The organism is Streptomyces sp. NBC_00078 (assembly GCF_026343335.1).
Taxonomy (GTDB): domain Bacteria; phylum Actinomycetota; class Actinomycetes; order Streptomycetales; family Streptomycetaceae; genus Streptomyces.
Map to the genome: position 1 here is coordinate 7,303,162 of NZ_JAPELX010000001.1, position 56,979 is coordinate 7,360,140.

A 56,979-nucleotide genomic window follows, 5' to 3' on the forward strand; every position below is an offset into this window, starting at 1 on the left:
CACCGCCTCACCGCCCAGCCCACTGAGGAAGGCCTGCAGGGGCAGCGACGCCAGGACCAGCCACTGGAGTTCGGCCGGGCCGCGATGATCGATCGTCCGCCGGACTCGGAGCGCGGGCGCACCCAACTCGGCGAATCCCGCGGTCAGTTCCCGCTCCAGCTCCGCGGACACGTCGTGGGTGAGCAGCAGTTCCGCGCGCAGCGGTGTCTCGGTCATGACGGCCTACCTCCCCCGGGCCGCTACGGCCGGTCGGCTTCCATGTGGCGCCCGAGCCTAGGCCCCACGGATCGCCGTCCGCCACCTGAACGGCCTTGCCTCCACCCCTACTTGCCAGTACTGCCACAGCCCCGGTCAGCGCACCTGCGCGGGTAGAGGTGGTAGGGGTGGTAGGGGTGAACTTCACAAGAGTCCGTCGGGACTCCCAAAATCACTCCTGATTCACGCGATGGTGTGATCATGTCCGGCCCCGCGGATGAGCCCCGAGGGCCACGGGTAGGGCCCCGGCCATGACGCAGCAGCCCTTCGAACTCCCGCACTTCTACATGCCGTACCCCGCGCGGCTGAACCCACATGTCGACGAGGCGCGTGCCCATTCGACCGAGTGGGCACGCGGGATGGGCATGCTGGAGGGGTCCGGGATCTGGGAGCAGTCCGACCTCGAAGCACACGACTACGGCCTGCTCTGCGCATACACCCACCCCGAATGCGACGGCCCGGCCCTCTCCCTGATCACCGACTGGTACGTGTGGGTCTTCTTCTTCGACGACCACTTCCTGGAGACCTTCAAGCGCACCCAGGACCGCGTCGGCGGCAAGGCCTACCTCGACCGGCTGCCGCTGTTCATGCCCATGGACCTGTCGACTGCGATGCCCGAGCCGCAGAACCCGGTGGAGGCCGGCCTCGCCGACCTGTGGACACGCACGGTGCCGTCGATGTCCGCCGACTGGCGCCAGCGCTTCGCCGTAGCCACCGAGCACCTCCTCAACGAGTCGCTGTGGGAGCTGTCCAACATCAACGAGGGGCGGATCGCCAACCCCGTCGAGTACATCGAGATGCGCCGCAAGGTGGGCGGCGCACCCTGGTCGGCCGGGCTGGTGGAGTACGCGACGGCCGAAGTCCCGGCATCCGTCGCGCGGTCGAGGCCGCTGCGCGTGCTGATGGAGACGTTCTCCGACGCCGTCCATCTGCGCAACGACCTGTTCTCCTACCAGCGCGAGGTGGAGGACGAGGGCGAGCTCAGCAACGGCGTGCTGGTTCTGGAGACGTTCTTCGGCTGCACCACGCAGGAGGCCGCCGACACCGTCAACGACGTCCTCACCTCCCGGCTCCACCAGTTCGAGCACACCGCGCTCACCGAAGTGCCCGCGGTGGCACTCGAGACGGGCCTCGCCCCGCCCGAGGTCACCGCCGTCGCCAAGTACACACAGGGCCTGCAGGACTGGCAGTCCGGCGGCCACGAGTGGCACATGCGCTCCAGCCGCTACATGAACGCCCGCGCGCGGTCCACGAATCCGTGGCACGGCCTGACCGGGCCCGGCACCTCCGCCGCGGATGTCGGCGCCCTCCTCGCGGCGGCCGGGGCCGAGCGCCTGCGCGCACACACGCACGTGCCGTTCCAGAAGGTCGGCCCGTCTTTGCTGCCCGACTTCCACATGCCCTACGAGGTGGAACTGAGCCCGCACCTGGACGGCGCCCGGCACCGGCTCACCGACTGGGCGCACGACACGGGCATCCTCCAGGAGGGCGTCTGGGACGAGGACAAGCTGGCCTCCTGCGACCTTCCGCTCTGCGCGGCGGGCCTCGATCCGGACGCGACGCCGGAAGCCCTGGACCTCAGCTCGCAGTGGCTGGCCTGGGGCACGTACGGGGACGACTACTATCCGCTCGTCTTCGGCCACCGACGCGACCTGGCCGCCGCCAGGCTGACCACACAGCGTCTGTCGGACTGCATGCCGGTCGACGGTCAGCAGCCCCTCGTCCCGGTCAACGGCATGGAACGCGGCCTGATCGACCTGTGGGTACGCACGACCGCGGAGATGACCCCGGACCAACGGCGCACGCTCAAGGCCGCGGTGGACGTGATGACCGAGAGCTGGGTGTGGGAGCTCTCCAACCAGCTGCAGAACCGCATCCCCGACCCGGTCGACTACCTGGAGATGCGCCGCGCCACCTTCGGCTCCGACCTCACCATGAGCCTGTGCCGGATGGGCCACGGCCCCGCCGTACCGCCCGAGGTCTACCGCAGCGGCCCCCTGCGCTCCCTGGAGAACGCGGCCGCGGACTACGCATGCCTGGTCAACGACGTCTTCTCGTACCAGAAGGAGATCGAGTACGAGGGCGAGATCCACAACGCCGTCCTCGTCGTACAGAACTTCTTCGGCATCGACTACCCGACCGCACTCTCCGTCATCCATGACCTGATGACCCAGCGCATGCAGCAGTTCGAGCACGTCGCCGCGCACGAACTGCCCATCACCTATGACGACTTCGGCCTTTCGGAGGAGGCCCGCGAGATCATGGCCGGCTATGTGACGGACCTGCAGAACTGGATGGCGGGCATTCTCAACTGGCATCGGCAGGTGGACCGTTACAAGTCCGACTACCTGTCCCGCCGCACCCACACCTTCCTGCCGGACCAGCCACCCTCGGCAATGCCCGCAGGCCACACACGCTGACTCTCGGCCTGTGCCACGTGTGCCACCGCGGCTCGCGCCGGTGCCCGGACCATCGGGTGCGGGTGCGGGCGCGAGCCGTCGCCGTACCCCTTCGGGCCCGAAGGGCGAGGCCGTCCCGGGTGCGTCCGGGGACCCCCGGTTCCCGGCCGCACCTGACCGCGGGTCAGTCTCACTCGTTCGTGGCTCGTCGCGCGCCGAAGCCCCGGGTAGCACTCCAGTCGGAGGCGATCCATGGAACAGACTGCGTTGCGTCCCAAGCCGATGCCCGGCCGGGAACCCGGCGGTGGTGGCAAGCCCGGCACCGCCCGGCGCCCGCACGCCGCGCGACGGCGTGGCCGACGCCTCAGGGCCCTGGCGTTCGGCCTGTTCGTCGGGGCGGTCCTGGTGCTGGCCGGGGTCGGTCTCGGCACGGTCGGCGCCACGGTCATCGGCCTGAGCAAACTCGCCGACCTGCAGCATCAGACACCGAGGCAGCCTTCTGCCGCGCCCCACCCCAGCACATCGGCCCAGGCCCAGGCCTCACCCGCGTCCCCGGCACCGCCCGCCGCGACCCTGGGCCTGGAGGCCGTCGACGCCGAGAAGGCGGGAGCGCTGGTCGTCGGCGTCCACATCCCCGGCCCGGGCTACTCGGCGGGCCTGGTCCGCGGTGACGTACTCCTCGCGTTCGGAAGGACCCGTGTCGACTCGGCCGCCGACCTCGCCCGCGCCGTCGCACACGCCCGCTCCGGTTCCGCGACCACCCTGACTGTCCGTCATCGCAGCGGCGGCTACCAGCAGTTGACCGCCGTACCGGGAATCGTCACATGACCGGCCGGAGGCCTCCGTCGACCGGGTGCGGGAAGGCCGGGTGGGAGAAGGGCTGATACGCCGGGAAAAACAGTGGCCCGACCCCGCGGCACCGACCACGATGATCCTCATGCTGAGCACCCTCCTCGCCTTCCTCGGCGCCTGCACCTGACCGCCGCCTCGCCCGGCCCCAGCACCGTGCTGATCATCAAGCAGTCGCTGCGCAGCAGACGCTCCGGCTTCCTCACCGTGCTCGGCAACGAGACCGGCGTCTTCGGCCGGGGCGTCGTCGCAGCGTTCGGCCTGACCGCGCTGCCGGCGGCGTCCGAAGCGGCGTACGCCGTGATGCGGATCGTCGGCGCGGTCGTCCTGGTGGGCTTCGGCATCCAGGCATTGCGGCAGGCGCGGCGCACGGGTGGTACCGCGGGAGGCTGGGAGAGCGAGGAGAAGAGCGGCTGGGCCGCCCACCGTGGCGGGCCGCTGCTCAACCTCGCCAACCCCAAGGCGGCGATCTTCGCCATGTCCTTCCTGCCGCAGTTCGTCTCCGACGGCGCCCCCCACCTGCCGCGATGGTGGCGCTCGCCGCTCTCCGGGCCGTCTACGAGGTCGGCTACCACGGCCTGTATGTGTGGTTCGTCGGCCGGATGAGGGCCAGTCCTGTCCCGCGCCGGGGTGCGCCGCCGCCTGGAGCAGGTCTCCGGGGGCGTGCTGCTCCTCGGTGTCCGTCTCGCCCTGGAAAGCCGACGCCGCGGCCCGGTGAAGCACCCGAAAGATCCGCAGACCGGTCGCGCGGCCCTCTCTGTCCGGGCAGGATGCTGCCCGTAGTCCCTTGTGGTCCCTACACTCGCCCCGGGAGGACCGGATGACCGGCAGCACGAGCGCGCCCTTCACCGCCGACGACTACCGGGCCCGCATGGACCGCGCCGCGGGTGCCGCCGCCGAGGCCGGTCTCGCCGGGCTCCTGGTGGCACCGGGGCCGGACCTGGTGTGGCTCACCGGATACGCCCCCACCGCGGCCACCGAACGGCTCACCCTGCTGGTTCTCGCGCAGGGGCGGGCCCCCGTCCTGGTCGTCCCCACGCTGGAGGCCCCGGACGCGGCGAAGGCGGTCGGCGCGTCCGCACTGAACCTGCGTGACTGGACCGACGGCAAGGACCCCTACGCCGCGACCGCCGCCCTGCTCGACAGCACCGGCCGCTTCGGCGTCAGTGACAACGCCTGGGCGATGCACCTGCTCGGCCTGCAGCGCGCGCTGCCCGGCACCGCCTACGCGGCCCTCTCCGAGGCCCTGCCGATGCTGCGCGCCGTCAAGGACGCGGTGGAACTGGACCTGATGGCGGCCGCGGGCGCGGCCGCGGACGCGACGTTCGAGGAGATCAGGAAGGTTCCCTTCGCCGGCCGCCTGGAGTCCGAGGTCGGCGCCGACCTCGCCGGGCTGCTGCGGCGGTTCGGCCACTCACAGGTCGACTTCACCATCGTCGCCTCCGGCCCGAACGGCGCCAACCCGCACCATGAGGTGGGCGAGCGCGTCATCGAGCGCGGCGACATGGTCGTGCTTGACTTCGGCGGCCTCAGGGACGGCTACGGGTCCGACACCTCCCGCACGGTCCACGTCGGCGAGCCCACCGACGAGGAACGGCGGGTGCACGACCTGGTGCGCGAGGCCCAGGAGGCGGGCTTCCGGGCGGTGCGGCCCGGTGCCGCCTGCCAGGAGGTCGACCGTGCGGCCCGTGCGGTGATCGCCGACGCCGGGTACGGCGAGTACTTCATCCACCGCACCGGGCACGGCATCGGCGTCACCACGCACGAGCCGCCCTACATGATCGAGGGCGAACGGCAGCCCCTCGTGCCCGGCATGTGCTTCTCCGTGGAGCCCGGTGTGTATCTGCCCGGCCGTTTCGGTGTGCGCATCGAGGACATCGTGACGGTCACCGAGGACGGCGGCCGCCGCCTCAACAACACCGACCGCGAGATGGTCATAGTGGACTGAGCCACCTTAAGGAGCCCCCGTCCACCCTCGAGTGACAACGGCGCGACCATGACCCAGGCACCGACACCCACCGCGGACACCGTCCGCCGGCTGGTCAGCTCCCTGCTCAAGGGGGGCGCGAGCGGGGCCGCAGGACCCGAGGTGCGGCCCGTCGCCGAGGGCGGTGAGCACTCCACCTGGTGGGTCGGCACCCGCCATGTGCTGCGCCTCGCCCTCGACCGCGAGACCGCCGTGCGCCAGCGCCGCGAACTGCGCCTGCGCGATGTCGTGCGCCCGCATCTGCCGGTGGCGGTGCCGATGAGCGTGGCGCACGGGGAGTGGGCGCCGGGGCTCACGTACACGCTCGACACGGTGGTGCCCGGTGGCTCGGGCGAGGAGTACGACGTGTCCGCCGTCGGGGAGGCCGACCTCGCGGGGCTGCTCACCGGGCTGCGCGAGGTGCCCGCCCGGCAGGCCGAGACCCTGGGCGTCCCGCGTACCGCCCCGCGCTCCCTGGAGGCCCTGCGCAGGGCCGCCGAGAAGTGTGCCGTGCGCCTCGCCGCGGCCGACGAGTTCGACCCAGGCCGCCTCCACCAGCTCAGCGCCTCCGCCGCCGTCCAGCTCGCCGCCCAGCCCGGCACCGCCGTCCTCGTCCACCACGGCCTCAAGGGCGAGCACCTCGTGGTCAGTGCCGAGGGCCGGGTGCGGGGCATCCTCGACTGGACCGACGCGGCCGTCGGCGACCCGGCCGAGGACATCGCGGGCCTGGCGATCGCCGTCGGCTCCCCGGCCGCCGTCCGCGCCGCCACGCTGGCGGGCTACGGAGCCCGGCCGTGTCTGCGCGGCCTGTGGCTGGCCCGGTGCGACACGGTGATCCGCCTGTCCGAACGCCTGGGCGGCGGCGACAGTCCCCTGCCGCTGCTGCGGACCCGGCTGCGACGCGCCTGGGAGGCGATCCTGCTGGAGCGCGTGACGGAATTCCGGGACGAGGACGAGGACGCCGACGGGGAGCTGTAGAGGCCGTCCGTTCAGGCCTGCAGCAGCACCACGCACGACTCCCCGGGCAGGTGCAGCACGCCGTCCGCGTCCGGCGCGCCCACCTGCTCCCAGGCGGCCAGCACGCGCGCGGGACGGGTGCCCAGCGGGACGGCCGCCGGTGCCTTGGCGAGGTTCACCACCACCCGGACGTCCCCGCGGCGAAAGGCGAGCCAGCGATCCCGCTCGTCGTACGCCACCTTGGTGTCGGCGAGGTCGGGATCGGTCAGGTCTGCCTGCTCGTGCCGGAGCGCGATGAGCCTGCGGTACCAGGCCAGCACGCGCGCGTGGGGCTCGTTGCCGGGCTCCGTCCAGTCCAGGCAGGAGCGGTCGCGGGTCGCAGGGTCCTGCGGATCCGGTACGTCCTCCTCCGCCCAGCCGTGCTCCGCGAACTCCCGCCGCCTGCCCCGCCGTACGGCCTCGGCGAGTTCCGGATCGGTGTGGTCGGTGAAGAACTGCCAGGGGGTGCCGGCCGCCCACTCCTCGCCCATGAACAGCATCGGGGTGAAGGGCGCGGTGAGGGTGAGCGTGGCCGCGCAGGCGAGCAGGCCGGGGGAGAGGATCGCCGCAAGCCGGTCTCCCTGCGCGCGATTGCCCACCTGGTCGTGCGTCTGGCTGTACCCGAGGAGCCGGTGCCCGGCCACACGCGTACGGTCCAGGGGGCGCCCGTGGTGGCGGCCGCGGAAGCTGGAGTACGTGTCGTCGTGGAAGTAGCCGCCGCTGAGCGTCTTGGCGAGCGCGGCGAAAGGAGCGCGTGCGAAGTCGCCGTAGTAGCCCTGGGACTCGCCGGTCAGCGCGGTGTGCAGGGCGTGGTGGAAGTCGTCGTTCCACTGTGCGTGCAGACCGAGGCCGCCCTCCGCGCGGGCGGTGATCAGCCGCGGGTCGTTCAGGTCGGACTCGGCGATCAGGAACAGCGGCCGGCCCAGCTCGGTGGCGAGGGTGTCCACGGCCGTGGACAGCTCCTCCAGGAAGTGGCACGCGCGCGTGTCCGCCAGCGCGTGCACCGCGTCCAGGCGCAGCCCGTCGAACCGGTAGTCACGCAGCCAGGCCAGCGTGCTGCCCACCAGATAGGCCCGGACCTCGTCCGAACCGGGAGCGTCGAGATTGACCGCGGACCCCCAGGGCGTGTGGTGCGTGTCCGTGAAATACGGGCCGAACGCCGGCAGGTAGTTGCCCGAGGGACCGAGGTGGTTGTGTACGACGTCCAGGACCACGCCCAGGCCCAGTTCGTGCGCCCGGTCGACGAACCGTTTCAGCGCCTCGGGGCCGCCGTAGGGCTCGTGCACCGCCCACAGCGAGACCCCCTCGTAGCCCCAGCCGTGCCGTCCGGGGAAGGGGCACAGCGGCATCAACTCGACGTGCGTGACGCCCAGTTCAACCAGGTGCCCCAGCCGCTCCGCGGCCGCGTCCAGGGTGCCTTCCGGGGTGTAGGTGCCCACGTGGAGTTCGTAGAGGACCGCGCCGGGCAGCGGGCGTCCGGCCCACTCGGTGTGCCACGCGTACCGCCCGTGGTCGACGACGGCGCTCAGCCCGTCCGGTCCGTCCGGCTGTCTGCGCGAACGCGGGTCGGGCAGCACGGGGCCGTCGTCCACGGCGAACCCGTACCGCGAGCCGTCCCGCGCCTCGGCCTCTCCTCGCCACCAGCCCTTCCGTTCCGGATGGCGCTCCAACGCGCGCGTGGCGCCGTCGCACTGGAGCGTCACACGGCCGGCCTGCGGTGCCCACACCTCGAACTGCACGGACGGTCCCCTTCGTCTGCTCACCGTGATGTAGCCCGACCATGGTGCTTCAAACGGGATCAATCCGCTTTCGAATCCTCCCTTTTGCGGCTGGTGTCGTCAGGTACGCGCGCGTGGCGGGCGTTTTCTCGTTTTCTGGACACCCGCAGTCGGCTGACCGACAATCACGAACGTGACGTCGTCCTTCGAGTTCAACACGTACCCCGCGCGGCTCTCCGACGCGGAGCGCGACAAGGCGCTGCAGGTGCTGCGTGACGGCGTCGCCATGGGAAGGCTGTCGCACGACACGTTCATCCGCCGCATGGAGCTGGCCCTCGCCGCCCGCCGCTCGGACGAACTCGTGGTCCTCACCGCCGACCTCCCCCAGGAGAGCCGCTTCTCGCGCCTGGTGTTCGGCACCGTGGAGGCGGTCTCCGGCTTCACGGTACGGCTGCGCAGGGCCTGGCAGGCCGAGCGTCTGCCCAAGCTGCTGCTGCCGCACCCCGCCGGCGGCCATCCGCTGCGCATCGGACGAGATCCGGCCAACGGACTGCGTCTCACGCATGAAACCGTGTCCCGCGTGCACGCCGAACTCAGCCGCCAGGGCGGCACATGGGTGCTGCGCGACCTCGGCTCGACCAACGGCACCACGGTGAACGGGCGGCGGGTCATCGGCGCCGCCGTCGTGCGCGAGGGCGATCAGGTCGGCTTCGGACGGATGTCGTTCCGGCTCGCCGTCGACTGAGGGGCCGACTCAGTCACCCCTTAGCTATGGCCTGAGCATGACACGGCGTTGACGTGCTGTGATGGCCCAAATCGGTTTCCCCTCCATGGTGTTGACGTACCCCTCAAGTCGTGACTGACTGTGCGTACGCCATGTACATCAGGTGAAGCGACGGCGCCACATTGTGGAGGTGCGTCCTGCCGACACTCCTCCGCTACCCGACCGTCGACGAACTCGGCGCGCGGGCGGCAGCGCTCGTCGCCCGCCGTCCCGCGGACGCTCGTCTACGCCGTGCCGGCACCTCCCGCGCGGGCACCCCGATGTGGCTGCTTTCCGTCGGTCACGGCAGCCGGCAGGCTCTCGTCGTCGCCGGGCCGCACGCCAACGAACCCGTCGGCGGCGCCACCGTGCTGCGCCTCGCCGAACGAGCCCTCGCCGACCCGAGGTTCACCGAGGGCGCCGACGCCACCTGGAACCTGCTGCTCTCCCTCGACCCCGACGGCCTGCGCCGCAACGAGGGCTGGCTGCAGGGCCCGTACACCCTCGGCCGCTACTTCCGGAACTTCTTCCGGCCCGGCTTCCTGGAACAGCCCGAATGGCTGCCCGACGGCGCGGCGGGCGCCGCGCTGCCGGAGACCCGCACCCTGCTCGACCTCCAGGACGAACTGCGGCCCTTCCTGCAGTGCTCCCTGCACGGCGTCGACGTCGGCGGCGGCTTCGTCGAACTCACCCGCGACCTGCCGGGCCTCGCGGGACGCGTCGCCCACACCGCCGACCGTCTGGGCATCCCACGCGAACTCGGCCCGTACGACACCCTGTACTGGCCGAGCCTGGGCCCCGCCGTCTACCGCATCCCGCCGCCCCGCATCGGCGATCTGGCAGCGGCCATCACCGAGGCCGCCGTCGAGTCGACCTGGTTCCACCCGCACCGGCACGGCACGGTGACGGCGGTCGTCGAGGCACCCATGTGGGGTGTGGCGGCCGTGGAGGACGGCTCCCCGCCTACCGACGCCACCGCGGTGCTGCGTACGGTCAGCCACACGCTGCGCCAGGACTCCCGGCTCCTGGAGGTGTTCCTCGCGCGGCTCAGGCCCCACCTCGCGGGTACGCGGGACGCGGCCGCACTGCTCGCTCCCGTGGACGACTACTTACTGGTCTGCCCCGGCCTCGCCGACGCGTGGGACCCCGATGTCGCCGACGGGGCGCGCTCGCTCCCGCCGCTCAGCACCGCCCATCTGGCCGCCCTGCGTATCGCCGGGCGGCGGCTCGCGCTGCGGACCGCGGGGCTGCTGCACCAGCTCGTGACCGGCGCCGGCCGCGACCCGGCGGGCGTACTGCCGGACCTGGACCGCCTCATCGAGGAGTGGTGCGCCGACTACCGCGACGGCATCGGAGCGCGGTGGATACCGGTCGCGCGCCAGGTGGAGTACCAGTCGCGCGTGGTGCTCGCCGCGTTCGAACTCGCCGGGCGCCACGCCCCCGCGTTCTCCCGTTCGGGTGAGCCGGACTGGGGTTCCCAGGCCGCCGTGCCGATGCATCAGGAATGACGATCAGCACCACAGCGAAAGCGGTACGAGGCGGTCTGCTGGCGGCCGCCCTCCTTGTCGCCGGCGCGGCCCCCGCCCAGGCGATGGCCCGGCACTTCCCGCCGGGCGACTGGCTCTACCTCACGGTCACCAAGGGCGACGCCCGCTCCGGCCCCGGCCACGGCACCCTGCTGATGTGCGACCCGCCCGAGGGCCACACCCGAGCGGCCGAGGCGTGCAGTGAACTGGCGGCGGCCGACGGCGACATCTCCCGGATCCCGGCGAAGGACCGCTTCTGCCCGATGATCTACGCACCGGTGACCGTCCACGCGAGCGGGCAGTGGAGCGGCCGGCGGGTCGACTACACCCAGACCTACTCCAGCACGTGCTTCATGGGCGCGCGCACGGGATCGGTCTTCGCACTGGACGGCTGATCCCGGGGATCACGAGCCCACGCCGTCACGCCGCCCGGTCGCGCGCACACCGAGCCGCCGTGACGACCGTACGGGACTGGTGCTCGACCTGGTGCTCCAGAGGCACCCAGCGCGCGCGGAAACGCTCGGCGAAGGAGTCGCTCCAGGTCGCCACGAGCTGCTCCAGACCCGGTGCCGCACGGTCGCCGCTCTCCCGCAGGACCCGTAGCAGCATGGCCGCCGCCCGCAGCGGCAGGCGGCGGCCGAACGCGTCCACACTGCCGACGTACGCCATCGTGTCGTCGGCGGGAGGCGTGTGGATCCAGTCCGCGGCCAGGCCCGGAACCACTTCCAGCGCCCACTTGGCGGCCCGCAGCAGCGGCCCCTCGACGCCCTCCAGACGAGGCAGCGCCTCGTCGAGCACCCGCTCCACCTCCAGCGCGTCCCGCAGCAGCCGGCGGGCCAGCCGTCCGATCGCCGCCGCCGGCTCGGGATGCGGAGCAGGGTCGGCCACCAGGTCGCTGGCCCACATCGGCACCTCGACCACCGCCGTCAGACCGCCGTGGCGGTGGGTGGCGTACCAGGTGCTGCGGCGGGCGTCGTCGGGCATGCTCGGGTACGCGGCACCCGCGCCGGGGGAGGGCATCACATGCACTCCGGGCCCGGACGCGGCCCAGCCGGCGGCGTCCGAGGCGCCCGTCTCCACCGGGATGTGCAGCTGCGCTGCGGACTTGGCGAACGGCTCGGCGAGACCGGGTACGTCCTTCGTCAACTGGACCCAGCTGCCGCCCAGATCCGTGGCGTGCAGGGTCACCTGGAGGTAGGGGCGCAGTTCGTCGATGACCCGGGTCAGCGCGCGCGTCTCGGGCGGCAGCCGGTGCGGCGGCAGCACGGACGGCGACCACTCCGGCTGCTCCTCGGCCGCGGGCCGGAAGAACCCCAGGTGGTAGTCGAAGAGACTGCGCGGCGCCGGGGTGACGTGCAGGCTCGCCCCGTCAGGGTCGGCGCAGAGCAGGAAGTGCCAGGACGTGCCCGCACGCAACTCACGCTCGGACAGCACTCGTTCGGCGAGCGCGAGGAGCGTCGAGCCGCCGACCGGCTCGTTGGCGTGGGCGCCCGCGACGACCAGCACGGCACGCCGGGCACGGCCCACCGACAGCAGGTGCAGGGGCCGGCCCGCCCTGGAGACGCCGACCTGCCGCAGCGTGCACAGGCCAGGTCTCTGGGCGGCCAACAACCTTGCGAACGAAACGAGTTGGGGCACGGTGGGGTAGCACAGCTGCGGCAGGAGACTCACCCCCGTCAGGTCCGCCCGGCTCGGCCATCCGCAGTACCCCACGCTCTCTGTGAAGTGTCAAGGACGCCATGGGGAGGCGCCAGGGGGCGCCGGGATGCATTTAGCGGCAGCAGCCATGGGCATTGCTGCCGGCCCGGGCGCGGACACCGGCACTCACCGCTGATGCGGCGCACGCCCGGTGACCGCCGGACAGCCCTCCATGCCGCCTCAAGGGCGGGGCTACGCTGAAGCGACCCGTTCCAGCAGCACCACCGGCAGCCGTTCGAAAAGGTCCTCCATGCGCGTGTGCCCCGTGAACTCCCGCTCCGGAGACAGCACATCGGACCAGCGCCCGGGCGGCAGCGGAAGGCGCGTGTCCCGCCAGCCGCCCGCCTCCGCCAGCCGCAGCGACAGCCGTGTCACCGCAGTGACGACCTCTGCGGACCGTACGAACGCCGCACAGTGGGCGGCCGCCGGGCCCTCGGCGGTCAGCGGCGCGTACGTCGCCGCGTCCCCGAAGGCGGCGGGCCGCCGCGCGCGAAGCCGGAGCGCCGCCGCTGTCACCGCGTTCTTGTCGCCGGGGTCCTCGGGCGGGAACCGCACCGTCCGCCGGTTGTCCGGGTCCACCAGCGCCAGGTACTCGCCCTCGGTGCCCTGGTAGACGTCGGGCACGCCCGGCATCGTCAGGTGGACCAGGGCGGTACCCAGCAGGTTCGCCCGGATGTGCGCCTCCAGCTCACTCCTCAGGGCGGCCACGTGCTCGCCCGGCGCCCCGCAGGGACCCGCCGCGACGAACGCCGCCACCGCCTCCTCGTAGGCGGGCTCCTGCTCCGTCCAGCTCGTGAACAGACCCGCCTCGCGGACATGTTTCAACAGGGCCTGCTGCACGCGCTCCTCGGTTGCCGCACCGAGCCCGAACACCGTCTGCCAGGCCGCCCACGCCAGCTGTGCGTCCGGCACGCCCTCGCCCGCGCGCGTCACCTCCGCCAGTACGTCCGCCCAGCGCTGCGGGCACTCGGTGAGCACGGCCAGCGCCGCCCGTACGTCGGCGCTGCGCTTGGTGTCGTGCGTCGACACCGCGGTCCCGGTCGCCGGCCAGTCGCGCTGCACGCGCGCGCAGTAGGCGTGAAAGTCGTCCGGGGACACCGCCGGGCTCCCCGGGTTGCCGCCCACCTCGGTCGCCGACAGCAGCGGCACATGGCGGTAGAACGCCGTGTCCTCGACGGACTTGGCGCGCAGCGCCGACGCGGTCTGCGCGAACCGGGCCCGGAACTCCAGCAGGCCGGGCCCGTCACCGGCCCGCCCCAGCACCAGGTCGCGCACCACGTCCACCGCACCCGCCTCCTCCGGCACGACGAAGGCGAGCCGGGCCTCGGCCGCGGCCTCCTCTGTGACCACGGAGGCGGCGTCCGCGGAGGCGTAGGGCCGGTAGACGTCCAGGCGGACCAGCAGCTCCTGCAGCGCCGTGCGCAGCGCCCAGGGAGCGCGGTCGCGCAGCGCGGGGTCCGGTGCGGCGGCGCACAGTCTGCTCGTCACCCGGGTCAGCCGTTCGACCTCGGTGGCCAGCTCGTGCGTGAGCACCTTGTACGCCGCCCGCCGTACCGTCGCCGCCCAGTCGCCGCCCCGGTCCGTCTGCGGGGCCGCGAACCGCCGGTACTGTCCGAGGAGTTCACCGAATCCCGCCGGGTCGGTGAAAAGCCCGTCGATGTGCCGCAGCGCGTCGTAGCCAGTGGTGCCCGCGACAGGCCACGAGGCCGGCAGGGGCTCGCCGTCCGAAAGAATCTTCTCCACGACCGTCCAGCGGCCGCCCGTCGCCTCGTGCAGCCGCCTCAGGTACGCGTCCGGGTCGGCGAGCCCGTCGGGATGGTCGACGCGCAGCCCGTCGATTACGCCCTCGTGCAGCAGCCGAAGCACCTTCGCGTGTGTCGCCTCGAACACCTCCGGGTCCTCGACGCGCACCCCGATCAGCTCCGAGATGCTGAAGAAACGCCGGTAGTTGAGCTCGGTGCGGGCCAGCCGCCACCACACCGGGCGGTACCACTGCGCGTCCAGGAGCTGCGGCAGCGGCAGCCCCCTGGTGCCCTCGCGCAACGGGAACACATGGTCGTGGTAGCGCAGCACGTCACCGTCGACGCGCAGGTCGGCCATCACCGAGCCGAGCGGCCCCCCGAGCACCGGCAGCAGCACCTGGCCGCCCTGCGCCTCCCAGTCGACGTCGAACCAGCGCGCGTACGGCGACTTGGGGCCCTCCCGCAGCACCTCCCACAGGGCGTGGTTGTGGCGCGGGGCCATCGCCATGTGGTTGGGCACGATGTCCACCACCAGGCCCAGACCGTGCTCCCGCGCGGTGTGGGCCAGCGCGCGCAGCTCCTCCTCGCCGCCCAGTTCCTCGCGTACGCGCGCGTGGTCCACGACGTCGTAGCCGTGCAGCGAGCCGGGCACGGCCTCCAGCACCGGCGACAGATGCAGATGTGAGACGCCGAGCGACGCCAGGTACGGCACGGCGGCCGCAGCGGCCGCGAACGGGAACGCGGGCTGCAGCTGCAGCCGGTAGGTGGCGGTGGGCACCACGGGGTCGACTCGCTCAGGTGTCATGCAAGCCTACGTACCCGTCCTGCCGCACTTCGTGTCATCGTCCCCTCGACGAGTGCACGCGCGCGTGCCCGGCATCGAGTGACGGGGATCACGGGGCGCACGTACAAGGACGTCATCGCACCGACCGGGCGGCTGCTGCCGCCGGTGTCCTTTCGGGGGCGGCTGCCGATGCCCACGATCCAGCTCGGGAGCGTACCGCTCGTCGCCCGCACGAGCGTCTGGCCGACGTCCGCGGGCCTCACAGGCGGGGGCTCACGCCCGGACAGGTGAGCTGAGGCCCGCCGGTGGGCCGGCTCGGCGACCGGCGAGACCGGCGGGCGGTCGTGCTCCTCTTTCCCCCGCGACGGCATCACGGTCACCGCGCCATGTGGCCGGCGCGCCCGCCGGACTGCCCACCGCGCTGCTCGCGCTCCTGGGGGCGTCGGCGGGTGCGACCGTACAGCTGATCGGCCCCCCGAGCCGCGCCCGTCCGGGGGCGCCGCCCGTGGCCATGCAGCTACGGAGCCATGGAGTCACCAGCTACGGAGCCACGCAGCCTCCGAGCCCCAGGTCGGCACGGCCCTCTCCTTCGAGAGCACCCTCGACGAGAGCTCTTCGTCCTGGGACGGGCGCCGGCCGGCCCGGCCGCCGTACTCGCGCATCCCGCGTACGCCCTGGCCGCCGCCGCCCTCCTGGCGGCCATCTGCGGCACGGGCTCCGCCTCGCACCCGACGACGGGCGCGACCCGGCCCGGCCACCCGGCCCGGAATACCCACGCCGACGGCCAGGCCCGCGCGGTCGCCGTCACCGGCTCCCTGGCCGAGTCCTGCGGCCCCGCGGCCGCGTTCGTGGCGGCGAGGCTGGCCGCCGTCCCCGCCTGTGTGATGGCCGGTGACGGCGCGCCCGGCCTCGTACCTCGGGCCTGCCGAAAGGCCCTCCACGCGCGCGTGGAGGGCCGTTTCGGCCGATCGCACCGGCGTGGAGCGGCCCCGGGTGGGTCTAGACCGGCCGCTGCAGCACCGTCAGGCTGCGGTCCACCAGGGTCAGCCGGTCCCCGGCGCGTACCTTCGGGCCCGTGTCCGGTTGTGCCCCGTCCGTGCGGGCGGTGTCGACGACGACCTGCCACTGGCGGCCGTGGTTGACCGGCACCACGAACTCCAGCGTCTTCGGCGAGGCGTTGAACATCAGCAGGAACGAGTCGTCGCCGATCCGCTCGCCGCGCGTGCCCGGCTCGGAGATCGCGTTCCCGTTCAGGAACACCGTCAGCGCCGATGCCGGTGCCGTGTCCCAGTCACGCTGGGTCATCTCCTTGCCCTCCGGGGTGAACCAGGCGATGTCCGACAGCTCGTCGTGGGTGCCCTCCACCGGGCGCCCGTGGAAGAAGCGGCGCCTGCGGAAGACCGGATGGTCCTTGCGCAGCCACACCATCGCGCGCGTGAAGTCCAGCAGCTCGCTGACGGCCGTGTCATTCTCCGCGTCGGGGGCCGGCCACTTCACCCAGGCCAGCTCGTTGTCCTGGCAGTAGGCGTTGTTGTTGCCGTTCTGCGTGCGGGCGAACTCGTCGCCGTGGCTGATCATCGGCACGCCCTGGGACAGCATCAGCGTGGCGACGAAGTTCCGCATCTGGCGTGCCCGCAGCCGCAGCACCTCGGGGTCGTCGGTCTCGCCCTCCGCTCCGCAGTTCCAGGACCGGTTGTGGCTCTCGCCGTCCCGGTTGTCCTCGCCGTTGGCGCGGTTGCGCTTGTTGTTGTAGGCGACCAGGTCGTGCAGGGTGAAACCGTCGTGGCAGGTCACGAAGTTGATCGAGGCCAGCGGGCGGCGGCCGTCGTCCTGGTAGAGGTCCGACGAGCCCGTCAGCCGGGACGCGAACTCGGCGAGCGCGCGCTGCTCACCCCGCCACATGTCCCGCACGGTGTCCCGGTACTTGCCGTTCCACTCGGTCCAAAGCGGCGGGAAGTTGCCCACCTGGTAGCCGCCCTCGCCGACGTCCCACGGCTCGGCGATCAGCTTCACCTGGGACACCACCGGGTCCTGCTGCACCAGGTCGAAGAACGACGACAGCCGGTCCACCTCGTGGAACTGCCTGGCCAGCGTGGCCGCCAGGTCGAAGCGGAAGCCGTCGACGTGCATCTCGGTGACCCAGTACCGCAGCGAGTCCATGATCAGCTGCAGGACGTGCGGGGACCGCATCAGCAGGGAGTTCCCGGTGCCCGTGGTGTCCATGTAGTAGCGCGGGTCGTCGGTGAGCCGGTAGTACTGCGGGTTGTCGATGCCCTTGAAGGAGAGCGTCGGGCCCAGGTGGTTGCCCTCGGCCGTGTGGTTGTAGACCACGTCCAGGATGACCTCGATACCGGCCTCGTGCAGCGCCTTGATCGCCGACTTGAACTCCAGGACCTGCTGGCCGCGGTCGCCCCAGGAGGCGTACGCGTTGTGCGGGGCGAAGAAACCGATCGTGTTGTAGCCCCAGTAGTTGTTCAGGCCCATGTCGACCAGCCGGTGGTCGTTCACGAACTGGTGGACCGGCATCAGCTCCAGCGTGGTCACGCCCAGCTCCACCAGATGCTCGATGATCACCGGGTGCGCGAGCGCCGCGTAGGTGCCGCGCAGCTCCTCAGGCAGCCCCGGGTGCTGCATGGTGAGACCCTTCACATGGGCCTCGTAGATCACCGTCTCGTGGTAGCCGCGCCGGGGCCGCCGGTCGTCGCCCCAGTCGAAGTAGGGGTTGACCACGACCGACGTCATCGTGTGCGGCGCCGAGTCCAGGTCGTTGCGCTCGTCGGGCGCGTCGAAGTGGTAGCCGTACACCTCCTCGCCCCAGCGGATGGAACCGCTGATCGCGCGCGCGTACGGGTCGAGCAGCAGCTTCGCCGAGTTGCAGCGCATGCCGCGCTCGGGGGCGTACGGGCCGTGCACGCGGAAGCCGTAACGCTGTCCCGGCATGATGCCGGGCACGTACGCGTGCCGCACGAAAGCGTCGCTCTCGCGCAGTTCCACCGCCGTCTCCGAGCCGTCGTCGTGCAGCAGACACAGCTCTACTCGGTCCGCGGTCTCCGAGAAGACCGCGAAATTGGTGCCGGCGCCGTCGTACGTGGCACCGAGCGGATACGCCTCGCCAGGCCAGACCTGCATGGACACGACTCTTTCAGCTGGGGCGCGCCGTCGGCGGCGCCTTCGCGTCGAGTGTCCCCGAAAGTGATGGAACCACCTATGACTTACGTCCCTCTTACCGATCGACCAGGCATACGCGGTATGCCGAATCCAGTGGGGCAGACACGTACTCCCGGGATGAAGGGGAGCTGGGGGAAAATGTGCGCAAGATAGTGCACCGCCATCTGGGCAAGGTGGTGGCCGGAGCGGCCATCGCGTTGGCCGGGACCGCCGTGATGGTCGGCATCACCCTGCCGGGGACGGCGGGGGCCGACGAGTCGGGGGGCGGCAGCGCCGGCACCCGGGCGGCGCAGCAAGCGGGACAGGGGCAGGACGGCGCCGTCCCGGCAGGTGTGGTCGAGCAGGCGCCCGCCGAGGGCGTCAAGGGCAAGGGCAACGACCCGCTCACCGACGACGAGACCAAGCGGGCCGAGCAGATCGCCGCCGGCCGGCAGCTGCTGAACTCCGCCGAGAACGTCGAGGGCGAGCGCGGACCGCAGCGCCTCACGGTCGACATCGCCGACCCGGAGAACGACGAGGCGGACGACCCGAACGCGCCCCGTCGCGCCGACGTGACGTTCTACGACTACAAGAACGACACCCTCGTCACCAAGACGGTCAACCTGGACACCGGAAACGTCGAGGAGACCGGCACGCAGCATGGCGTCCAGCCGCCGCTGAGCCGCGCCGAGAACGCCGAGGCCGCCAGGCTCCTGATCGCCGACCCGCTCGGCGCCGGCCTCAAGGCGGACTACAAGGACGCCACCGGCAAGGAACTCACCTCGCCGGACCAGCTGCTGCTCAACGGCGCCGTGTACCGGGCCACGCCGGGCGCCCAGCCCGCGGTACTGGACAAGTGCGGTGAGCACCGGTGCGTGCGGCTGTTTCCGAAGGTCGTCAAAGGGCCGTGGATCGACGCCAGGTCGCTGATCGTCGACCTCAGTGCAGGCAAGGTCGCCAAGCTCGCCCGACGCTGAGCCCGCCTCCGTTCACTTTTCCCACTTGCTCCTCCTGTAAGGGAGTCACTTCTTCATGCGCGTCATAAGAATGAGCCGTGCCCGCATCCGGACCGCCATCGGCCTCTCCGTGGCCGCGCTGGCCGCCGGTGCGGTCACCGGTGCCGGACCGGCAGCCGCCCAGCCGAAGGCCGCCGCAGCGCCCGCCGCCGACTGCAGCGCCGCCTACAGGATCGAGCAGAAGCTCTCCACCGGCACGACCTGGCGGATGTGCTGGCGCTACGACAGCAAGGCCGGACTCGTCCTCGACAACGTGTCCTACCAGCCCAAGGGCGAGACCACGCCGATCAAGGTGCTCAACAGCGCCCGGCTCGCCCAGATCGACGTGCCCTACGACGACGGCAGCGTCGAGTACGACGACCTCACCGGCTTCGGCTTCGCCCAGGGCCTGATGAACCTGGCACCGGGCGAGTGCCCCGGCGGCACCATCAAGACCGTCAAGGTGCCCGACGCCTGGGACCCGTCGCAGGCCAACGTCAAGGGCCTGTGCACCACCACCCGCGCCCGCGGCCACGCCTACCGCATGCAGGGAAACAGCGCCAACCAGGTCTACCAGGCCCAGGGCAAGGACCTTCTCATCTACACGGTCAACCAGGTCGGCTGGTACGAGTACATGACCGAGTGGCGCTTCCAGGACGACGGCACGATCAACATGAACGTCGGTGCCACCGGCAGCCTCTCCTACGAGGACTACGACGCGGGCGACGGCCGCGGCTGGCCCATCGGCAAGGGCGCCACCGCCTCCGCCACCAGCCACACCCACAACGTCTTCTGGCGGCTGGACTTCGGCCTCGACGGCTCCTCCAAGACGAAGGTCGAGCAGTACGACTCGAAGGTCACCCCGCCCGCCCGCGGCCAGGAGGCCCCGAGCGCCAAGACCAGCCGCACCAAGGTCACCAAGGAACTCGCCGGCGACTACAAGACCTACCGCTGGTGGCGGATGGTCAGCGCGACCGGCAAGAACAAGGACGGGCACGCCCGCTCGTACGAGATAGTCCCCGGCACCACCACCAAGTACCCGGGCCGCAGCTTCACCAAGCACGACCTGTACTTCACCGAGTACAACAAGTGCGAGCAGTTCGCCAGCAACAACACCGGCAACTGCCCCGCCGCCTCGGGCAAGTCCGTCGACAAGTGGGTGAACGGGCAGACCCTCACCCACCCGATCGTCTGGATGAACGTGGGCTTCCACCACATAGCGCGGGACGAGGACCAGCAGCCCATGCCGATCCACTGGCAGGGCTTCTCCATCGCCCCGAGGGACGTCACGGCTATGAATCCGCTCACTCCCGGCGCCCTCGCGTCCCAGAACGGCCACTGGGAGCCGCGTAGTTGAGAAACGACACTGTCCATCCGGCTGCACCGTCGACCGCTCCCGGAGTACCCTTCCTTGATCGTTGACACGGGGTAGTGCTCGGGGGAGCGGAAGGCGGTGCGCGGGTGGGGTCGGGAGGGCTGGAGTTGCCCCCTGGTGACGAGGGTCACGAGGGGGACTCCGCAGACGTCCCGCCCGGCACGGTGTCCCTGGCCAGGCCCATGGCGACGAGTTCCATCGGGCCGGAGCTGGACTGGGACACCGACGCCTGGCGCGAGGTGCGTACGCGCGCTCAGCGAGCCGGCCGGGCCTACATCTGGCTGAACCTCGTCGAACAGCGGCTGCGCGCGGTCGTGGCCGCCGTTCTGCGGCCCATCTACGAACCCGTCCACGGCGACGACTGGGTGGTCGCCGCGGCCGGGCCGGCCGGCCAGGAATGGGTGCAGCGCGCGGTTGCGGTACGTGAAGTCAGCCGCCGCAAGGGCTACTTGCTCGACCCGGCCGACGACAACGTCCTCAGCTTCCTCACCCTGCCGCAGCTGCGCGAGCTGATGGTGCAGCACTGGCCGTGCTTCGAGCCGTACATCGACGACCGCCGCGACGTCGAACTCGCCCTGGACGAGCTGGAGGTCACCCGCAACGTCGTCTCCCGCAACCGCGCCCTGTCCGAGGCGGTCCTGAACCAGGCCGAGCGGGCATCGGCGAAGCTGCTGGACATCCTCGGCGCGGCCGGAGACGTGCCGTCCGCCCGCCGGCTGCCCGTGGACGCGGTGGAGGACCTGGTCGGCGACCGGTACGCGGACGTGGTCGCCGTGCACCCCGACCGGGTGCGGCTGCTGCGCCAGTTCCCGGCCGAGGACATGTTCGGCGGCGCCCGCCGCCTCGACGCCGTCGGTATCGGCCTCAACCTGCTCGTGCAGAACTTCTCCGGGCGACGGCTGCTGCGTCTCGCCGAGGCCGGCTGCCGCGTCCGGCTCCTGTTCCTCAACCCGGCCTCCAGCGCCGTCAAGCGGCGAGAGCGGGAACTCGGCATGAAGCGCGGGGAGTTGAGCCGCGCCGTCGAGATGAACATCCTGCACATGCGCCGGGTGCGGTCCCGGCTGCGCGACCCGGGCGCCTTCGAGATCCAGGTCTACGACGAGACCCCGCGCTGCACGGCCTACCTCGTCGACGGCGACGGCTCGGACGGCATCGCCGTCGTGCAGTCGTATCTGCGGCGTTCGCGCGGCATGGAGGCGCCGGTGCTGGTGCTGCGCAACGGCAACCGGGTGGTCAAATCGGGCGACGTGGATGACAGCGGGCTCTTCCCGACCTATCGCGAGGAGTTCGAAACGACTTGGGTGGATTCGCGGCCCGTGTCCTGAACCGCCCGTGGCCGCAAGCGGAATGCGGTCCTCGGATTGTCAGTGGCACATGGGAAGGTGGAGACCACTGGGGGAAAGCACCACCAAGAAGGGGGGCCGCACATGGGCTGGCACCAGGAGCTGCTGATCGGCTTCGACCTGGAGACGACCGGGACCGATCCGCGCGAGGCGCGCATCGTCACGGGGGCCGTGATCGAGGTCAGGGGCGGGCAGCCCATAGGGCGCCGGGAGTGGCTGGCGGATCCGGGAGTGGAGATCCCGGCCGACGCGGTCGCGGTCCACGGGATCAGTAACGAGCGGGCGGCGGCGGACGGCCGCCCCGCCGACCAGGTGGCGGACGCCATCGCGGACGTCCTGGCCGGGTACTGGAAGACAGGCGTCCCAGTGGTCGCCTACAACGCCGCCTTCGACCTGAGCCTGCTCTCCGCCGAGCTGCGCAGGCACGGCCTCCCGTCCCTGCGCGACCGGCTGGGCGGCATCGACCCCGCCCCGGTCATCGACCCGTACACCATCGACCGCCGGGTCGACCGCTACCGCCGCGGCAAGCGCAACCTCGAAGCGGTCTGCACGGAGTACGGCGTACCGCTCGACGCCGCGCACGACGCCTCGGCCGATGCCCTCGCCGCGGCCTGTCTGGCCGGCGCGATAGCCGCCCGCCACCCCAAGATCGCAGCCCTCGGTCCGGCGGAACTGCACCGCCGCCAGATCGCGTGGTATGCCGAGTGGGCGGCGGACTTCCAGAGCTTCCTGCGCGGCAAGGGGGACGCGACGGCGGTCGTCGACGGCACCTGGCCCCTGCGGGAGCCGGCGGACGAGACGGTCTGAACCACCGGTTCGGGAGCGCCCCCAAGGGGCGCGGGGCTGCATCGCTATGCGGCTCCGCCGAGCGGGCGCGACCCGTCACACAGGCCCACAGTTGCCCGACAGCACCACGTGCCTGACCCATGGGCTGCCCATGGGTGCTCAGAACGGATACCAGCGCACGGACTCGTCCCCGTCCCGCAGTGACGCCACCCGGCGTTCGAACTCGACCAGGGCCTTGGGGTTCGTCGGTGCGTGCTGGGAGACCCAGGCGCAGCTGGCCGTCTCGCGGGCGCCGCGCAGCACCGAGCAGCCCTCCCACTCGCGCACGTCCCAGCCGTAGGACTCGGTGAAGGAGTCGTAGGCGTCGGCCGGCAGGCCGTAGCGGTCGCGGGAGAGGGCCATGACGACCAGGTCGTGCTCACGCAGGTCGGCGGAGAAGGTCTCCAGATCGACCAGGACCGGACCGTCCGGGCCGACGTGCACATTGCGGGGCAGTGCGTCCCCGTGGATGGGGCCGGGCGGAAGATGCGGGGTGAGCGCGGCGGCGGCCGACGCGAAGCCGTCCCGCCGGTCCCGCAGATACGCCGCGTCCGCGGGGTCGATCGCGTCGCCCGCGAGGCGCAGCCAGCGTTCCACACCGCCCAGAAGCTCACGGGGCGGCACATCGAAGGAGGGTGAGGGCAGAGCGTGGACCACCCGCAGCAGTTCGGCCAAATCCCGCGGTTCCGCGGCCCGTACGGCATCGGGCAGCCGTTGCCACACGGTCACCGGGTGCCCCTCGACCAGCAGCGGCTCCGGCGCGGCCGCCCGCACCGCCGGCACGCCCGCCTCGGCAAGCCACAGCGCGATGTCCAGTTCCCGGCGTGCCCTGCCGAGGAGTTCGGCGTCGCGGCCCACCTTGACCACCAGGTCACCGGCGGCGAACACCGCGTTCTCGCCCAGGGCGAGGAGCCGCGCGTCGCGTGCCGGGCCCGGCAGCACTCCCGCCGCGGCCAGCGCGTCCCGCGCCGTGGCCTCGTCCATCGTGGGCCTCCCGTTTCGTCGTACGCCTGCCGTGTCGTCGTACGGCTGCCGTGTCGTCCTACGCCCGTCGCGGACGGCGTCGGAATCTCGCCATCCGTCGGTCAGTCTCGCATCCGCACAGGTCCGGCCCTGTGTGCGGTGCCTTGACGGCGTACAGCGCCTTCACGACCATGACGGGGCCCATCCGAGCAGCGCAAAGGGGCTGAGTCCGTGACACTGGTGACCGCGCGGGGGCGGTCGGTGCGACGCGTCCCGAGCAGCGAACGACATCGGCGCGCCGACGGGCACGGCGCCTGGTTCCTCGTCCTGCCCGCCCTGATCCCCATCCTCGTACTGAGCGTCGGCCCCCTGCTCTACGGCATCCTGCTGGCCTTCACCGACTCCCAGTCCGGCCGGACCCGGCCCACGCAGTGGATCGGCGGCCTCAACTTCCAGGACCTGCTGCACGACACGCTGTTCTGGGAGTCGTTCCGGATCGGGCTGGTGTGGGCGGTCGGTGTGACCGTCCCGCAGTTCCTGCTGGCACTGGGTCTCGCGCTGCTGCTCAACGAGGACCTGCGGCTGAGATGGCTGGCCCGCGCCCTCGCGATCGTCCCGTGGGCGATGCCCGAGGTCGTCGTGGGCATCATGTGGCGGCTGGTCTACAACCCGGACGCGGGCGTTCTCAACGAAACCCTGCACGACCTCGGCCTCGGCGACGGCCGCGACTGGCTCAGCGGTCTCGGGACCGCCCTGCCCGCGGTGATCGTCGTCGGCGTCTGGGCGGGCATGCCGCAGACCACGGTCGCGCTGCTCGCCGGACTGCAGAACACCCCGCGCGAACTCCACGAGGCGGCCGCCGTCGACGGGGCGGGTGCCTGGCGCCGCTTCCGCACGGTCACCTGGCCCGCCCTCAGGCCGGTCGCCCTCGCCATCACCGCGCTCAACCTCATCTGGAACTTCAACTCCTTCGCCCTGGTCTATGTACTGACCAGCGGTGGCCCCGGCGGCCGCACCCGCCTGCCCATGCTGTTCGCCTACGAAGAGGCCTTCCGCTACGGGCAGTTCGGGTACGCGGCGGCGATGGGATGTGTGATGGTCGCGGTGATCTCGGTGCTGCTCGCCCTCTTCCTCGTGGGCCGGCTCAGGGGAGGTGACGAGGCATGAGGGCCCGGACCGGCATCAGGGCCGGCCAGTACGCGGCCCTCCTCGCGTATCTCGTCTTCCTGGCCTTCCCCCTCCTCTGGCTGCTCTCCACCGCCTTCAAGTCGCCCCGGGAACTGGGCGGTCTGCACCCCACCTGGATCCCCCGCCACCCCACCCTCGACAACTTCCGGCAGGCCTTCGACGAGCAGCCCCTGCTGCACGCCGCGCTCAACTCCCTGCTCGCCGCGGTCGGGGCGGCGGTCGTCGCGGTGGCGATCGCGACCCCGCTCGCCTATGTCATGGCCCGCAGGCGCTCCGCGCTCACCCGGGCCGCCACCGGCTGGGTGATGGTCAGCCAGGCATTCCCGCTGGTCCTGGTGATCATCCCGCTGTTCCTGGTGCTGAAGAACCTGCGGCTGATCAACTCGCTGGCGGGGCTGACGCTGGTGTACGTCGTGTGGGCGCTGCCCTTCGCGCTGTGGATGCTGGCCGGATACGTCCGCGCCGTGCCCACCGAAGTCGAGGAGGCGGCAGCCGTCGACGGGGCCGGGCGGCTGCGGACACTGGTGTCGGTGGTGGCGCCGCTGCTCGCGCCGGGGATCGCGGCGACGGGACTGTTCGCCTTCGTCACCGCGTGGAACGAGTTCTTCTTCGCGCTCGTGCTGCTGAAGACCCCCGGGAAACAGACACTTCCGGTAGTGCTCACCCACTTCATCGGCGCGGAGGGCGTCGCCGACCTCGGCCCGCTCGCGGCGGCCGCGTTCCTCGCGACGCTGCCCTCTCTCGTCGTGTTCGCCCTCATCCAGCGGCGGATCACCGGCGGCATGCTCACCGGGGCGGTGAAGAACTGATGCGCGGCAGGATGACCGGCCTCCTCGCCCTCGTGCTGGTCCTGTTGGCGGGATGCACGAGCGGCGGCAGCGACACCGCGGGCGGCCGTATCACCCTCCGCTTCCAGTCACTGGCCTGGCAGCAGCAGTCGGTCGAGGCCAACAAGGAGCTGGTGAAGGAGTGGAACGCGAGCCATCCGGACGTCAGGGTCGAGTATGTCCAGGGGAGTTGGGACAGCGTCCACGACCAGCTCCTCACCTCCTTCGAGGGCGGTGAGGCACCCGACATCATCCACGACGCCTCCGACGACCTCGCGGACTTCGCCTACGGCGATTACCTCGCCGACCTGCGAGGAGTGCTGTCCGCCCGCCTCAAGGCCGACATTCCGCAACGGAGTTGGCAGACCGCGACCTTCGGGGGCGGCGTCTACGGCGTGCCCTTCCTGCAGGAGCCGCGGGTGATCGTCGCCAACGGGAAATGGCTGAAGGAGTCCGGCGTGCGGATCCCCACCCCCGAACGCCCTTGGAGCTGGGCGGAGTTCAGGAGCGTCACCCGCCGGCTCAGCGGCAGGGGGAAGTACGGCGTGGCCTGGCCGCTGAAGGAGCCCGTGTCCGCCACGCTCAACCTCTCGCTGTCGGCAGGCGGCGAGCTGTTCCACCGGGACGCCGACGGCAAGGTGACGATCCGCTTCGGCGCGGCCGACCAGGTGGTGCCCCGCACGATCCACGACCAGGCGGACACCGATCACAGCGCCTCGCCCACCACCTTGGGCAGCGGCGGCTCGGACACCCTGCCCGGCTTCTTCGGCGGCAGGTATGCGATGGTCCCGCTCGGCTTCTCCTACCGCCAGCAGATCGTGCAGCAGGCACCCAAGGGCTTCGACTGGCAGGTGCTGCCCGCCCCGGCGGGCGCCGACGGGCTCACCCAGGGCGTCAGCCCGCAGACCCTGTCCATCGCCGAGGACAGCCCGCACAAGAAGGAGGCCGCCGAGTTCGTCGACTTCCTGCTGCGGCCGAAGAACATGGTGCGCCTCGCGCTGGGCGACTGGATGCTGCCGACCGGCACCCAGGCCCTCAAGGACCCGGCCCTGCACACGGCCGAGGACGGCTGGGCCACCGGTACCGCCCTCGCCGGCCACCTCCGCTCGGCACCCGCGCAGTCCGTGCGCGGCTACCCCGAGTGGAAGGACAAGGTGGCGACCCCTGCCTTCCAGGAGTACTACAGCGGGGCCATCGGCCTCGGCGAACTGCGCGGACGCCTCGTGAAGGACGGCAACCTGGTGCTGGCGCGGTACCAGCGGTGAACCGCCCACTCCGCCTCACCGCCGCCCAGGCCGCCACACCGGAAGATCCCGGCCCCGCTCACCGTCCGCAGCCGTCCGCAGCCGTCACCGCCGTCACCGCCGTCACCGCCGTCCGCAGCCGTCACCGCCGTCACCGCCGTGAGCGGCGGCCGGCGGGCCGGGCCGGTCGACCGCACGCGGTGGCGGCCCCTGCCCCGCGTCGGTGCCGGGATCGTACGCGTCCAACAGCGCCGCACCCCGCTGCCGACGGGCGGCGCCGACGAAAGCCGGCTGCACCTCGTCGAGTTCGGCTTCTCGCGTGTCGGAGGCTCGCCGCACGTCTGGCTCCGGCGGGCCGAGCGGTGGCCGGCGCTGCACGTGGGGCCGGCCGGACGAGCCGTCGGAGCGAGCGGAATACACGTTGCACGAGACGGTTCGTCTCGCCTACTGTCGATCACATGAAGAGCCGAGCCCCCATGACCCGCCCCGCCCACATCGCGATGTTCTCGGTGGCCGCCCACGGCCATGTGAACCCCAGTCTGGAGGTGGTCCGCGAGCTCGTCGCCCGCGGGTACCGGGTCACGTACGCGATCCCCCCGGTCTTCGCGGAGAAGGTCGCCGAGACCGGTGCCGAGCCGAAGCTCTGGAACTCCACCCTGCCGGGGCCGGGCGCCGACCCGGCGGCCTGGGGCAGTGAGCTGCTGGACCACGTCGAGCTCTTCCTCGGCGACGCGATCCAGGCCCTGCCCCAGCTGAGCCGGGCGTACGAGGGCGACGTACCCGACCTCGTCCTGCATGACATCACGGCGTACCCCGGCCGTGTCCTCGCCCACCGCTGGGGCGTGCCCGCGATCTCGCTGTCGCCGAACCTCGTCGCCTGGGAGGGATACGAGGAGGAGGTGGCCGAGCCCATGTGGGCCGGGCCGAAGAGCACCGAGCGCGGTCAGGCCTACTACGCCCGCTTCCAGGCCTGGCTGGAGGAGAACGGGATCACCCGGCACCCCGATTCCTTCGTGGGCCGGCCCGACCGTTCGCTCGTCCTGATCCCCAGGGCGATGCAGCCCCACGCCGAACGGGTCGACGAGAGCGTGTACACCTTCGTCGGCGCCTGCCAGGGCGACCGGGCGGCGCAGGGGGAGTGGCGGCGGCCGGAGGGTGCCGAGAAGGTGGTGCTGGTGTCGCTCGGGTCGACCTTCACCAACCAGCCGGGCTTCTACCGGGAGTGCGTGCGGGCCTTCGGCGACCTCCCGGGCTGGCATCTCGTGCTGCAGATCGGCGGGCAGCTGGAGCCCGCCGAGCTCGGGGACGTACCGGCGAACGTCGAAGTGCGTTCCTGGGTACCGCAGTTGGCGATCCTCAAGGAGGCCGACCTGTTCGTCACGCACGCCGGGGCGGGCGGCAGCCAGGAGGGGCTGGCGACCTCGACGCCGATGATCGCCGTACCTCAGGCCGTCGATCAGTTCGGCAACGCGGACATGCTGCAGGCACTCGGAGTCGCCCGCCACGTCCCCACGGCCCAGGCGGACGCCGAGACCCTGCGCACCGCCGCCCTCGCCCTGGTCGACGACCCCGAAGTGGCCCGCCGGCTCAAGGAGATCCGGGCCGAGATGGCCCAGGAGGGCGGCACGCACAGGGCGGTCGACCTGATCGAGGCCGAACTGCCCGCGCGGTGAGGACGATGGAGGACGAGTGAGGGCCCGCTGACTCCCCCGGAGACCAACGGACCCTCAGCCTTGAGGAGGGGTCAGACCCTCACACGCCGACCCTCGTCCGGCACCGGGGGCGCGACGGCCTCCGGCGACTCGTCGTGCGTCAGGTCCGGCAGCCGGTGCAGCCACTTCGGCAGGTACCAGTTGCGCTCGCCCAGCAACGCCATGACCGCGGGGAGCAGCACACCCCGGATGATCGTCGCGTCGATGAGCACCGCGGCCGCCAGGCCCACACCCATCTGCTTCATCGACTGCATGGACAGCGTGCCGAAGATCGCGAACACGGCGACCATGATGACCGCGGCGCTGGTGACGACACCGGCCGTGGTGACCACGCCGTGCTGGATCGCGTCCCTCGTCGTACGGCCGCGCATCCGCGCCTCACGGATCCGCGAGACCACGAACACGTGGTAGTCCATCGACAGCCCGAACAGGATCACGAACAGGAACAGCGGCAGCCATGTGATGATCGCGCCGACGCCCTCCGCGCCCACCAGCGAGGCGCCCCAGCCGTGCTGGAAGACGGCGACGAGGATGCCGTAGGCGGCGCCCACCGAGAGCAGGTTGAGCAGGATCGAGGTGATCGCGACCGTCAGCGAGCGGAACGACAGCAGCATCAGGAGGAAAGCGAAGATCACCACGAACGCGAAGACCGGCACGACCGCACCGCCGAGCTGGGCGTTGAAGTCGTGTGAGCCGGCGACCTGTCCGGTGATCGGTGCCTGGACCCCGTCGACCTTGCCGAGCGTCGCGGGCCGTACGTCGTCGCGCAGTTTCTCCAGGCTGGCGCCCGCCTTGTCCAGGTCGGAGCCGCCGACCAGAGGGACGTACACGTAGGCGATGTTCTGGGCGTCGTGCAGCTTGATCTCGACCGGACCCCGCGAGGCGCCCGAACCGACCGCCCGCGCCTTGAAGTCGGCGAGGGCGCTCTTCACCTCGGGGGCGTTGATGTCCTTGGCCTTGACGACCACCTCGGCCGGCTCGGAACCGCCCGGGAAGGCGTCGTTGACGCGGTTGTACGTCTGCACGATCGGCAGCGAGTCGCCGAGCTCCTGGTCCAGCGTGAGGTTCTGGGTCTTCATGCCGACGGCGGGAGCCGCGATGGCCAGCAGCACACCGGCCGCGACAAGGACCGAGACGAGGGGCTTGGCGAGCACGCCGCGCAGGACCGCGGTCCAGAACCGGCTCTCCCCGCCCGTGCGGGCGGCCCGGCGCTCCATGGCCTTGCGCAGAAACGGGATCCGCCCCTTCTCGACCCGTTCGCCCAGCAGCGACAGCAGCGCGGGCAGCACCGTCACAGAACCGACCATGGCGACCGCCACGACCATCAGCGAGGCCAGGCCCATCCCCTCGAACGTGGCGAGCCCGGTGAGCAGCATGCCCGCCATCGCCACGCACACCGTGATGCCCGAGACGACGATCGCGCGGCCACTGGTCGCGGCGGCGATCCTGAGAGCCGTCTGGGCGTCGCGCCCGGCCGCGCGCTCCTCGCGCTCCCGGCGCAGATAGAACAGGCAGTAGTCGACGCCGACGGCCAGACCGACCAGCAGCATCACGGAGTTGGCCGTGTCGGTCATCGGCTGGATGTGGCTGACGATGCCCATCAGGCCCATCGTCGCCATGATCGCGGTGATCGCCAGGGCCACCGGCAGCAGCGCGGCCACGAGCGCGCCGAAAGCGATGAGCAGAATGCCGAGTGCCACCGGCACCGCGGAGAGCTCGGCACTCTTGAAGTCGTCCCCGAACGCGTCGGCGACCGTCTTCGACATGCTGGCGCTGCCGATCTCCCCGATCCGCAGCGTCTCGTGGTCCTTCTGCACCCCGTCGACGGCCTTCAGCACGGGCTGCACGCGGTCGCTCGCGCTCTCGGCGTCGCCGCGCATGTCGAACTGCACCAGCGCGCTGCGCCCGTCCTTGGAGATCGTCTGCGTGGTGTACGGCGACCTCACGTTCGTGGCCTTGCCGGTCCCGTCGACGGCCTTGATGACCGCGCCGACGGCGGCCCTGAACTCGGCGTCCGTGGCCTTCAGCCCGCCGCCCTTCGCCTGGATCAGGACCGACTCACCGGCCGGTTCGTCGATCCCGGCGTCGTCGACGATCTTTGCGGCGGTGTGTGTCTCGCCCTTGAGCTGGTCGCTGTCCTTGAGTTCGACGCGGCCGGCGGCCGAACCGAGCCCCATCGCCAGGACGACGAACAACACCCAGACACCGACGGCAGCCCATCGGTGCCGGGCGCTCCAGCCGCCGGCCCGGGCGGCTATGCCCCGCACCCGTGAATCTCCGTTCCCCATGATGGGCTTGCCCCCTTGTGCACGGTGACAGCCCCCTGCCGCCACCTTTCGTTTCGAAGGTATGACCGGCGTAAGCCCATCTCGTCGTGCTGCCCGGTGAGGTGCCGCGGCCCGAACTCATCCCCCCGGACCGGGCGTCTCACCGCTGGGGAGGACCCGGGCCCCTTACATCTATTCGGGCTACTCGAAGGTAGCGATCAGGGTGGCGGTCCGGTGTCCGGTCCGTCGGCATCGCTCCTCTTTGTCATTACGAAACCTTGATGAACACGTCACAGGTACGTGAAGGTGTTGCTTCGGGCCCCGCCGTTGGGCGAGAGTTTCGCGCAGTCCGCCCCGCGCGGACGGCGGCCCTCGTGCCCACCCCCACGGGGCACGACGGCCGCCTTATGGTGTGCGGATGACGACGATGTACGCGGCGCTGCTGCGCGGGATCAACGTGGGCGGCAGGAAAAGGCTCCCGATGGCCGACCTGCGGCAGCTGATGGAAGGCCTCGGCCACAGCGGCGTACGCACGCACCTGCAGAGTGGCCAGGCCGTCTTCGCCACCGGCCACGGCGACGAGGAGTCCCTGGCCGCGGAGCTCGCCCAGGCGATCGAGAAGCACTTCGGCTTCTCCGTCGACGTGATCGTCCGCGACCACGCCTACCTGAAGGCGGTGGCGGAGGCCTGCCCCTTCCCGGCCGACCGGCTGGAGCCCAAGCAGCTCCACGTCACCTACTTCTCCGCGCCCGTCGACGCGCAGCGCTTCGCGGAGATCGACCGGGAGGCGTACCTCCCCGAGGAGTTCCGGCTCGGCGACCGCGAGCTGTACCTCTACGCCCCCGACGGCCTCGGCCGCTCCAAGCTCGCCGAGTACCTCGCGAAGCCCCGCATCAACAAGGGCGTGATCGCGACCACCCGCAACTGGAACACCGTCGTGAAGCTGGTCGAGCTCACGCGGGAGTGACCCTGGGACACGGCCCTTCATGGCAGGTACACACGACTGTGCGAGGCTCCTCCCATGCGCTACATCATCATCGGAGCAGGGGCCGTCGGCGGTGTGATCGGCGGCCGTCTGGCAGGGGCGGGGCACGAGGTCGTGCTGGTCGCGCGGGGCGCGCAGCACGCCGCGCTGCGGGCGGACGGGCTGCGGCTGCAGGTGCCGGACGGGGAGTACACATACCGGCTGCCCGCCGTCGAAAAGCCGGACGAGCTGGGCGAGTTGAGGGCCGATGACGTGCTCGTCCTCGCCGTGAAGACACAGGACACCGCGAGCGCTCTGCAGACCTGGAGTGTGGCGCCGGTCGCCGGTGGCGGCACCGCGGCCGAGCGGTTGCCCCTGTTCTGCGCGCAGAACGGCGTGGAGGGCCAGCGGCTCGCTCTGCGCGTCTTCCGGCAGGTGTACGGCGTCTGCGTCTGGCTGCCGGCGACGTTCCTCGAACCCGGCGTCGTCTCCGCGGGCGGGGCCCCGCTCAGCGGCATCCTGCACCTGGGGCGGTATCCCCACGGTACCGACGAGACCGCGCGGCTGGTCGCCGCCGACCTGGAGAAGACGAGGTTCTTCGAGGCGCCCGTCGTGCCGGACGTGCTGCGCTGGCAGTACGCCAAGCTGCTGACCAATCTCACCAACACCGTCCAGGCGCTGGCCGGGGAGGACGAGGGCCAGGAGAGCCGGGTCTCCTTGCGCGCCCGGGTACGGGCCGAAGGCGAGGCCGTGCTCGACGCCGCCGGGATCCCGTACGCGAGTGTCGAGGAGCAGCAGGCGCTGCGCGGCCACAAGGTCGACCTGGTCCCTCTGGAGGGCGCCCCGCGCGGCGGCGGCTCCACCTGGCAGTCCCTGAGCCGGGGCACGGGCGCCGTCGAGGCCGACTACCTCAACGGTGAGATCGCCCTGCTGGGCAGGTTGCACGGCCTCCCTACCCCGCTCAGTGACCTGCTCCAGCAACTCGCCAACACCTTCGCGCGCGAACGCCGCGCGGCGGGATCGATGCCGATCGAGGAACTGGTCCGCCGGGCCGACGAGGCTGTCGCGTTTGTTCAAGAGTCCTGAGGCGCCGCTCCCTAGCGTGGGGTGCATGACGTACGACGACCCCAAACACCTGCACACGTACATGACCGAGTGTGCCGCCGAGGCGGCCCGTGTCGCGCGCGGCGTCCCGGCGGACCGGCTCGGCGACGCCACCCACTGTCCCGACTGGGACGTCCGCGCACTGGTCAACCACTGGGTGCTCTACACCTCCCACGGCCTGGAGCACCGCGCCCTGCGCAAGCAGCTCCCCGACGAGCTGACCTCCCGCGACTTCACCGCCGACCCCGACTGGCCCGCCGTCTACGCCGCCCAACTGGACCGCGCCGTCGCGGCCTGGGCCGACCCGGCGGTGTGGGAGGGCGAGGTCGACCTCGGCATGGCGAAGATGCCCGCGGCCGAGATCGCCTCGATGGTCATCAAGGAGATGGCGGTGCACGGCTGGGACGTCGCCACCGTCACCGGCCAGCAGTTCCACGTCTCGGAGGACGCGGCCCGCTTCGTCCTCGACGTGGTCGAGAAGCACGGCGAGCTCTACCGGCAGTACGACGGCTTCGCCGATCCGGTACCGGTGCCGGACGACGCCCCGCTGTTCGACCGGGCGCTGGCCGCCAGTGGACGGGACCCTGAATTGGGCCAGTGAACAGTTCCTGGATTGGGTCGCGACACTGCACCACCTGACCACTAGCGTCGACTCCATGACGAACACCTCGCCCACCCGCGTCGACTTCTGGTTCGACCCCGCGTGCCCCTTCGCCTGGATCACGTCCCGCTGGCTCCTGGAGGTCGAGCGCGAGCGCCCGCTCGACCTCCGCTTCCATGCGATGAGCCTCTACCTGCACAACCTGGGCAACGAACTCCCCGACTGGTACCGGGAGTTGGTCGACAAGTCGATCGGCCCGGTACGGGTCGCGGTGGCCGCAGCCGAGCGGCACGGCGAGAAGGTCCTGCGAGACCTGTACACCGCGTTCGGCACTCGGATCCACGAACGCAAGGACGAGGACTTCGACGCGGTGATCACCGGCTCCCTCGCCGAACTCGGCCTCCCCGCCGATCTCGCGGCCGCCGCGCACGACCCGTCGTACGACGAGGCTGTACGCCGCAGCCATGAGGCGGGCACCGAGCCGGAGTCGGGCGGCTATGTGGGCACGCCGACCATCCACGTCGACGGAACGGTGTGGTTCGGGCCCGTACTGCGAGCCATTCCGCGCGGTGCGCGTGCGGCGGAACTCTTCGACAGCTTCAGGATGTTGGCGACCTGCCCGGACTTCTTCGAGCTGAAGAGGACCCGTACGGGCCGGTTGTCCTTCGAGTAGCCGTCGGTCAGCTGATCCGGCAGTTCCCGCCCTTGGCCGTGATCGTGTGCTGCTCCACCTTGCCCGTCGGGCCGATGCTGTAGATGTGTCCGTTCGGGACAGTCAGCATGCTGTGGGCGCTGACCTTCGTCTCGGTCTTCTTCCCTTGCAGAGTGAGCGAAGCCAGCCTGCCATTGGAGAGGAGGACACCGCAGTCCCTGAATATCCCGATTTCCCCAGCGCTTTTGACTGTAGTCTTCTTGAATGGCGTGGATCGGCTGCCCGAAGTGATGGAGATTTGCTGGACGGATGCGTCGGAATCCGCGGAGAACGCTCCGAGGAGGGTTGAGGTGCTGGAGCTCGCGCAGTCGCTTGCGAACTGTGCAGTACCTCGGATTTCCTTACCGGTCGTCAGACTGAACTCGGAAGCCTTGTCTCCCAATGTCCACATCGTTCCTTGCGCTGGTGAAAGACATCCCACACTTCCGGGGAGGTCGGTGGATATCGGCGAAGGCGAAAGATGTTCCCCGGTGAGCGAGAACCGAAAGGCGTTCCAGGGCGCGCCGTCGTTCTGCTGCACGGAAATCAGCAGTGCGCTGTTGTCGGCCGAGACCCTGCCCATGGAGTCACTGATGCCCTTGGCGAACGATTTTGTGTGGGTCTCGCCGCTATCCGACCAGATAATGGCGGATTCCGATGTGGCCACCCAGGTGTCCTTGTCTCGGGCCCATTGAACGACCAAAGACTTCTGCGTGAAGGGCTGAGCCGTGGAACTTTCACCATGCTTCCACAACACATGAGTTTCGGATGCCGAATGGTTCATGTCCACCGTGGCCGAAATGGCGGCATCCGGGCATGCTGTAGTGCAGTGGACGTCGGTGGGGAAGTATCGATTCTCCTGCCACACTTTCTTCCCATCGTGTGTATAGCCCCTCAGGATCTCGCTGTCGGTGTCGAATGTGATGTACCCGTGACTGTCCCCGTCCACCAGGACCAGGATTCCCCGAGACGAGGGTGTGCCGGCCTGGTCGGCGCCGGAGGTCGAGCAGCCAGTGAGCAGCGCCGCCAATGCGGCTGCTGCGACGAACGCGGCCACACCCCTCTTGAGTGCCATACGTTTTCCCCGTTGAACGATTTCGGGTGTGCGGCCGTAGCCGCACACCCGAAAGCTGCGGATCTACCCGTCAGAACGCGAATGACTTCGAATTGCAGTCGACTGGCCACCCGGCAACTGCATTCTGGTTGTACCAGCCTTGAGCCACGATACGGGTCCTGCCCTTCTTAGTGATGGGGCGCTGACCCGCGGGATAGTCATGGCCCCAAGCCACCAGATCCCAACGAGCCTCCCCCTTATTTGTCTTCTCCTTAGCTATCATGCTGTTGCCGTCGGTCAGATAGGAGAAGATTGAGAAGTCGGAGCGCTTCTTGTTGAAGCCGTGGCTTGTCGGATAGAACATGCGCGAGGTGTGCTGCCAGGTGGTGCTGGTCTTCTTTGTGTAGAACGTCTTCACCGTGATTTTGGCGTCAGACGTGGGGTTGATCGAAGCGGAGCAGGCCGTGGACGCCGTGGCGGCGAAGGCGTCCGGAGTCGATACGCCAGTCAGTACAATTGCGGCCGCTATCGGTGCGGCGACTGCTGCCATGTGCTTCTTCGTGATGCTCAAGAGGAATCCTTTCCCCGTTTCTTGGTCAACATCTACCTTGCCCGCAGCCAGGAGGAAGATCAACGGAGTTGAGGATTTTCTGAGCTACTTCATGTTGCTGAAACAAAGGGTTAGGCGATTCGCGGCAAAAGCACCTCCGCCGACGTCGCGGCGTGGAAACGGCTCAGTACCAGAGTGACCACTTCGGACGCTGTGCCCAGCACGTCCGCGAGAACGTCGGCGTGCTGCGCACCGCGCGCAATCCTGTCCGGCAGCAATCCCGGTGCTAGTACATAGGGTGCGACGGCGACCCGCTTGCAGCCTAGCGCCCGCAGCTCCCGTACCGCGTCCGCGGTAGGTGAATGAGATGCGGAGGCGAACGCAGGTCGCACGGCGCACCAACCGGTGTGCCGCCACTCCCGCGCGATTTCTGCGATCACTGCGATCGCCTCCGGGTCGGTGGACCCCGCCGAGGCCAGCACGACCCCGGTCGAGGACTTGTCGGCGGGCGTCAGCCCGGCCTCGTACAAACGCCGTTCGAGGGCGGAGAGGAGCAGAGGGGACGGGCCCAGCACCTCCGCCTGGCTGATACGGAGCTGTGGCGGTGCGTCCCGCAGGACCGCCGGGATGTCCGCCTTCGCGTGGAACGCGCGGGTGAGGAGGAGGGGGAGGGCCACGACGTCCCGTACGCCCTCTGCCGCCAGGGACTCCAGCACCCCGTGCACGGACGGGATGTTGAAGTCCAGGAAGCCGGTCTCCACCCGTACGTCCGGGCGCAGCGAGCGCACCCGGCGTACGAGGGCGTGCACCGTCGCGGCGTGCCGCGGGTCGCGGCTGCCGTGGGCGATCACCACAAGGACGGGGCGGGCCGGCTTCGCAGTACGCATGGGACTCAGCTCTTCACCAGCAGGCCGCGGCTGCGCAGCACCCACCGCTCCAGCGGGCTGAAGATCAGCAGGTCGATCGCTATGCCGACGAACAGGATGAGCAGGATGGCCTCGAAGACCATGGCCATGTCGCCGGCCGTGCGACCGTTCTCCAGCAGCTGGCCGAGGCCCACCCCCAGGTCGGGGAACTGGGCGATGATCTCCGCCGCCATCAGCGAGCGCCACGAGAACGCCCAGCCTTGCTTCATGCCCGCCACATAGCCCGGCAGTGCCGCCGGCAGGACGACGTGCCAGATGCCCTTGACACCCGTCGCGCCCATGGTGCGGCCCGCGCGCAGGAACAGCGGCGGCACCTGGTCGACGCCGGACACCAGGCCGTTGGCGATGGACGGGACCGCACCGAGCAGGATCACCGCGTACATCATGGAGTTGTTCAGACCCAGCCAGATCACGGCCGGCGGTACCCATGCCACCGACGGCAGGGACTGCAGGCCGGAGAGGATCGGGCCGATGGCCGCGCGCACGAACTTCACCCGCGCCACCAGCAGACCCAGCGGGGTTCCGATGAGCAGCGCGAAGAAGAAGCCCAGCAGACCGCGCGAGACGCTGGTCCAGATGTAGCCGAGCAGGTCGCCCTTCAGCCAGGCTTCCTTGAACGCGCTTCCCACGGCGCCGGGCGAGGGCAGCTTGGTCGGGTCGTCGACGATCGGGTAGAGAAGGAACCAGGCCGCGAGGACCACCGCCAGCGCGGTGATCGGCGGCAGGACTTTGTTCGTGAAGGTCTGGCGTAGGGCCGGGCGGCCGGTGGCCGTGGTCTCCAGTGCGTCCAGGCCCGCCTCGACGCTCCCGGCGTCCTGGACCGGGGTCGTATCAGTGCTGGCCATGACGGCGGATCTCCCCACGCAGTACATCGGTGATCTCAAGGGACAGTTCGGCCACGGGGGCGTCCTCGATGCGGCGCGGCTGCGGGATGTCCACCGTCCACTCGCGTGCGATACGGCCCGGACGCGAGGACAGCAGGATCACGCGCTGCGCGAGCCGCACCGCCTCGCGCACGTTGTGCGTGACGAACAGGACGGAGAGCCCGGTCTCCTCCCAGATGCGGGTCAGCTCGTCGTGCAGCACGTCCCGCGTGATGGCGTCGAGCGCCGAGAACGGCTCGTCCATCAGCAGCAGGTTGCTCTCCTGCGCGAGAGCGCGGGCCAGCGCCGCGCGCTGGCGCATACCGCCGGACAGTTCGTGGACGCGCTTGCCGTATGCGCCCTTCAGCCGGACCAGTTCGAGCAGTTCCTCGGCCCTGCCCCGGCGGTCCTGCTTGGGAACTCCCCTGAGCTTCAGGGCGAGTTCGATGTTCTTGCCCGCCGTCAGCCACGGGAAGAGGGCATGCTCCTGGAACATCAGGGCGGGCCGCCCCTCTGTCGTGATGGAGCCTGCGGTGGGCCGGTCGAGCCCCGCCACCAGGTTCAGCAGCGTGGACTTGCCGCAGCCCGAGGCTCCCAGGAGGGTGACGAACTCGCCCGGCGCGACATCGATGCTGATGTCGTCCAGGACGAGCTGCTGCCCGCCGGGTGTCGCGAAGGACTTCGAGACGTGGTCAAGGCGTGCCGCGTACTCGACCGACTCGTCGGCCTTGGCGAGCGTCGTGGTCGTGGCCATGGTCGTCACCTCCTGGGAACTCGTCGGGTCTACGTCAGCTGGTGCCGAGACCGGCGGCGTCGACCGGGCTCTGGCCCTCGGCCTTGAGGACCTTGTTGAGAACCGTGAGGTCGTAGATGCCCTTCAGGTTCGGCTTCTGAAGCAGACCGGCCTTGACCGCGTGCTCCGCCTCGGTGTTGAGGGTGGAGGCCAGCGGGTCGTCGGTGAACTGGATCGACTTCCACGCCGGGTCCAGGACGTTGGCCGGCAGCGCCTTGCCGGAGTCCGCCTCCAGCTGCTTGTTCGCCGCAGCCTTCGCCTCATCCGGGTTGGCGTTGATCCACTTGTTGGCCTCGACGGAGGCCTTCAGCACGGCCTCGACGGCCTTCGGGTGGTCCTTGAGGAAGCCGGCCCGCACGATGATGTTCGTGATCACGAACTTCTTGTCCGGCCACAGCGACGCCTCGTCGAGCAGCACCTTGCCGCCCTCGGCGACCAGCTTCGACGCGGTCGGCTCCGGCACCCAGGCGCCGTCGACGGAACCGGACTTGTAGGCGTCCGGGGTGATCTTGTTGTCGGTACGGACGACCGTGACGTCACCCTTGCCGCTCTGCGCGTCGACCTTCCAGCCCTGGTCGGCGGCCCAGTTGAGGAACGCCACGTCCTGCGTGTTGCCGAGCTGAGGGGTGGCGATCTTCTTGCCCTTGACGTCCTTCAGGGACTTGATCTTCTTCGGGTTGACCACGAGCTTCACGCCGCCGGAGGCCGAACCGCCGATGATCTTCAGGCTCTTGCCGTTGGACTTGACGTAGCCGTTGATCGCCGGGGAGGGGCCGATCCAGCCGATGTCGATGGAGCCTGAGTTGAGCGCCTCGATCTCGGACGGGCCGGCGTTGAAGATGGCGGGCGAGACCTTGGTGGCGCCGAGCTCCTTCTGGAAGAAGCCCTTCTGGACACCGACCAGCGCGGTCCCATGGGTCAGGTTGCCGAAGTAGCCGATCTTGACGGAGGAGAGCCCGTCGATCTTCTTGGCCCCGGCGGCGACCTTCGCGGTGTCGTTGTTGTCGGACTTGGACCCGTAGCCGCAAGCGGCGAGTGTGAGAAGGGGAAGTGCGGCTACCACGGCTATGCCGCGGCGAACGAAGGTCGAGCGGTTGACAGGCACGGGAGGTTTTCCCCTCGTTGGCCCGGCGGTCACGGTCTCTCAGGTCGTGGCCGGGAGGTCGGCAGGTTTTCGTCTACGGCGGTGGGGGGCGAGGGCGCGCAGGCAGTGCGCGTACGTCAGCGCACACATCGCGCCACTCCGCCCTGCCCGCTGCCGAGCGCACCGCTGCCGACGCGGCCGCCCTCCTTCGCGAACGTGGAGTAGATGTCGAAGGAGTTCATGTCAGAAGTCCCAACCGTCGTCGTCGGACTCGTCCTTGACCGGCTCGGGGGACGCGAACGACTCACCGACCATGCCCGCGGTGAGCGTGGTGCCGTCGTTCGGGTCGATCAGGATGAACGAGCCCGTGCGGCGGGAGTCGGAGTACGAGTCGACGGGCAGCGGCTCCGCGGTGCGGATCTTCACGCGGCCGATGTCGTTGGCGACGAGCTGTCCCGGGTGCGGGTGCAGGGACAGGTCGTCGAGCGTGAGACGGGACGGGATGTCCTTGACGATCGCCTTGACCGTGCGGGTGCCGTGCTTGAGCAGCACCCGGTGGCCGACGGTGAGCGCCTGGTCGGCGACGTGGCAGACGGTCGCCTCGATGTCCTGCGTGGTCGCCGGGGCGTCCTTGCTGGGCACGATCAGGTCGCCGCGCGAGATGTCGATGTCGTCCTCCAGCAGGAGGGTCACCGACTGGGTGGTCCAGGCGACGTCGACGGGCTCGCCGAGCAGGTCGATGGCCAGGACGCGGGAGGCGCGGCCCGACGGCAGCACGGTCACGGCCTCGCCCACGTGGAAGGAACCCGCCGCGATCTGGCCCGCGTAACCCCGGTAGTCCGGGTGTTCGGTGGTCTGCGGCCGGATCACGTACTGCACGGGAAGGCGCGCGTGGCAGTGGCTCAGGTCGTGGGCGACCGGGACCGTCTCCAGGTGCTCCAGGAAGGTCGGGCCGCCGTACCAGTCCATGTTCGCGGAGGGGTCCACCACGTTGTCGCCGGCCAGCGCCGAGATCGGGATCGCGGTGATCTCCGGGACGCCCAGCTCCAGCGCGTACGCCGTGAACTCCTCGGCGATCGCGGCGAACACGGGCTCCTTGTAGTCGACCAGGTCCATCTTGTTGACGGCCAGCACCACGTGGGGCACTCGCAGCAGGGCCGCGATCGCGGCGTGGCGCCGCGTCTGCTCGACGACGCCGTTACGGGCGTCGACCAGGATCACCGTCAGCTCGGCCGTGGAGGCACCCGTCACCATGTTGCGGGTGTACTGCACGTGACCGGGGGTGTCGGCGAGGATGAACCGCCTGCGCGGGGTGGCGAAGTAGCGGTACGCCACGTCGATCGTGATGCCCTGCTCGCGCTCGGCGCGCAGGCCGTCCGTCAGCAGCGCGAGGTCGGGGGCATCCTGGCCGCGGTTGCGGGAGGCGTGCTCGACGGCCTCCAGCTGGTCGGTGAGGACCGACTTGGAGTCGTGCAGCAGCCGGCCCACCAGGGTGGACTTGCCGTCGTCGACGGAGCCCGCCGTCGCGAACCGCAGCAGGGTCGTGGCCGAGAGCTCCTCGGTCGTGATCGTGCTCATGCTTAGAAGTACCCCTCGCGCTTACGGTCTTCCATCGCGGCCTCGGACATCTTGTCGTCGGCGCGGGTGGCGCCGCGCTCGGTCAGCCGGGAGGCGGCGATCTCGGTGATGACCTGCTCCAGCGTCACGGCCTCGGAGTCGACGGCGCCGGTGCAGGACATGTCGCCGACCGTGCGGTAGCGCACCTGCCGCTTCTCGACGGTCTCGGTGTCCTTCGGGCCGCCCCACTCGCCCGCGGTCAGCCACATGCCCGACCGCTTGAACACCTCACGCTCGTGCGCGAAGTAGATCTGCGGCAGTTCGATGCCCTCGCGGGCGATGTACTGCCAGACGTCCAGCTCCGTCCAGTTGCTGAGCGGGAAGACGCGGACGTGCTCGCCGGGGGCGTGCCGGCCGTTGTACAGGTTCCACAGCTCGGGGCGCTGGCGGCGCGGGTCCCACTGCGAGAACTCGTCGCGCAGCGAGAACACCCGCTCCTTGGCCCGGGCCTTCTCCTCGTCCCGGCGCCCGCCGCCGAAGACCGCGTCGAACTTCTCGGCCTGGATCCTCTCGGTCAGCGGCAGCGTCTGCAGCGGGTTGCGGGTGCCGTCCGGACGCTCCTTGAGCACACCCCGGTCGATGTAGTCCTGCACGGAGGCCACATGGAGGCGCAGACCGTGCTGGGCGACCGCACGGTCCCGGTACTCCAGGACCTCGGGGAAGTTGTGCCCGGTGTCCACGTGCAGCAGCGAGAAGGGGACGGCCGCCGGGGCGAAGGCCTTCAGCGCCAGGTGCAGCATGACGATGGAGTCCTTGCCGCCGGAGAACAGGATCACCGGCCGCTCGAACTCGCCCGCCACCTCACGGAAGATGTGCACCGCCTCGGACTCCAGCGCGTCCAGGTGCGAGAGGGCGTACGGAACGCCCGTGCCTTCCTCGGCCTGGGCGACGGTCGTCGTCATGCCAGTCCCCTTTCGGTGAGCAGCGCGTGGACCGCTGCCGCGGACTCCTGGACGGTCTGGTGCTGCGACTCGATGCGCAGGTCGGGCGTCTCGGGCTCCTCGTAGGGGTCGTCGACCCCGGTGAGCCCGCTCAGTTCGCCCGACGCCTGCTTGGCGTACAGACCCTTCACATCACGTACGGAGCACACCTCGACCGGAGTCGCCACGTGCACCTCGATGTACGCCGCCCCGCCCTCCTGGTGGCGCTTGCGGACGGCCTCGCGGCTGTCCGTGTAGGGCGCGATCACCGGGACGAGCGCCTTGACGCCATTGCGGGCGAGCAGTTCGGCGAGGAAGCCGATGCGCTGCACGTTCGTGTGCCGGTCCTCGCGGCTGAAGCCGAGGCCCGCCGAGATGAACTCGCGGATCTCGTCGCCGTCGAGCACCTCGACGAGGTGGCCCTCCTCGCGCAGCCGGCCGGCCAGCTCGTACGCGATGGTGGTCTTGCCGGCGCTCGGCAGACCCGTGAGCCAGACGGTGGCTCCGGTCGTCACGTGCAACTCCTCGGTGTTCTCGGCGATGGTCGTCATCCGTGCAGCCCGCACTCGGTCTTGGCGTTGCCCGCCCAGCGGCCGGCGCGTGCGTCCTCGCCCTCCACGACGCGGCGGGTGCAGGGGGCGCAGCCGACGGAGGCGTAGCCGTCCATCAGCAACGGGTTGGTCAGTACGCCGTGTTCGGCGACGTAGGCGTCCACGTCGTCCTGGGTCCAGCGGGCGATCGGGGAGATCTTGACCTTCTGCCGCTTCTCGTCCCAGCCGACGACCGGGGTGTTCGCCCGCGTCGGGGACTCGTCGCGGCGCAGACCCGTCGCCCAGGCCACGTGGTTGTCCAGGCCCTGTTCCAAGGGCTGGACCTTGCGCAGCTTGCAGCACAGGTCGGGGTCGCGGTCGTGCAGCCGGGGGCCGTACGCCGCGTCCTGCTCGGCGACCGTCTGACGCGGGGTGAGCGTGATGACGTTGACGTCCATCACCGCCTCCACCGCGTCTCGCGTTCCGATCGTCTCGGGAAAGTGATATCCGGTGTCGAGGAACACCACGTCAACGCCGGGCATCGCGCGGGAGGCGAGGTGGGCGACAACCGCGTCCTCCATGGACGAGGTCACGCAGAAGCGCTTGCCGAAGGTCTCGGCAGCCCACTGGAGGATCTCCAGCGCGGAGGCGTCCTCCAGGTCGCGGCCCGCCTGCTCGGCGAGCGCCCGGAGATCCTCGGTCGTGCGTTCTTCCTGAACCGCGGTCATATCTCGTCTCCCCCTGCTTCGGAGTGCTGAAGGCCCCGGGCGAGCAGCCCGAGGAACTTCAGCTGGAAGGCCCGGTTGCATGCCGCGCATTCCCAGGCGCCGTGGCCGCCTTCAAGGGCTTCGCTGGGTCGGAGGTCCTCGTCGCCGCAGTAGGGGCAGTAGAAGGGGGCGGCCCGCTCGCTCATGAGAGGGCCTCCTCGGACGCACGCGAGGCCCAGGCGGCGAACCGCTCGCCCTCCTCGCGCTCGGCCTCGAAGCGCTTGAGGACGCGCTCGATGTAGTCGGGCAGCTCGTCCGAGGTGACCTTCAGGCCACGGACCTTGCGGCCGAACCCGGCCTGGAGGCCGAGCGCGCCTCCCAGGTGCACCTGGTAGCCCTCGACCTGCTCGCCCTGGTCGTTGAGGATCAGCTGGCCCTTGAGACCGATGTCCGCGACCTGGATACGGGCGCAGGCGTTCGGGCAGCCGTTGAGGTTGATGGTGATCGGCTCGTCGAAGTCCGGGATGCGGCGCTCGAGTTCGTCGATCAGGGCGGAGCCGCGCTGCTTGGTCTCGACGATGGCGAGCTTGCAGTACTCGATGCCGGTACAGGCCATGGTGCCGCGCCGGAACGGGGACGGCTTGGCGGTCAGGTCCAGCGCCTCAAGCGCCTCGACCAGCGGCTCGACCTGGGCCTCCTCGACGTCGAGGACGATCATCTTCTGCTCGACGGTGGTGCGGACCCGGCCCGAGCCGTGCGCCTCGGCCAGCTCGGCGATCTTCGTCAGGGTGGCGCCGTCGACGCGGCCGACGCGCGGGGCGAAACCGACGTAGAAGCGGCCGTCCTGCTGCCGGTGCACGCCGACGTGGTCGCGCCAGCGGTGCGTGGGCTCGGCGGGCGCGGGACCGTCGACCAGCTTCCGCTGGAGGTACTCGTCCTCCAGGATCTGGCGGAACTTCTCCGCACCCCAGTCGGCGACGAGGAACTTCAGACGGGCCCTCGTACGAAGGCGCCGGTAGCCGTAGTCGCGGAAGATGCCGACCACACCCGCCCAGGCCTCCGGGACCTCCGCCAGCGGCACCCAGGCGCCGAGCCGGACGCCGATCTTGGGGTTGGTGGAGAGGCCGCCGCCGACCCACAGGTCGAAGCCGGGGCCGTGCTCGGGGTGCTCGACGCCCACGAACGCGACGTCGTTGATCTCGTGGACCACGTCCAGGAGCGGGGAGCCGGAGATCGCCGTCTTGAACTTGCGTGGCAGGTTGGAGAACTCCTTGCTGCCGATGTAGCGGTCGTGGATCTCGTCGATCGCCCAGGTGCCGTCGATGATCTCGTCCTCGGCGATCCCGGCGACCGGCGAGCCGATGACGACGCGCGGGCAGTCGCCGCAGGCCTCGGTGGTGGACAGCCCGACGGCCTCCAGCCGGTTCCAGATCTCCGGCACGTCCTCGATGCGGATCCAGTGCAGCTGGATGTTCTGGCGGTCGGTAATGTCCGCGCTGCCGCGCGCGAACTCCTGCGAGATCTCGCCGATGACCCTCAGCTGCCGGGTGGTGAGCCGGCCGCCGTCGATGCGCACCCGGAGCATGAAGTACTTGTCGTCCAGCTCCTCCGGCTCCAGGATCGCGGTCTTGCCGCCGTCGATCCCGGGCTTGCGCTGGGTGTACAGGCCCCACCAGCGCATCCGGCCGCGCAGGTCGTTGGGGTCGATCGAGTCGAAGCCCCGCTTGGAGTAGATCGTCTCAATGCGTGTCCGCACGTTGAGACCGTCGTCATCCTTCTTGAACTGCTCGTTCCCGTTGAGCGGGGTGTGGTGCCCCATCGCCCACTGGCCCTCACCGCGGTGACGGCTCACCTTGCGGCGGACAGGCGCGGCGGCAGGCTTCTGTGGGGTGGCGGCCATGGTTCTACGTCCTTCGGGACAGGCGGGAAAGCGGCTCTGACCTGCGCGTACGGGCGCATGGGTGTGCATGCGCGTCATTGCGCGGGATGAGACGGAGTGTCAGGAGATATCGGGCGTGCTGTGCTCTCAGCTCGCCGGACAGATGGCGCTGGACATGCGGCCGAGGTCGACGTGCCGCCGACTCACCAAGGCAATTCCAGTTCCAGACATGACGAAAGCGTGTCACGGCAGTCTGGACACAGTCCAGCTTCGTCCACGATGCGGACACCCTGGTCTCGAAAGGTGAGACGAGGGTGTCGTCGATCACATCGGCTGCGGACGGTCTTGTCCATGCAGGTCAGACACCCCATGTCGTTTGGTGTCAAGCGGCAGGGGTGTGGGCGTGGTGCGACCAGGCGGTCGCTTCGTCGTAGAGGGTTCGGGTCTTGAGGCATCCGTGGAGGATGCCGACGAGGCGGTTGCCGAGCTGCCGCAGGGCCGGGTTGTAACCGGCCTCGCGGGCGCGTTGTTTGTCGTAGTAGTGGCGGGCGCCGGGCGAGGCGCGCAGGGCGGAGAACGCCTGGGTCTGCAACGCATCGGCGAGCCGGTTGTTGCGGACGTATCGGGCCTGGACGGTATGGCTCTTGCCGGAGGCCCGGGTGATGGGGCTGGTGCCGGCGTAGTTCTTGCGGGCTTTGGCGGACGCGTAGCGGGTGGGGTCGTCCCCGAACTCGGCGAGCACCCGGGCGCCGGTGATCTCCGCGATGCCGGGCATCGAGAGGTAGATCTCAGCGTCTGGGTGCTTGAGAAAATGGGCCCTCACCTGCCCTTCCAGGTCGGCTATCTGCTCGTTCAGGGCGATCAGCAGCTTCGCGTGAGCGGTGACGGTGGCCGCGTAGGCGGTCGTGACCGGCTCGGGCAGGCCCAGCTGCCGTTCGCGCAGCGCGGCCTGGATCGTGGCCGCTTTCGCGTCCCGGTTGCGCCGGCGGGCACGGGCCAGAACGGCGGTGATCTGGGCACGGGTCAACTTCGCCCCGGCCGCCGGGGTAGGGGCCTTGATCAGCAGTTCCAGGGCGTCCGTGCTGGTCAGTGTGAGGTCCGCGTAGGCGGCCAGGGCGGCGGGGAAGTACTCGCGCAGCGTGCTGCGCAGCCGCTGGAACGTGCGAACGCGTTCCCAGATCAAGGTCTGGTGGGCGCGGGCGACGACCTTGACGGCCTGCGCCTGCTCGCTGTCCCCGGCCACCGGCCGCAGCTGGGCCCGGTCGATGCGGACCATGTCCGCCAGCGCGTGCGCGTCGCCCCTGTCGCTCTTGGCGCCGGAGGAGGCATAGCGTTCCTTGAACCGGGCGACCTGCCGCGGGTTGATGGCATAGACCTGGTAGCCGGAGGCGATCAGGGCCTGCACCCAGGAGCCGCGGTCGGTCTCGATCCCCACCACCACGTCGGCGGCATCCAGGCCCTCGCCGCCGTGCTTGGCCAGGAGCTCGTGCAGCTTCGCGATTCCCTCCACGCCCTCGGGCAGCCTCGCCGCGGCGAGTTTTCGGCCTGCCTCGTCCTGGACCTCGACGTCGTGGTGGTCTTCGGCCCAGTCATCGCCGATCAGCAGCAACTCGTCCTCCTGGTCAGGTGCTTTGCTCCATGCAGCCTGCGGAAGGCACGGCACGCGGCCTAATGGATCCAGTGCTCACGCCCCACTGCCCGGCGGGCACGCCACCCCATCAACGGTCTGGCCTCCCGGCCGACCAGCAGGGGCACGGTCTGACCTCAGAAGTCGAATGCTTCCGGCGTCGGTAGTGCTCACCTGCTGGCGGCTACGGACCCGAGCATTCCCCGGCTCCGTAGCTCCCATTAGGCGCGGTATGCCCCGGGCCACGGGCCGGGAGCTGCCACCTGCGGCTGCTCCTCGACCTTGGTGTCGAACAGCTTGAACCCCCGGCGCAGGTAGTTGTCCATGGCGTGCTCCCCGTCCAGGCTGCACGTATGCAGCCAGACCCGCTTCGTCTGCGTCAGCTCCGGCCGGCGCTCGGCGAGGTCCCAGGCACGGGCGGCACCGTACGACAGCAGGTGCCCGCCGATCCCCCGGCCCCGGAAGGCCGGGAGCAGCCCGAAGTAGACGATCTCCACGGCCCCGTCGTCCTGCGGCTCCAGCTCCACGTATCCCGCGGGCGTGCCCCGCTCGTAGGCGACCCATGTCTCCACCCCGGGCCGGTCCAGATGGTCCCGCCACCGCGCGTACGTCCAGCCCAGCCGGTCGATCCAGCGGACGTCGCCGCCCACGGACGCGTACAGGAAGCGGCTGAACTCGGGGGAGGGGACCTCGGAGCGGACGACCCGTACGTCTCCCTCCGGCGCGGCGGCCGGAAGCAGGTCGGTCGGGGCGGTCTGCTCCAGGGACCAGGTGGTCACGGGGATGTTGGTCATGCCGTCAGGGAATCATCCGTCCCCGAGGTCTGTCGATTGCGATCTGTCCCACACCCCCAGGGACCTGACGATTGTCCCAGGGCCTGTCGACTGCCCCAGGGCCTCGTCGACACGCTGACTGTCTGTCGACACGCCCAAGGACCCGTCAATTGTCCCAGGGACCTGTCGGCTGTCCCAAGGACCTGTCGATCGCACTCAGCGGCAGCGCGTACAGCATCCGCCCCGACTGGGACCAGACCTCGCCGCTCTCCTGCGAGTAGGACAGGGATCCGGCCTGTCCGGTCCAGCAGTGGTTCGACTCGTCCGAGCCGCACTCGGTGGCCTTCGCGTTGCGCGCGTCCTGCCGCCAGAGCGTGCCGTGGCCGTCCGGGGTGTCCGCCGCGCGGGCCAGGTACCACTGCGAGCGGTACGACAGGACGCCGGCGACCTTGGCGGTCTTCGTCTCGTACGCCTCGGTGGCGACCGCGCGGCCCGCGAAGTCGGTGGCCAGCAGACCGGCCCGGGCCGGGTCGCTGCTGAACGCGTAGCGCAACAGACGGCTGTGCCGTCCGCCGGCCGAGGACACGCGCTCGCTCGCGACCAGGCTGTCGGGCGCGGTGCTGCGGTCCAGGGAGATGGCCGCCGGGTGGGCGCTCCCGCCGGCGAGCCGGTACGAGCCGACAGCCGGCAGGACGTACTTCGAGCCGTACGCCGCCCAGCCGCCCGGCACCTTGCCGACCCGGCCGCTGTCGACGGTGGCGCGCTGGATGCGGTGCATGTCGTACACGTACAGGCCGTCGGCGGCGGTGACCAGCAGCTTGCCCTGGTACCAGACCATGCCGGAGACGGTGGAGGCCAGGCCGCGGTAGTCGCGGCCGCCGTCGACCGGGACGACGAGTGCCGCCCAGGTGTAGGTGAGTCGGCCGGGGTCGCTCGCGTCGACGACGGCGACCCGGGCGGGGCCGGGCTCGGCCGACCGGCCGGTGGGGTGCGTCCAGCCGGAGAGGATCACCCGGTGCTCGCCCCAGAGGCCGTCGTCATCCGCGTCCCCGGAAGTGGTGACCGCGCCGGCCCGCCAGCCGCGGGTGTCGGCGGTGTCCCAGCAGTACGCGCGCGTGGCCGCCGGTTCGACGGGCAGCGCCGCGCGCTCGGTGGACGGGCAGTCGGCGGTGCCGCGCAGGGAGTGGTCGGCATCGGCGAGGACGGTGCTCACGCCGACGGGCCGGCCCATCGAGGAGGCGAGCCGGTCGAGCGTGCTCTGCGGCACCGCACGCTCCTGGAGGCGCAGTCCCGCGGCAGCCCGGTCGGACGAGGCGAGCTTCTTCAGACCACCCGGCTTGTCACCGACCGTGGCCTGCGAGGCGCTGATCATGGTGGCGGCGGCGGTGAGTGCGAGGGCGGTGCCGGCCAGGAAGGCGCGCAGCGCACGGCCACGCTTCTGCCTGCGGTGTCGGCCACGTTGCTTCATACGTCCTCCCGAGGCGGGCCAACTGCGGTTATTGGTCCGGGTGTTGACCAAAGGAGCAGGTGGGGTGGCCCGTAGAGGGATGCTACGGCAGTATGGCGCGGTCCGGGACGAAGACCCTGCAAATATGCGGAAGATGCGGCCGCGGCGTCACTCGGTGCCATATTCCGGACACGCACCGATGCGTACGGGAGGCGCTCAGGGCAGTTCGACGGGTTCCCGTACGTTGATCACCGTAGGTGCCGTCGACTGCGGCAGCAGATCGCGCGGATCGTCCGGCAGCAGCAGCTCCACCTCCGCGTCCTCGGCGAAGCGGTACGGCCGGTGCTCCAGCAACCCCCCGAGATAGCGGCGCACTCGGGACATCTCGGCGCGCACCGTCACCCTGCGGGCCGGGTCGCCGAACACCTCCTCGGCCAGGCCCGCCGCACTGCGCCCACCGCGGTGCAGGGCGAGGAGATAGAGCAACTCGGCGTGCCGGGGGCTCAGTTCGTGGCTCCAGGAGCCGGCGCACCCGGACACGGTCACCGACCAGCGGCGCGGCTGCGTCAGATCCAGCACCACACGGGTGGCACTGCGCGGAACGGGCTCGTCGGAGGCCCGGATCAGCCAGCCCTCGGCCAGTGGATCCACCGAGCACAGCCCGAGCGCCGGCAGCCACCGGCGGCCCGCCGAGAGGGACTTGGGCAGCGCGATCCGGTTCGTGTACGGGATCCCGGTGACCGCCGCGGTCCAGCCGTCCCGGTCCACCGCCAGGGCCCGGCCGCCCACCCGGGCCAGCACCGGTGCGGCCACCGCGCGCAGCCGCTCCAGCGAGCCCAGGTGCCGCTCGCGCAGCCGGGCCTCGGCGAGCTTGGCCACCGAGTCGACCCAGGCCAGCGTGGCCGGGTGCATCGTCTCCAGCGGCCCGCTCACGTCCACGACACCGATCAGCCGGCCGTCACGCGGGTCGGTGATGGGGGCGCCGGTACAGGTCCAGGAGGTCTGTGAGCGCACGAAGTGCTCGGAGGCGAAGACCTGAACGGGCCGGCGGACGACGGCCGGGGTGCCGATGCCGTTGGTGCCGACGACGTTCTCCCGCCAGTCCGCGCCGAGTTCGAAGCCCAGCCCGTCCGCCTTGCGCAGCACGGCCGTGCTGCCCTCGCGCCAGAGCACCCGGGCGTCCCCGTCCGTGACCACCATGATGTGGTGGGCGACATCCGCGACCGACAGCAGTCCCTCCTGCAGCACCGGCAGGACGTGCCGCAGCGCCGTGGTCTCCCGGCGCCGGCGCACCTCGTCGGCGGAGAGCAGCCCGGACCGCCGGTCGCGGTCGGGGTCGATACCGCTGCGCAGCATGCGGCCCCAGGACTGCTCGATCACCGGGCGCGGCGCCACGGGCGCGCGCTGCCCGGAGAGCCTGGCGGCGCGGACCTCGCTGAGCACCCGTGCCGCGCGCGCCGAGTCGCCCACGACGAGCTGCCTCACGTCCGTCGGCGGGTGCGCCACTGGTCCTCCTGGGGAGAAGGGCTCGGGAACCGGTTTTCCGTCGCCTCGCGGCCACGGAAGTCGGGAGTCGTCCGTACTGTCCGTCTCATACTGCCGTTCCTTGCTGACGGACGGGCACACTCCAGCGACAGACAGCAGCAAGTTGCAACCCCTTGCAACCCTGGTGAACGGTCCCGGGTTGATTGAATATTGAGCAACGCCGTCCCGAGCGGCGTTCGCGGCCTCGAACGGGCCAGTGCGGCGGGGGTGGTGCCGTGTCGGCGCAGCACCACCCCCGCGGCTTACCTCCGGTGGTTTGGCCGTGTTCGCGGCGGGGGGTGCCACTGGTTGTGGGTCGGCGGGTGCGGGTGTGTTGTGGCTTGTCGCGCGGTTCCTCGCGCCCCTGGGGTGGCTGGGGTTGCCTTTGGCGGGTGGGCTGTGTTTGCGGCGGGGGGTGCCGCTGGGCGTGGGTTGGCGGGTGCGCGTGTGTTGTGGCTTGTCGCGCGGTTCCTCGCGCCCCCAGGGGTAGTTGGCCGCAGTTTCTCGGGGGCTTGGCGTGGGGTGGGCCTCCGGCAGGTTGTTGACTGCGGGTCTAGGCCGGGCGGGCTCGGTTCACGATCGAAGCGTGGGCGAGGGTGTGTGGCAGCGTGCCGAAGGCCGTGCCGGCGTCGCCGGCCAGGCGTGAGGCGCAGAAGGCGTCGGCGACCTCCGGGGGCGCGAACCGGACGAGCAGCGACCCCTGGAGCACCAGCGCCAGCCGCTCCGCCAGCCGCCGGGCCCGCCCCTCGATCCCTTCCAGATCGGCCAGCTCCGTCAGCAGGTTCTTGATCGCGCCGTCCAGCCGGTGGTCGGCGCCGCGCGCCCTGCCGACCTCCTGGAGGTAGGCATGGAGGGCCTCCGGTTCCCGCTGCAGCGCGCGCAGCACGTCGAGCGCCTGGATGTTCCCGGCGCCCTCCCAGATCGAGTTCAGCGGCGCCTCACGCACCAGCCGCGGCAGCCCCGACTCCTCCACGTACCCGTTTCCACCCAGGCACTCGGCGGCCTCGACCGTCACACCCGCGCACCGCTTGGTCACCCAGTACTTGGCGGCCGGCACCGCGATCCGCAGCAGCGCCCGCTCCTGCTCGCCGCCGTCGTCGTAGGCGGCGGCGAGCCGCAGCGCGAGGGTGGTCGCCGCCTCGGACTCCAGTGCCAGGTCGGCCAGGACATTGCGCATCAGCGGCTTCTCGGCCAGCTTCGCGCCGAACGCCTCCCGGTGGGTGCAGTGGTGCACGGCCTGCGCGACCGCCTGCCGCATCAGGCCCGCCGAGCCCAGCACACAGTCCAGCCGGGTCGCCGCCACCATGTCGATGATGGTCCGCACCCCGCGGCCCTCCTCGCCGACCCGGCGCGCCCAGGTGCCCTCGAACTCGACCTCACCAGAGGCGTTGGAGCGGTTGCCGAGCTTGTCCTTGAGCCGCTGGAGCCGGAAGACATTGCGGGCGCCGTCCTCCAGAACGCGCGGCACGAGGAAACACGTGAGCCCGTCCGGAGCCTGCGCGAGCACCAGGAACCCGTCGGACATCGGAGCCGAGCAGAACCACTTGTGGCCGGTGAGTTCGTACGCCCCGTCCTGGGTGAGCGGCCGTGCAGCCGTCGTGTTGGCACGTACGTCGCTGCCGCCCTGCTTCTCCGTCATGGCCATCCCGAACAGGGACCCGGCCTTGAGGTGGGCGGGCCGCAGCTCGCGGTCGTAGACCATGGACGTCAGCCGCGGCTCCCACTCGGCGGCCAGCTCCGGGTCCGTGCGGAGCGCGGGGACGGCCGCGTGGGTCATCGACTGGGGGCAGAGGTTTCCGGCGTCGACCTGGGTCCACACCAGGAAGGCGGCGGCTCTGCGGACATGGCCGCCGGGCCGGACCCAGGCCGAGGTCAGCCCGGCCGCGACGCCCTTGCCGAGCAGCCGGTGCCAGGCGGGATGGAACTCGACCTCGTCGACACGGTGGCCGTGGCGGTCGTGCGTACGCAGCCGGGGCGGGTTCTCGTCGGCCTGGACCCCCCACTCCTGCACCTGGGCCGACCCGGAGGCCTGGCCGAGCGCGGACAGATCGCCGAGCGCCTCGTCGTGCAGGGCCGGGTCGAGGTGCCGTTCCACGGCTGAGGTCAGGACGTGGTCGGAGGTGAAGACGTCGTAGCCGACCAGAGGTGGAGGTTGGTTGGTCACGGTGTGCGTGCTTCGCGCCATGCCGCGAAAGTACCCCGGGGCGGGGCACCGGTCACACCCGGGACACGGCACACCGGCCGGGACGGTCCAAGGGGCCGAGCCCCCTGGTGCGGGTGTCAGGCCAGGCGAGCCACGGCAGCCGGCGCCACCTCCGCCTCGATCGAGTCGGCCGGCCAGCCCTCGCGGTAGACGGTGTCCAGATAGCGTTCGCCGAGGTCCGGGGCGATGGCCACCGAGATGAGGCCCTGGCGGCCGTGCTCGGCCAGCCACTGGCCGGCGCCGCTGATCACCGTCCCCGTCGAGCCGCCGAACAGGAAACCCCGGGCGGCCAGCCGGCGGCAGGCGAGGATGGCGTCGGTCTCCTCGACGCGGACCAGGTGGTCCACGCACGACTCGTCCAGACGCGCAGGCGGCACGCTCATACCGAGCCCCGGGACCATACGGCGCCCCGGCTTCCCGCCGAAGCTCACGGAGCCGACGGTGTCGATGGCGACGATGCGCACCCGGCGCCGCCACTGCCAGAACCAGCGGGCGCAGCCCATCAGGGTCCCGGTCGTGCCGGCCCCGGCGAACAGGACGTCCAGGTTCGGGAAGCGGCGGGCGATCTCCGGGGCGGTGGTCCGGAAGTGTGCCCTCCAGTTGCCCTGGTTCTGGTACTGGTTGAGCCACACGTACCGGTCGTCCGACGCGCACAGCGCGTTCACGTACGCCATCCGCGCGCCGAGGAAGCCGCCGCCGCGCGCGTCCGGTTCCTCGATGACGTGGACCTGGGTGCCGAGCGACTCCATCAGGCGGATCGTCGGCCGGTTGCAGCGCGCGTCGGTCACGCACAGGAACCGGTAGCGGCGGCTCGCCGCGATCACGCTCAGGGCCACGCCCAGATTCCCGGACGAGGACTCGATCAGGACCGAGCCGGGCCGCAGCAGACCCTCGCGCTCGGCCGCGTTCACCGTCTCGGTCGCCGCCTAGACCCAATGCCGTTGACTTAGATGTCCTGCGCTCGTTGGTTGTGGTGTGGCGAGGATGGGGCAGGTCAAGTCGCCTGCGGGTGAGCGTTTGTCGGACCGGGTCGCGATCGGGGTGCTGACACGGGCGTTTCCGTATCAGCTGGTCGACGAGGTGATCGCGGAGACCGGGCGGGGCGAGCAGCGCAGTCGTCTGCTGCCGGCCCGGGTGGTCGTGTACTTCGTGCTGGCGATGTGTCTGTTTTTCGGGCAGGAACGCGGCCCGCTGTTCACAGTGGGGCAGAATTCCATGGAATTGGTATTCGAGTTCGGAATGTGGCTGAAGTGTGTGAAGTGGCCGCGTGGAAATGGCGCAGAGCAGCACGGCGCGACCCGCATGGATCTTATGCGGATCACGGGTAACGCGGCTGGATCGGACCCTGTTCCCGGGCCCTCGATGTCCCCCGTGCCGTGTGCGTCCGAATCGTTCGCGGCATGCACAACGAATGCAATGCGAATTGTTTCGGAGACTTCATGAACGGTTCAAGGGCATTTCGGCCATTGGCGCGTTCCGGTCGCTCCGGAATTTATTGATCATGCCTGCCGAAAAGGCGTTCATCTGCGTGGCCGGGGAACTCGCCGAACCGGTGGCGGATGTGCAGGCGCAGACTCCGGTTGTGCGGCTGGACATTTCGGCCAACGCGGACATAGCAGGAAAATGGGTGGGAATCATCGATGGTTACTGGTCTGTTGCCGCCCGGTTTCCGCTCCGGAGCTTCGAGGGGCTAAGGGAGCGGGGGGATGAGTGCACCCAGTCCCGGCGGATACCTTTAGGTCGTGCAGCCAGCAAGTGAACCCCCGCAGAGCCCGCCCGGGCGTCTCCACCGAGCGCGTGCCCTCTACCGGAACGTCTCCAAGCGCAGGACCGCCTGGCTGCTGCTCAAGGACACCGTCAACTCATGCATGGAGTACCGCATCCTGGGCCTCGCGGCCGAGGCCGCGTTCTTCACCCTGCTGTCCGTGCCGCCGCTGCTGCTCAGCATGATCGGCCTGCTCGGCTACGTCGACGCCTGGACCGGCGCCGACACCATCGCCAGCGTGGAGAACAACCTCCTGGAGGCGTCCCGGACCGTCCTGTCCGACAAGGGCGTCTCGGAGATCGCCCAGCCGATCCTGCACGACGTGATGAAGGGCGGCCGGCCCGACGTCATCTCCATCGGCTTCCTGTTCGCCCTGTGGTCGGGCTCCCGCGCCGTGAACGTCTTCATCGACACCATCACCGTGATGTACGGCCTCGACGGCGTCCGGGGCATCGTCAAGACCCGTCTGCTGTCCTTCCTGCTGTTCGTCGTGGCGCTGCTGATCGGCTCGATCGCGCTGCCGCTGATGGTGGCCGGGCCGGATGCCGTGGTGAACGTGGTGCCGTGGTCGACGACCGTCGTACAGGTCCTCTACTGGCCGGTCGTCATCGTCCTGTCGATCGTCTTCCTGACCACGCTGTACCACGTCTCCGTCCCCGTCCGCTCCCCGTGGATCGAGGACGTGCCCGGCGCCCTGGTCGCTCTGGGGATGTGGGTGCTCGGCAGCTTCCTGCTGCGCATCTACCTGACCAGTACGGTCGAGGGCCCCACCATCTACGGCTCGCTGGCCGCGCCCGTCGCCGTGCTGCTGTGGATCGGTGTGTCCGCGTTCGCCGTCCTCGTCGGGGCCGCGGTCAACGCCGCGATCGACCGGGTCTGGCCGGCCGCCGCGACCGCCGCGGCCCGCGCCGCGAACGAGCGGCTGCGCGAGGTGCAGCTGGCCGAGCACGTGGCCCGCGCCGCCGCCGGCCACGAGCCCGAGGACCCCAACGATCCCGACATGCCCTCCGAGTTCCCCGAGCGCTGGTCCCGCTTCCTGCCGCCGGAGGACGTGACGTCCCGGCTGCGCACCCATGTGAAGAGCACCCACCCGCCGCACAAGCCCAAGGGATCCTGAAGCACCCGCCAGGGGCCGGAGCCGGTTGCGAGAGTGGCGTTTGCCGCTTCAGGGCAATGCGGCTGGGTGATGAACCTGGGCAATGAACCTGGCCATGCAGCTAGGCCTTCCACCCGCCCGCCGCCGCGGCCTCCCGCACGAAGTCGCCGAAGTCGCGCGGCGCCCGCCCATCGCGCGCGCCCCGGACCGGTACACCTGCGCCGACGACCCCGATACGGCGCCACAGGCGCTGATCCTTCCGGGCGCCGAGTGCCGCTGCCCCGACGGGCGCTCCCTCTGGGGAGCCGCCGATGACGTACCTGATGGGCTGGCTCTCGCCCTGGCCGCCGACCGGCTGCGCGACACCGGCGACACCCTGGAGGCGCTCGTCCGCCAGGTCGGGTACGGCAGCGCGTTCGCCCTGTCCAGCGCCTTCAAAAAGGGTGTACGGGGTCAGCCCGCAGGAGCATCGCACGCGCGCGGCGTAGCCTTTCGTACGTGTACACGGAGCGGGCGTCCCGGCTGACCGGGGCCGTCGTGTGGACCAACACCCCGTCCGAGGCAGGTGCCGGGCGGGTGCTGCCCGACGGGTGCATGGACCTGCTCTGGCACGACGGACGGCTGCTCGTCGCCGGGCCCGACACGCGCGCGTACATCGCCGAGGGCGCCCCGGGCCTGTGGGCGGGCGTTCGTTTCCGTCCCGGCACCGCGCCCGCCCTTCTGGGCGTGCCCGCACAGGAACTGCGCGACCGGAGGGTCGCGCTGTCCGAACTCCGGCCGGCCGCCGAGGCCCGCCGGTTCGCCGCGCGGGTCAACTCGGCCGCCGAACCGGCAAGCGGACTTGAGGAGTTGGCGCTGCGGCTGGCCGCGGACGCTGCGCCCCCCGACCCGCGGCTGCGACACCTCGTGACCGCCCTCGACGAGGGCCGCCCGGTCGCGGCCGCTGCCGACGAACTCGGTCTCGGCGCCCGCCAGTTGCACCGCCGCTCCCTGACCGCCTTCGGCTACGGCCCCAAGACGCTGGCCCGGGTGCTGCGGCTGCAGCGGGCGCTGGGGCTGGCCAGGCAGGGCGTGCCCTACGCCGAGACGGCGGCCCGGGCCGGATTCGCCGACCAGGCCCATCTGGCACGGGACGTGCGGCAGTTGGCGGGCATGCCGCTCGGGGAGCTACTCGGCCGAGGGTAGCTGCGCGAACAGGTCGACGCCGTTGCCGTCCGGGTCGTGCACAACGGCGTACCGCATGCCCCAGAAGGCGTCCCACGGCTTGAGCTCGCCGTGATATCCGGCGCCCACGAGATCCTCGTAGACGGCGTCGACCGCGGCGGGTGTCTCGCACCTGAAGGCGAGCGCCGTCCGGCCGCCCCCGGCCGGCGGCTGCCACGCAGGGTGGAAGGAACGGACGGTGGCCTCGGTGTCCAGGGCCAGGGTCAGCCCGCCGGGCAGTTCGGCCTCGACATGCGGCTGGTCCTCGGAGCCCTCGGGGAAGACGAGCCCGAGGCGACGGTAGAAGGCGACAGACGCGGCCAGGTCGGAGGCGACCAGGCCGATCACGGCGAATTTCGGAGTCATGCCGTCACCGTAGGCAGCACCCGGTCGGCCGGTCTTGAAGGAATCGGACACGGCGCAGGGAGCCGGGCACGGCTCAGGGCGGCGGGCGCGGCTCGCTCGAAGGTCACCTG

48 protein-coding genes and 5 pseudogenes (1 of these 53 only partly in view) are annotated in these 56,979 nt (G+C 70.7%); 25 read left to right on the plus strand and 28 right to left on the minus strand.

Translation table 11 applies throughout. The features are described 5' to 3' along the window. Window positions 1-216: the 5' portion of a hypothetical protein gene (locus OOK07_RS34035; RefSeq protein ID WP_266800295.1), read on the minus strand. The gene continues 258 nt to the left of window position 1, outside the view; 216 of the gene's 474 nt are visible here — the first part of the coding sequence; it begins with the start codon at window positions 214-216; its stop codon lies off the left edge, out of view. Window positions 217-506: 290 nt separating this feature from the next. On the opposite strand from OOK07_RS34035, the gene cyc2 reads away from it, so the two are divergent. From cyc2 to OOK07_RS34060, 5 genes and pseudogenes are all read left to right on the plus strand, one after another. Beyond that, window positions 507-2,675 (plus strand): germacradienol/geosmin synthase Cyc2, encoded by a 2,169-nt coding sequence (gene cyc2, locus OOK07_RS34040; protein ID WP_266800296.1) that lies wholly within the window; start codon window positions 507-509, stop codon window positions 2,673-2,675. A gap of 231 nt (window positions 2,676-2,906) precedes the next feature. Beyond that, window positions 2,907-3,482 (plus strand): PDZ domain-containing protein, encoded by a 576-nt coding sequence (locus tag OOK07_RS34045; protein WP_266800298.1) that lies wholly within the window; start codon window positions 2,907-2,909, stop codon window positions 3,480-3,482. Window positions 3,483-3,591: 109 nt separating this feature from the next. Next, a pseudogene (locus OOK07_RS34050) lies at window positions 3,592-4,202 on the plus strand (LysE family translocator); the annotation flags it as partial. A 121-nt stretch (window positions 4,203-4,323) separates the two neighbouring features. Beyond that, the gene (locus tag OOK07_RS34055) at window positions 4,324-5,451 is read left to right on the plus strand and encodes an aminopeptidase P family protein (RefSeq protein ID WP_266800299.1); all 1,128 of its coding nucleotides are present in this window, start codon (window positions 4,324-4,326) and stop codon (window positions 5,449-5,451) included. 48 nt (window positions 5,452-5,499) lie between these two features. Continuing rightward, window positions 5,500-6,447 carry an aminoglycoside phosphotransferase family protein gene (locus OOK07_RS34060; RefSeq protein WP_266800300.1) on the plus strand — a complete coding sequence of 316 codons (948 nt, stop codon included), beginning with the start codon at window positions 5,500-5,502 and terminating at the stop codon, window positions 6,445-6,447. A gap of 11 nt (window positions 6,448-6,458) precedes the next feature. On the opposite strand, the gene treZ is transcribed toward OOK07_RS34060, so the two are convergent. After that, complete coding sequence (gene treZ, locus OOK07_RS34065; RefSeq protein ID WP_266800301.1) at window positions 6,459-8,204, minus strand: malto-oligosyltrehalose trehalohydrolase; 1,746 nt, start codon at window positions 8,202-8,204, stop codon at window positions 6,459-6,461. 172 nt (window positions 8,205-8,376) lie between these two features. On the opposite strand from treZ, the gene OOK07_RS34070 reads away from it, so the two are divergent. The 3 genes from OOK07_RS34070 to OOK07_RS34080 all read left to right on the plus strand — a co-directional run bounded on the left by OOK07_RS34070 (window position 8,377) and on the right by OOK07_RS34080 (window position 10,867). Continuing rightward, the gene (locus tag OOK07_RS34070) at window positions 8,377-8,928 is read left to right on the plus strand and encodes an FHA domain-containing protein (protein WP_266800302.1); all 552 of its coding nucleotides are present in this window, start codon (window positions 8,377-8,379) and stop codon (window positions 8,926-8,928) included. 161 nt (window positions 8,929-9,089) lie between these two features. Next, on the plus strand, window positions 9,090-10,454 hold the full coding sequence (locus OOK07_RS34075; protein ID WP_266800304.1) for a M14 family zinc carboxypeptidase: 1,365 nt from the start codon (window positions 9,090-9,092) through the stop codon (window positions 10,452-10,454). Beyond that, window positions 10,451-10,867, plus strand: a complete 417-nt coding sequence (locus tag OOK07_RS34080; RefSeq protein ID WP_266800306.1) for an SSI family serine proteinase inhibitor — start codon at window positions 10,451-10,453, stop codon at window positions 10,865-10,867. Before OOK07_RS34075 ends, OOK07_RS34080 begins: the two co-directional genes overlap by 4 nt. Window positions 10,868-10,892: 25 nt before the next feature. On the opposite strand, the gene OOK07_RS34085 is transcribed toward OOK07_RS34080, so the two are convergent. From OOK07_RS34085 to glgX, 3 genes are all read right to left on the minus strand, one after another. Further along, entirely contained in the window at window positions 10,893-12,143 is a 1,251-nt protein-coding gene (locus tag OOK07_RS34085; RefSeq protein ID WP_266800308.1) for a M14 family zinc carboxypeptidase, read from the minus strand. A gap of 219 nt (window positions 12,144-12,362) precedes the next feature. Then, window positions 12,363-14,717, minus strand: a complete 2,355-nt coding sequence (gene treY / locus OOK07_RS34090) for a malto-oligosyltrehalose synthase (protein ID WP_266685657.1) — start codon at window positions 14,715-14,717, stop codon at window positions 12,363-12,365. Window positions 14,718-15,695: 978 nt separating this feature from the next. Next, on the minus strand, window positions 15,696-17,825 hold the full coding sequence (gene glgX / locus OOK07_RS34095) for a glycogen debranching protein GlgX (RefSeq protein WP_266685660.1): 2,130 nt from the start codon (window positions 17,823-17,825) through the stop codon (window positions 15,696-15,698). Window positions 17,826-18,004: 179 nt separating this feature from the next. Between glgX and OOK07_RS34100 the strand changes: the two genes are divergently transcribed. The 4 genes from OOK07_RS34100 (at window position 18,005) to OOK07_RS34115 (ending at window position 22,363) form a co-directional block, all read left to right on the plus strand. After that, entirely contained in the window at window positions 18,005-18,820 is an 816-nt protein-coding gene (locus tag OOK07_RS34100; RefSeq protein ID WP_266800310.1) for a Tat pathway signal sequence domain protein, read from the plus strand. A 55-nt stretch (window positions 18,821-18,875) separates the two neighbouring features. Further along, a complete protein-coding gene (locus tag OOK07_RS34105) occupies window positions 18,876-20,195 on the plus strand; it encodes a copper amine oxidase (RefSeq protein WP_266800312.1) in 1,320 nt (439 codons plus the stop codon). Between the two features lie 74 nt (window positions 20,196-20,269). Next, on the plus strand, window positions 20,270-21,538 hold the full coding sequence (locus OOK07_RS34110) for a DUF5919 domain-containing protein (protein WP_266800314.1): 1,269 nt from the start codon (window positions 20,270-20,272) through the stop codon (window positions 21,536-21,538). A gap of 102 nt (window positions 21,539-21,640) precedes the next feature. Further along, window positions 21,641-22,363, plus strand: coding sequence for a 3'-5' exonuclease (locus tag OOK07_RS34115; protein ID WP_266685665.1), 723 nt, complete (start codon window positions 21,641-21,643; stop codon window positions 22,361-22,363). Between the two features lie 138 nt (window positions 22,364-22,501). On the opposite strand, the gene OOK07_RS34120 is transcribed toward OOK07_RS34115, so the two are convergent. Then, complete coding sequence (locus OOK07_RS34120) at window positions 22,502-23,365, minus strand: phosphotransferase enzyme family protein (RefSeq protein ID WP_266800316.1); 864 nt, start codon at window positions 23,363-23,365, stop codon at window positions 22,502-22,504. A 210-nt stretch (window positions 23,366-23,575) separates the two neighbouring features. On the opposite strand from OOK07_RS34120, the gene OOK07_RS34125 reads away from it, so the two are divergent. Genes OOK07_RS34125 through OOK07_RS34135 form a run of 3 tightly spaced genes read left to right on the plus strand, consistent with a single transcriptional unit; the run spans window position 23,576 to window position 26,624 of the window. Next, a complete protein-coding gene (locus OOK07_RS34125; protein ID WP_266800317.1) occupies window positions 23,576-24,511 on the plus strand; it encodes a carbohydrate ABC transporter permease in 936 nt (311 codons plus the stop codon). Then, a complete protein-coding gene (locus OOK07_RS34130) occupies window positions 24,508-25,341 on the plus strand; it encodes a carbohydrate ABC transporter permease (protein ID WP_266685668.1) in 834 nt (277 codons plus the stop codon). The genes OOK07_RS34125 and OOK07_RS34130 overlap by 4 nt, the downstream gene beginning before the upstream one ends. Continuing rightward, on the plus strand, window positions 25,341-26,624 hold the full coding sequence (locus OOK07_RS34135) for an ABC transporter substrate-binding protein (RefSeq protein ID WP_266800318.1): 1,284 nt from the start codon (window positions 25,341-25,343) through the stop codon (window positions 26,622-26,624). The genes OOK07_RS34130 and OOK07_RS34135 overlap by 1 nt, the downstream gene beginning before the upstream one ends. Window positions 26,625-26,726: 102 nt before the next feature. On the opposite strand, the gene OOK07_RS34140 is transcribed toward OOK07_RS34135, so the two are convergent. Continuing rightward, complete coding sequence (locus tag OOK07_RS34140; RefSeq protein ID WP_266800319.1) at window positions 26,727-26,942, minus strand: hypothetical protein; 216 nt, start codon at window positions 26,940-26,942, stop codon at window positions 26,727-26,729. Between the two features lie 82 nt (window positions 26,943-27,024). On the opposite strand from OOK07_RS34140, the pseudogene mgt reads away from it, so the two are divergent. Continuing rightward, window positions 27,025-28,276 (plus strand): annotated as a pseudogene (mgt, locus tag OOK07_RS34145) (macrolide-inactivating glycosyltransferase). 71 nt (window positions 28,277-28,347) lie between these two features. Here the strand turns inward: mgt and OOK07_RS34150 are convergent. Continuing rightward, window positions 28,348-30,603, minus strand: a complete 2,256-nt coding sequence (locus tag OOK07_RS34150) for an MMPL family transporter (RefSeq protein WP_266800320.1) — start codon at window positions 30,601-30,603, stop codon at window positions 28,348-28,350. Window positions 30,604-31,000: 397 nt separating this feature from the next. Between OOK07_RS34150 and OOK07_RS34155 the strand changes: the two genes are divergently transcribed. The 4 genes from OOK07_RS34155 to OOK07_RS34170 are packed head-to-tail and all read left to right on the plus strand — an operon-like array spanning window position 31,001 to window position 33,924. Next, entirely contained in the window at window positions 31,001-31,549 is a 549-nt protein-coding gene (locus tag OOK07_RS34155) for a DUF1697 domain-containing protein (RefSeq protein ID WP_266800322.1), read from the plus strand. A 54-nt stretch (window positions 31,550-31,603) separates the two neighbouring features. Beyond that, entirely contained in the window at window positions 31,604-32,632 is a 1,029-nt protein-coding gene (locus OOK07_RS34160) for a ketopantoate reductase family protein (protein ID WP_266685672.1), read from the plus strand. Window positions 32,633-32,657: 25 nt separating this feature from the next. Further along, complete coding sequence (locus OOK07_RS34165; RefSeq protein ID WP_266800324.1) at window positions 32,658-33,251, plus strand: TIGR03086 family metal-binding protein; 594 nt, start codon at window positions 32,658-32,660, stop codon at window positions 33,249-33,251. Between the two features lie 55 nt (window positions 33,252-33,306). Beyond that, the gene (locus OOK07_RS34170) at window positions 33,307-33,924 is read left to right on the plus strand and encodes a mycothiol-dependent nitroreductase Rv2466c family protein (RefSeq protein WP_266800326.1); all 618 of its coding nucleotides are present in this window, start codon (window positions 33,307-33,309) and stop codon (window positions 33,922-33,924) included. 7 nt (window positions 33,925-33,931) lie between these two features. On the opposite strand, the gene OOK07_RS34175 is transcribed toward OOK07_RS34170, so the two are convergent. The 19 genes and pseudogenes from OOK07_RS34175 to OOK07_RS34260 form a co-directional block, all read right to left on the minus strand. Beyond that, entirely contained in the window at window positions 33,932-35,017 is a 1,086-nt protein-coding gene (locus OOK07_RS34175; protein WP_266800328.1) for a hypothetical protein, read from the minus strand. 70 nt (window positions 35,018-35,087) lie between these two features. Next, window positions 35,088-35,567, minus strand: coding sequence for a hypothetical protein (locus OOK07_RS34180; RefSeq protein ID WP_266800330.1), 480 nt, complete (start codon window positions 35,565-35,567; stop codon window positions 35,088-35,090). A gap of 110 nt (window positions 35,568-35,677) precedes the next feature. Beyond that, window positions 35,678-36,433, minus strand: coding sequence for a sirohydrochlorin chelatase (locus OOK07_RS34185; RefSeq protein WP_266800332.1), 756 nt, complete (start codon window positions 36,431-36,433; stop codon window positions 35,678-35,680). A gap of 5 nt (window positions 36,434-36,438) precedes the next feature. Continuing rightward, on the minus strand, window positions 36,439-37,317 hold the full coding sequence (locus OOK07_RS34190; RefSeq protein WP_266800334.1) for an ABC transporter permease: 879 nt from the start codon (window positions 37,315-37,317) through the stop codon (window positions 36,439-36,441). After that, window positions 37,304-38,089 (minus strand): ABC transporter ATP-binding protein, encoded by a 786-nt coding sequence (locus OOK07_RS34195; protein ID WP_266800335.1) that lies wholly within the window; start codon window positions 38,087-38,089, stop codon window positions 37,304-37,306. Before OOK07_RS34195 ends, OOK07_RS34190 begins: the two co-directional genes overlap by 14 nt. 34 nt (window positions 38,090-38,123) lie before the next feature. Beyond that, on the minus strand, window positions 38,124-39,233 hold the full coding sequence (locus tag OOK07_RS34200) for an aliphatic sulfonate ABC transporter substrate-binding protein (protein ID WP_266685677.1): 1,110 nt from the start codon (window positions 39,231-39,233) through the stop codon (window positions 38,124-38,126). 222 nt (window positions 39,234-39,455) lie between these two features. Further along, on the minus strand, window positions 39,456-40,790 hold the full coding sequence (cysN, locus tag OOK07_RS34205) for a sulfate adenylyltransferase subunit CysN (protein ID WP_266685678.1): 1,335 nt from the start codon (window positions 40,788-40,790) through the stop codon (window positions 39,456-39,458). A gap of 2 nt (window positions 40,791-40,792) precedes the next feature. Continuing rightward, a complete protein-coding gene (cysD, locus tag OOK07_RS34210; protein ID WP_266685679.1) occupies window positions 40,793-41,731 on the minus strand; it encodes a sulfate adenylyltransferase subunit CysD in 939 nt (312 codons plus the stop codon). After that, window positions 41,728-42,300 carry an adenylyl-sulfate kinase gene (gene cysC / locus OOK07_RS34215; RefSeq protein WP_266685681.1) on the minus strand — a complete coding sequence of 191 codons (573 nt, stop codon included), beginning with the start codon at window positions 42,298-42,300 and terminating at the stop codon, window positions 41,728-41,730. The genes cysD and cysC overlap by 4 nt, the downstream gene beginning before the upstream one ends. Next, a complete protein-coding gene (locus OOK07_RS34220; protein ID WP_266685682.1) occupies window positions 42,297-43,007 on the minus strand; it encodes a phosphoadenylyl-sulfate reductase in 711 nt (236 codons plus the stop codon). The genes cysC and OOK07_RS34220 overlap by 4 nt, the downstream gene beginning before the upstream one ends. Continuing rightward, window positions 43,004-43,192 (minus strand): hypothetical protein, encoded by a 189-nt coding sequence (locus tag OOK07_RS34225; protein WP_266685684.1) that lies wholly within the window; start codon window positions 43,190-43,192, stop codon window positions 43,004-43,006. Before OOK07_RS34225 ends, OOK07_RS34220 begins: the two co-directional genes overlap by 4 nt. Continuing rightward, a complete protein-coding gene (locus OOK07_RS34230; RefSeq protein ID WP_266800339.1) occupies window positions 43,189-44,886 on the minus strand; it encodes a nitrite/sulfite reductase in 1,698 nt (565 codons plus the stop codon). Before OOK07_RS34230 ends, OOK07_RS34225 begins: the two co-directional genes overlap by 4 nt. 126 nt (window positions 44,887-45,012) lie before the next feature. Beyond that, window positions 45,013-45,096, minus strand: a complete 84-nt coding sequence (locus OOK07_RS43325; protein ID WP_309486338.1) for a putative leader peptide — start codon at window positions 45,094-45,096, stop codon at window positions 45,013-45,015. 151 nt (window positions 45,097-45,247) lie between these two features. After that, entirely contained in the window at window positions 45,248-46,474 is a 1,227-nt protein-coding gene (locus tag OOK07_RS34235; protein ID WP_266801861.1) for an IS110 family RNA-guided transposase, read from the minus strand. Window positions 46,475-46,713: 239 nt separating this feature from the next. After that, window positions 46,714-47,286, minus strand: a complete 573-nt coding sequence (locus tag OOK07_RS34240; RefSeq protein WP_266800340.1) for a GNAT family N-acetyltransferase — start codon at window positions 47,284-47,286, stop codon at window positions 46,714-46,716. A 145-nt stretch (window positions 47,287-47,431) separates the two neighbouring features. Further along, complete coding sequence (locus OOK07_RS34245) at window positions 47,432-48,733, minus strand: hypothetical protein (RefSeq protein WP_266685688.1); 1,302 nt, start codon at window positions 48,731-48,733, stop codon at window positions 47,432-47,434. Between the two features lie 195 nt (window positions 48,734-48,928). Then, entirely contained in the window at window positions 48,929-50,218 is a 1,290-nt protein-coding gene (locus tag OOK07_RS34250; protein ID WP_266800342.1) for a GAF domain-containing protein, read from the minus strand. Window positions 50,219-50,789: 571 nt separating this feature from the next. Continuing rightward, entirely contained in the window at window positions 50,790-52,421 is a 1,632-nt protein-coding gene (locus tag OOK07_RS34255; protein WP_266685691.1) for an acyl-CoA dehydrogenase family protein, read from the minus strand. A 95-nt stretch (window positions 52,422-52,516) separates the two neighbouring features. Beyond that, a pseudogene (locus tag OOK07_RS34260) lies at window positions 52,517-53,365 on the minus strand (pyridoxal-phosphate dependent enzyme); the annotation flags it as partial. Window positions 53,366-53,414: 49 nt separating this feature from the next. On the opposite strand from OOK07_RS34260, the pseudogene OOK07_RS34265 reads away from it, so the two are divergent. From OOK07_RS34265 to OOK07_RS34285, 5 genes and pseudogenes are all read left to right on the plus strand, one after another. Next, window positions 53,415-53,621, plus strand: a pseudogene (locus OOK07_RS34265) (transposase domain-containing protein); the annotation flags it as partial. A gap of 319 nt (window positions 53,622-53,940) precedes the next feature. Further along, entirely contained in the window at window positions 53,941-54,198 is a 258-nt protein-coding gene (locus OOK07_RS34270) for a hypothetical protein (RefSeq protein WP_266800344.1), read from the plus strand. Next, window positions 54,182-55,321, plus strand: coding sequence for a YihY/virulence factor BrkB family protein (locus tag OOK07_RS34275; protein WP_266685693.1), 1,140 nt, complete (start codon window positions 54,182-54,184; stop codon window positions 55,319-55,321). Before OOK07_RS34270 ends, OOK07_RS34275 begins: the two co-directional genes overlap by 17 nt. 278 nt (window positions 55,322-55,599) lie before the next feature. Beyond that, a pseudogene (locus OOK07_RS34280) lies at window positions 55,600-55,788 on the plus strand (helix-turn-helix domain-containing protein); the annotation flags it as partial. Between the two features lie 10 nt (window positions 55,789-55,798). Continuing rightward, entirely contained in the window at window positions 55,799-56,485 is a 687-nt protein-coding gene (locus OOK07_RS34285) for a helix-turn-helix domain-containing protein (protein WP_266800346.1), read from the plus strand. On the opposite strand, the gene OOK07_RS34290 is transcribed toward OOK07_RS34285, so the two are convergent. Then, window positions 56,468-56,869, minus strand: a complete 402-nt coding sequence (locus OOK07_RS34290; protein WP_266800348.1) for a VOC family protein — start codon at window positions 56,867-56,869, stop codon at window positions 56,468-56,470. The genes OOK07_RS34285 and OOK07_RS34290 overlap by 18 nt on opposite strands. Between the last annotated feature and the right edge of the window lie 110 nt (window positions 56,870-56,979).

Bases quoted from the DNA above. Each gene is read 5' to 3' on its own strand.
- cyc2 (WP_266800296.1), top strand. From the start codon at position 507: ATGACGCAGCAGCCCTTCGAACTCCCGCACTTCTACATGCCGTACCCC.
- OOK07_RS34045 (WP_266800298.1), top strand. From the start codon at position 2,907: ATGGAACAGACTGCGTTGCGTCCCAAGCCGATGCCCGGCCGGGAACCC.
- OOK07_RS34055 (WP_266800299.1), top strand. From the start codon at position 4,324: ATGACCGGCAGCACGAGCGCGCCCTTCACCGCCGACGACTACCGGGCC.
- OOK07_RS34060 (WP_266800300.1), top strand. From the start codon at position 5,500: ATGACCCAGGCACCGACACCCACCGCGGACACCGTCCGCCGGCTGGTC.
- OOK07_RS34080 (WP_266800306.1), top strand. From the start codon at position 10,451: ATGACGATCAGCACCACAGCGAAAGCGGTACGAGGCGGTCTGCTGGCG.
- treY (WP_266685657.1), bottom strand. From the start codon at position 14,717: ATGACACCTGAGCGAGTCGACCCCGTGGTGCCCACCGCCACCTACCGG.
- glgX (WP_266685660.1), bottom strand. From the start codon at position 17,825: ATGCAGGTCTGGCCTGGCGAGGCGTATCCGCTCGGTGCCACGTACGAC.
- OOK07_RS34105 (WP_266800312.1), top strand. From the start codon at position 18,876: ATGCGCGTCATAAGAATGAGCCGTGCCCGCATCCGGACCGCCATCGGC.
- OOK07_RS34115 (WP_266685665.1), top strand. From the start codon at position 21,641: ATGGGCTGGCACCAGGAGCTGCTGATCGGCTTCGACCTGGAGACGACC.
- OOK07_RS34120 (WP_266800316.1), bottom strand. From the start codon at position 23,365: ATGGACGAGGCCACGGCGCGGGACGCGCTGGCCGCGGCGGGAGTGCTG.
- OOK07_RS34130 (WP_266685668.1), top strand. From the start codon at position 24,508: ATGAGGGCCCGGACCGGCATCAGGGCCGGCCAGTACGCGGCCCTCCTC.
- OOK07_RS34135 (WP_266800318.1), top strand. From the start codon at position 25,341: ATGCGCGGCAGGATGACCGGCCTCCTCGCCCTCGTGCTGGTCCTGTTG.
- OOK07_RS34150 (WP_266800320.1), bottom strand. From the start codon at position 30,603: ATGGGGAACGGAGATTCACGGGTGCGGGGCATAGCCGCCCGGGCCGGC.
- OOK07_RS34155 (WP_266800322.1), top strand. From the start codon at position 31,001: ATGACGACGATGTACGCGGCGCTGCTGCGCGGGATCAACGTGGGCGGC.
- OOK07_RS34160 (WP_266685672.1), top strand. From the start codon at position 31,604: ATGCGCTACATCATCATCGGAGCAGGGGCCGTCGGCGGTGTGATCGGC.
- OOK07_RS34165 (WP_266800324.1), top strand. From the start codon at position 32,658: ATGACGTACGACGACCCCAAACACCTGCACACGTACATGACCGAGTGT.
- OOK07_RS34170 (WP_266800326.1), top strand. From the start codon at position 33,307: ATGACGAACACCTCGCCCACCCGCGTCGACTTCTGGTTCGACCCCGCG.
- OOK07_RS34175 (WP_266800328.1), bottom strand. From the start codon at position 35,017: ATGGCACTCAAGAGGGGTGTGGCCGCGTTCGTCGCAGCAGCCGCATTG.
- OOK07_RS34185 (WP_266800332.1), bottom strand. From the start codon at position 36,433: ATGCGTACTGCGAAGCCGGCCCGCCCCGTCCTTGTGGTGATCGCCCAC.
- OOK07_RS34190 (WP_266800334.1), bottom strand. From the start codon at position 37,317: ATGGCCAGCACTGATACGACCCCGGTCCAGGACGCCGGGAGCGTCGAG.
- OOK07_RS34195 (WP_266800335.1), bottom strand. From the start codon at position 38,089: ATGGCCACGACCACGACGCTCGCCAAGGCCGACGAGTCGGTCGAGTAC.
- cysN (WP_266685678.1), bottom strand. From the start codon at position 40,790: ATGAGCACGATCACGACCGAGGAGCTCTCGGCCACGACCCTGCTGCGG.
- cysD (WP_266685679.1), bottom strand. From the start codon at position 41,731: ATGACGACGACCGTCGCCCAGGCCGAGGAAGGCACGGGCGTTCCGTAC.
- cysC (WP_266685681.1), bottom strand. From the start codon at position 42,300: ATGACGACCATCGCCGAGAACACCGAGGAGTTGCACGTGACGACCGGA.
- OOK07_RS34220 (WP_266685682.1), bottom strand. From the start codon at position 43,007: ATGACCGCGGTTCAGGAAGAACGCACGACCGAGGATCTCCGGGCGCTC.
- OOK07_RS34225 (WP_266685684.1), bottom strand. From the start codon at position 43,192: ATGAGCGAGCGGGCCGCCCCCTTCTACTGCCCCTACTGCGGCGACGAG.
- OOK07_RS34230 (WP_266800339.1), bottom strand. From the start codon at position 44,886: ATGGCCGCCACCCCACAGAAGCCTGCCGCCGCGCCTGTCCGCCGCAAG.
- OOK07_RS43325 (WP_309486338.1), bottom strand. From the start codon at position 45,096: ATGTCTGGAACTGGAATTGCCTTGGTGAGTCGGCGGCACGTCGACCTC.
- OOK07_RS34240 (WP_266800340.1), bottom strand. From the start codon at position 47,286: ATGACCAACATCCCCGTGACCACCTGGTCCCTGGAGCAGACCGCCCCG.
- OOK07_RS34245 (WP_266685688.1), bottom strand. From the start codon at position 48,733: ATGAAGCAACGTGGCCGACACCGCAGGCAGAAGCGTGGCCGTGCGCTG.
- OOK07_RS34255 (WP_266685691.1), bottom strand. From the start codon at position 52,421: ATGGCGCGAAGCACGCACACCGTGACCAACCAACCTCCACCTCTGGTC.
- OOK07_RS34270 (WP_266800344.1), top strand. From the start codon at position 53,941: ATGCCTGCCGAAAAGGCGTTCATCTGCGTGGCCGGGGAACTCGCCGAA.
- OOK07_RS34290 (WP_266800348.1), bottom strand. From the start codon at position 56,869: ATGACTCCGAAATTCGCCGTGATCGGCCTGGTCGCCTCCGACCTGGCC.